Source organism: Microcoleus sp. FACHB-1515 (genome assembly GCF_014696105.1).
Lineage (GTDB): Bacteria > Cyanobacteriota > Cyanobacteriia > Elainellales > Elainellaceae > JAAUTJ01.
Genome location: NZ_JACJPO010000017.1, coordinates 1 through 55,284, shown reverse-complemented (window position 1 = coordinate 55,284; position 55,284 = coordinate 1). Strand labels below are relative to the sequence as shown.

The 55,284-nt window shown below is 52.2% G+C and carries 42 protein-coding genes; 16 read left to right on the top strand and 26 right to left on the bottom strand.

Annotated elements, in window-relative coordinates; translation table 11 throughout:
* Window positions 1-369 precede the first annotated feature (369 nt).
* The 4 genes from H6F67_RS04525 to H6F67_RS04510 all read right to left on the bottom strand — a co-directional run bounded on the left by H6F67_RS04525 (window position 370) and on the right by H6F67_RS04510 (window position 7,458).
* Window positions 370-897 carry a DUF937 domain-containing protein gene (locus H6F67_RS04525; protein ID WP_190763772.1) on the bottom strand — a complete coding sequence of 176 codons (528 nt, stop codon included), beginning with the start codon at window positions 895-897 and terminating at the stop codon, window positions 370-372.
* Between the two features lie 121 nt (window positions 898-1,018).
* Window positions 1,019-3,922 (bottom strand): DUF4912 domain-containing protein, encoded by a 2,904-nt coding sequence (locus H6F67_RS04520; RefSeq protein WP_190763770.1) that lies wholly within the window; start codon window positions 3,920-3,922, stop codon window positions 1,019-1,021.
* Between the two features lie 787 nt (window positions 3,923-4,709).
* Window positions 4,710-5,804, bottom strand: coding sequence for a hypothetical protein (locus tag H6F67_RS04515; RefSeq protein WP_190763769.1), 1,095 nt, complete (start codon window positions 5,802-5,804; stop codon window positions 4,710-4,712).
* 100 nt (window positions 5,805-5,904) lie between these two features.
* Window positions 5,905-7,458, bottom strand: a complete 1,554-nt coding sequence (locus tag H6F67_RS04510) for a calcium-binding protein (protein ID WP_190763767.1) — start codon at window positions 7,456-7,458, stop codon at window positions 5,905-5,907.
* An 898-nt stretch (window positions 7,459-8,356) separates the two neighbouring features.
* Here H6F67_RS04510 and H6F67_RS04505 point away from each other — a divergent pair.
* The 5 genes from H6F67_RS04505 to H6F67_RS04485 all read left to right on the top strand — a co-directional run bounded on the left by H6F67_RS04505 (window position 8,357) and on the right by H6F67_RS04485 (window position 14,658).
* Window positions 8,357-9,115: a peptidylprolyl isomerase gene (locus tag H6F67_RS04505; protein ID WP_190763765.1), complete on the top strand. Its 759-nt coding sequence runs from the start codon at window positions 8,357-8,359 to the stop codon at window positions 9,113-9,115.
* Complete coding sequence (locus H6F67_RS04500; RefSeq protein WP_190763763.1) at window positions 9,112-12,126, top strand: ABC transporter transmembrane domain-containing protein; 3,015 nt, start codon at window positions 9,112-9,114, stop codon at window positions 12,124-12,126. The genes H6F67_RS04505 and H6F67_RS04500 overlap by 4 nt, the downstream gene beginning before the upstream one ends.
* Before the next feature lie 35 nt (window positions 12,127-12,161).
* A complete protein-coding gene (locus H6F67_RS04495; protein WP_190763761.1) occupies window positions 12,162-13,634 on the top strand; it encodes an HlyD family type I secretion periplasmic adaptor subunit in 1,473 nt (490 codons plus the stop codon).
* A 78-nt stretch (window positions 13,635-13,712) separates the two neighbouring features.
* Entirely contained in the window at window positions 13,713-14,153 is a 441-nt protein-coding gene (locus H6F67_RS04490) for a hypothetical protein (protein ID WP_190763758.1), read from the top strand.
* Window positions 14,154-14,241: 88 nt separating this feature from the next.
* Window positions 14,242-14,658, top strand: coding sequence for a hypothetical protein (locus H6F67_RS04485; protein ID WP_206753886.1), 417 nt, complete (start codon window positions 14,242-14,244; stop codon window positions 14,656-14,658).
* Window positions 14,659-14,738: 80 nt separating this feature from the next.
* Here H6F67_RS04485 and H6F67_RS04480 read toward each other — a convergent pair whose 3' ends face one another.
* A complete protein-coding gene (locus H6F67_RS04480) occupies window positions 14,739-15,521 on the bottom strand; it encodes a hypothetical protein (protein ID WP_190763754.1) in 783 nt (260 codons plus the stop codon).
* A 248-nt stretch (window positions 15,522-15,769) separates the two neighbouring features.
* Here H6F67_RS04480 and H6F67_RS04475 point away from each other — a divergent pair, with 248 nt between their 5' ends.
* Window positions 15,770-18,421 (top strand): RNA helicase, encoded by a 2,652-nt coding sequence (locus H6F67_RS04475; protein WP_190763752.1) that lies wholly within the window; start codon window positions 15,770-15,772, stop codon window positions 18,419-18,421.
* Window positions 18,422-18,527: 106 nt separating this feature from the next.
* Window positions 18,528-20,300: an AAA family ATPase gene (locus H6F67_RS04470; RefSeq protein ID WP_190763751.1), complete on the top strand. Its 1,773-nt coding sequence runs from the start codon at window positions 18,528-18,530 to the stop codon at window positions 20,298-20,300.
* Between the two features lies 1 nt (window position 20,301).
* On the opposite strand, the gene H6F67_RS04465 is transcribed toward H6F67_RS04470, so the two are convergent.
* Window positions 20,302-20,697: a Fur family transcriptional regulator gene (locus H6F67_RS04465; protein WP_190763749.1), complete on the bottom strand. Its 396-nt coding sequence runs from the start codon at window positions 20,695-20,697 to the stop codon at window positions 20,302-20,304.
* 61 nt (window positions 20,698-20,758) lie between these two features.
* On the opposite strand from H6F67_RS04465, the gene purS reads away from it, so the two are divergent.
* Entirely contained in the window at window positions 20,759-21,088 is a 330-nt protein-coding gene (gene purS, locus H6F67_RS04460) for a phosphoribosylformylglycinamidine synthase subunit PurS (protein WP_190763746.1), read from the top strand.
* Window positions 21,085-21,783, top strand: coding sequence for a phosphoribosylformylglycinamidine synthase subunit PurQ (gene purQ / locus H6F67_RS04455; protein WP_190763744.1), 699 nt, complete (start codon window positions 21,085-21,087; stop codon window positions 21,781-21,783). The genes purS and purQ overlap by 4 nt, the downstream gene beginning before the upstream one ends.
* A gap of 98 nt (window positions 21,784-21,881) precedes the next feature.
* Here purQ and H6F67_RS04450 read toward each other — a convergent pair whose 3' ends face one another.
* Window positions 21,882-22,181, bottom strand: coding sequence for a DUF2103 domain-containing protein (locus tag H6F67_RS04450; RefSeq protein ID WP_190763742.1), 300 nt, complete (start codon window positions 22,179-22,181; stop codon window positions 21,882-21,884).
* Between the two features lie 291 nt (window positions 22,182-22,472).
* On the opposite strand from H6F67_RS04450, the gene H6F67_RS04445 reads away from it, so the two are divergent.
* Window positions 22,473-22,811, top strand: a complete 339-nt coding sequence (locus tag H6F67_RS04445) for an RNA-binding protein (protein ID WP_190763740.1) — start codon at window positions 22,473-22,475, stop codon at window positions 22,809-22,811.
* Between the two features lie 119 nt (window positions 22,812-22,930).
* Here H6F67_RS04445 and H6F67_RS04440 read toward each other — a convergent pair whose 3' ends face one another.
* From H6F67_RS04440 to H6F67_RS04390, 11 genes are all read right to left on the bottom strand, one after another.
* The gene (locus H6F67_RS04440) at window positions 22,931-24,760 is read right to left on the bottom strand and encodes an ABC transporter ATP-binding protein (protein WP_190763738.1); all 1,830 of its coding nucleotides are present in this window, start codon (window positions 24,758-24,760) and stop codon (window positions 22,931-22,933) included.
* Window positions 24,761-25,151: 391 nt separating this feature from the next.
* A complete protein-coding gene (locus H6F67_RS04435; protein ID WP_190763736.1) occupies window positions 25,152-26,231 on the bottom strand; it encodes an iron-containing redox enzyme family protein in 1,080 nt (359 codons plus the stop codon).
* Between the two features lie 246 nt (window positions 26,232-26,477).
* Window positions 26,478-27,899 carry an oligosaccharide flippase family protein gene (locus H6F67_RS04430; RefSeq protein WP_277874557.1) on the bottom strand — a complete coding sequence of 474 codons (1,422 nt, stop codon included), beginning with the start codon at window positions 27,897-27,899 and terminating at the stop codon, window positions 26,478-26,480.
* A 129-nt stretch (window positions 27,900-28,028) separates the two neighbouring features.
* The gene (locus H6F67_RS04425) at window positions 28,029-29,018 is read right to left on the bottom strand and encodes a glycosyltransferase family A protein (protein ID WP_190763733.1); all 990 of its coding nucleotides are present in this window, start codon (window positions 29,016-29,018) and stop codon (window positions 28,029-28,031) included.
* A 21-nt stretch (window positions 29,019-29,039) separates the two neighbouring features.
* Window positions 29,040-30,020, bottom strand: coding sequence for a glycosyltransferase family A protein (locus H6F67_RS04420; protein ID WP_190763731.1), 981 nt, complete (start codon window positions 30,018-30,020; stop codon window positions 29,040-29,042).
* 30 nt (window positions 30,021-30,050) lie between these two features.
* Window positions 30,051-31,007, bottom strand: coding sequence for a hypothetical protein (locus H6F67_RS04415; protein ID WP_190763729.1), 957 nt, complete (start codon window positions 31,005-31,007; stop codon window positions 30,051-30,053).
* A 259-nt stretch (window positions 31,008-31,266) separates the two neighbouring features.
* Window positions 31,267-32,739, bottom strand: a complete 1,473-nt coding sequence (locus H6F67_RS04410) for an O-antigen ligase (protein ID WP_190763726.1) — start codon at window positions 32,737-32,739, stop codon at window positions 31,267-31,269.
* A gap of 13 nt (window positions 32,740-32,752) precedes the next feature.
* Window positions 32,753-33,793, bottom strand: coding sequence for a polysaccharide biosynthesis/export family protein (locus H6F67_RS04405; protein ID WP_190763724.1), 1,041 nt, complete (start codon window positions 33,791-33,793; stop codon window positions 32,753-32,755).
* 75 nt (window positions 33,794-33,868) lie between these two features.
* On the bottom strand, window positions 33,869-36,061 hold the full coding sequence (locus H6F67_RS04400) for a polysaccharide biosynthesis tyrosine autokinase (RefSeq protein ID WP_190763722.1): 2,193 nt from the start codon (window positions 36,059-36,061) through the stop codon (window positions 33,869-33,871).
* A 382-nt stretch (window positions 36,062-36,443) separates the two neighbouring features.
* On the bottom strand, window positions 36,444-37,691 hold the full coding sequence (locus H6F67_RS04395; RefSeq protein ID WP_190763720.1) for a glycosyltransferase family 4 protein: 1,248 nt from the start codon (window positions 37,689-37,691) through the stop codon (window positions 36,444-36,446).
* A gap of 74 nt (window positions 37,692-37,765) precedes the next feature.
* On the bottom strand, window positions 37,766-38,743 hold the full coding sequence (locus H6F67_RS04390) for a glycosyltransferase family 4 protein (RefSeq protein WP_313926758.1): 978 nt from the start codon (window positions 38,741-38,743) through the stop codon (window positions 37,766-37,768).
* 1,845 nt (window positions 38,744-40,588) lie between these two features.
* Between H6F67_RS04390 and trmD the strand changes: the two genes are divergently transcribed.
* The gene (trmD, locus tag H6F67_RS04385; RefSeq protein WP_190763716.1) at window positions 40,589-41,293 is read left to right on the top strand and encodes a tRNA (guanosine(37)-N1)-methyltransferase TrmD; all 705 of its coding nucleotides are present in this window, start codon (window positions 40,589-40,591) and stop codon (window positions 41,291-41,293) included.
* Between the two features lie 54 nt (window positions 41,294-41,347).
* On the opposite strand, the gene H6F67_RS04380 is transcribed toward trmD, so the two are convergent.
* From H6F67_RS04380 to H6F67_RS04350, 7 genes are all read right to left on the bottom strand, one after another.
* Window positions 41,348-42,523 carry a sugar phosphate nucleotidyltransferase gene (locus tag H6F67_RS04380; protein WP_190763714.1) on the bottom strand — a complete coding sequence of 392 codons (1,176 nt, stop codon included), beginning with the start codon at window positions 42,521-42,523 and terminating at the stop codon, window positions 41,348-41,350.
* Between the two features lie 193 nt (window positions 42,524-42,716).
* Window positions 42,717-43,565 carry a segregation/condensation protein A gene (locus H6F67_RS04375; RefSeq protein WP_190763712.1) on the bottom strand — a complete coding sequence of 283 codons (849 nt, stop codon included), beginning with the start codon at window positions 43,563-43,565 and terminating at the stop codon, window positions 42,717-42,719.
* A 115-nt stretch (window positions 43,566-43,680) separates the two neighbouring features.
* Window positions 43,681-44,031, bottom strand: coding sequence for a lipopolysaccharide assembly protein LapA domain-containing protein (locus H6F67_RS04370; RefSeq protein ID WP_190763710.1), 351 nt, complete (start codon window positions 44,029-44,031; stop codon window positions 43,681-43,683).
* A gap of 193 nt (window positions 44,032-44,224) precedes the next feature.
* On the bottom strand, window positions 44,225-45,382 hold the full coding sequence (locus H6F67_RS04365) for a hypothetical protein (RefSeq protein ID WP_190763708.1): 1,158 nt from the start codon (window positions 45,380-45,382) through the stop codon (window positions 44,225-44,227).
* Window positions 45,379-45,849, bottom strand: coding sequence for a hypothetical protein (locus tag H6F67_RS04360; protein WP_190763706.1), 471 nt, complete (start codon window positions 45,847-45,849; stop codon window positions 45,379-45,381). Before H6F67_RS04360 ends, H6F67_RS04365 begins: the two co-directional genes overlap by 4 nt.
* On the bottom strand, window positions 45,827-46,252 hold the full coding sequence (locus H6F67_RS04355) for a hypothetical protein (RefSeq protein ID WP_190763703.1): 426 nt from the start codon (window positions 46,250-46,252) through the stop codon (window positions 45,827-45,829). Before H6F67_RS04355 ends, H6F67_RS04360 begins: the two co-directional genes overlap by 23 nt.
* On the bottom strand, window positions 46,249-46,578 hold the full coding sequence (locus H6F67_RS04350; RefSeq protein WP_190763701.1) for a hypothetical protein: 330 nt from the start codon (window positions 46,576-46,578) through the stop codon (window positions 46,249-46,251). The genes H6F67_RS04355 and H6F67_RS04350 overlap by 4 nt, the downstream gene beginning before the upstream one ends.
* A 190-nt stretch (window positions 46,579-46,768) precedes the next feature.
* Between H6F67_RS04350 and H6F67_RS28045 the strand changes: the two genes are divergently transcribed.
* The 3 genes from H6F67_RS28045 (at window position 46,769) to H6F67_RS04340 (ending at window position 50,881) form a co-directional block, all read left to right on the top strand.
* Window positions 46,769-46,894, top strand: a complete 126-nt coding sequence (locus H6F67_RS28045; RefSeq protein WP_277874554.1) for a hypothetical protein — start codon at window positions 46,769-46,771, stop codon at window positions 46,892-46,894.
* Between the two features lie 109 nt (window positions 46,895-47,003).
* Window positions 47,004-47,906, top strand: coding sequence for a carbohydrate ABC transporter permease (locus H6F67_RS04345; RefSeq protein WP_242020493.1), 903 nt, complete (start codon window positions 47,004-47,006; stop codon window positions 47,904-47,906).
* Window positions 47,907-47,995: 89 nt separating this feature from the next.
* Window positions 47,996-50,881, top strand: a complete 2,886-nt coding sequence (locus tag H6F67_RS04340; protein WP_190763699.1) for a hypothetical protein — start codon at window positions 47,996-47,998, stop codon at window positions 50,879-50,881.
* Between the two features lie 64 nt (window positions 50,882-50,945).
* Here H6F67_RS04340 and H6F67_RS04335 read toward each other — a convergent pair whose 3' ends face one another.
* Entirely contained in the window at window positions 50,946-52,607 is a 1,662-nt protein-coding gene (locus H6F67_RS04335; protein ID WP_190763697.1) for a caspase family protein, read from the bottom strand.
* Between the two features lie 118 nt (window positions 52,608-52,725).
* Between H6F67_RS04335 and H6F67_RS04330 the strand changes: the two genes are divergently transcribed.
* Entirely contained in the window at window positions 52,726-53,223 is a 498-nt protein-coding gene (locus H6F67_RS04330) for a hypothetical protein (protein ID WP_190763695.1), read from the top strand.
* 588 nt (window positions 53,224-53,811) lie between these two features.
* Window positions 53,812-55,170 carry an FAD-binding oxidoreductase gene (locus H6F67_RS04325; RefSeq protein ID WP_190763694.1) on the top strand — a complete coding sequence of 453 codons (1,359 nt, stop codon included), beginning with the start codon at window positions 53,812-53,814 and terminating at the stop codon, window positions 55,168-55,170.
* The last annotated feature ends 114 nt before the right edge of the window (window positions 55,171-55,284 follow it).

The following is a 55,284-nucleotide window of genomic DNA, read 5'->3' as shown; positions in this document are numbered from 1 at the left end:
GTATGTGGGTTACTTTGAATAAACTGTTCGAGCGTTTCCATTGTCTGAGAGGGTAGAGTTTGAGGCACACCCTCAGCCTACCATTTGTTCACATCCTATTTAGGCTGCCTGTAGGAAAGATAAGCAAATAGACTGAAGATTCGATCGAGCCGACAACTACTACCTAGACAGTTAAGACAATTAGGAGAACTCGATCGACAAAAGCCTGACTCAAATCATGCTTAATACGAGCATGAAATCGAAGCAAAACTATCAAAGAAATTGCTAGGTCGTCGCGCGATCGCCGCTGCTTGAGCCTCAACTTTGCAAGCAAATGTAGGAGCCTAGCATCTCTAAGCTCCTACATTGACTGCAGTCACAATCTAGCACTTAGACTTGAGCCGGACTGAGAAAACGACTGGCAAATTTGAACACGTCACCCAGGTTTGTATTGCCATCGCGATCGCCATTCAAAAATGCAGTCAAAAGTGGATTGCCGCCGGGTGCTCCTGGCTTGCTTGCGCCCATGCCCAGCAAACCCAACACCGCCGGAATCAGCGTCGGCAACATGCTTTGCAGCAGATTCGGGCTGATTCCAGTTTTCTGAGCAACCCCTTGAATCAACTGCTGTTGAATCTGCGGCGGAAATAGCGAAGACATCGCAGCAGTGTTTGTCCCTGCACCAACTCGACCGAGCAAATCTTCAAGCTGATTGCTGCCCATCACGCCCTGTTGCTGTGCCAAGGTTGGACGCAAAACCGATCCCAAAGCAGATAGAACTGATTGCGTTTTAGCCGCATCAAATCCTTGGCTCGATGCCACTTGCTGAATTGAATTCGTAATCGATTCAAGCTGAGAAACAGAAGCTTGCTGATTCGGATTGTTGATCGCGCTCAATACGTCAAAGAAAAGTCCCATGATGTTTAACCAAAGTAGTTGTTCACTGTTCGATCGCAGCAGTCGTTTCGGTTTGTACAGGGGCAGTTTGTCACTCGCCCCTATGCCGAATGAGGAAAGTAATTTCCGTCTCGATCGCCCGCTAAAGACGGCTCAAAGAAAGGACAACTTGTCCCTCGTTATCTTCAAGATGGGTGTCGAAGAAAAAAGCGCAAAGCGTCGTGGTCTCGCGAACATCCAGCTTGAGCGTGTCGCGATAGCCATTCAGCGATGACCAAGTTGCTCCAACTTCCACATCCGTTTTTTGGTTCACAAATTTGCCGCCATAAATCCACAGCAGCACGATCGGCTCACCTGCATAATTGTCCTCAGTGCGATAGCCAAACGCGCCGCTCTTAATGCGAACGTTGTAAGCGCCCGGAGGCAGCGTTTGAGAAACCGAAGTTTCCTGCTCCAGCTTCCGCATCGCCTCTGGATGAATGTAGTAGCAGTTGCGCTGGCTGTGCACCAGCAGCGTATCGATCGCATCTTGGCTTTCAACCGTCAGAGTCACTTCCCCTTCGTTGTCATTAAGATGCGTATCGAAGAAAAAGGCGTTGAGCGTTGTTGTTTCGCGAACTTCGACCACCATCTGATCGCCCAGTCCGTTCAGCGATGACCAGGTTGCGCCCACTTCAATATTTGTGGCGCGATTCACCACTCTGCCGCCATACAGCCACAGCAGCACGATCGGTTCGCCCGGATGTCCCGACGAGGCACGATAGTCAAACTCACCGCTCTTGAGCGTGATCGTGTGAACGCCAGGCTGAAGCACTTTTGCCACCGCCGTTTGCTGTTGCAGCCTCGCCATCGAGTCAGGCTCAATCAAAAAGCAGTTCTTCCGGCTGTCCACCACTAGCTCATGCATTTCATCATGAGTGCGATTTGCTGCGCCTCGATCGGAAACGTTTTTGCCATATCCAAAAGCGGTTGCCGTCGCACCAGTCGCGATCGCCGCACCTCCCAAGCTGGCAACCTTGCTAACCGTTGACGTTCCGGCAGGTGCAGCCGCTGGAATCGGAGTGGCCGCTGACGCTTGCAGCCGTGCCGAGGGCACATGAACAGAAGTCGATCGCGCCAGTCGCAACCAGTTTCCGTCCTGCGTTTCGTAGCCTAGCTCAGCCACATAGTCGCGATCGCTGACGGGAATTGGAACATGCAAATCCTGCTGCTGTTCGCTGCAAGCAAAAGTCTGAGTGCTGACTGGCGGGTGGATGTCGAGATCGACATTGGTGGCATCGTGAACGCGCAGCATCAGCTTTTGTCCGCCCTGCTGACGCAAATCCGCCTTGTGTTCGTTTGAAACTTCCCAGTAGGCATAGGCTTCCTTATCACTGCGGGGGGTCAGAACAATGCGGCTATTTTTGTCAACCGCAGGCTGATTCACCAGCGATCGCGCAGCCACACCCGCAGCAGCAACGCCAGCAGCTATTCCAGCAGCCACCGGAACAGACGGACGCACCGTTGCTTCATCCGTTGCGATCGCAGCGCGAGGAGCCGCTTTCACAGGTTCACCGCTGGGCTGACAGGCAGGAACGCGAACATGACTCGATCGCGCCACCTTGAGCCACTGGCCTTCTCCGGTCAGATAGCCCAGTTCTGCGACATAATCGCGATTGTCGATCGGCACGGGAACATGCAAATCCTGCGCGTGTGCATCACAATCAAACTGCTTGAAGCTGTGCGCCGATTGACGATTCAAATCAATGTCCGTGACATCGTAAAGCCGCACCATCTGCCGCCGTCCGCCCCGCTGCCGAAAATCTTCATGCACCGCATCGGGAACTTCCCAGTACGCATAAGCTTGTTTGCAGTTGCGCGGCGTCAAAATCATGCGGCTCTCCGCAGGCGCGATCGCTGCTGCCCCCGAAGCGGCGATCGGCGCAGCCACCTCACCCGCTCGATCCTTGAGCAGCCACCAGAGCAATCCGCCCACTAGCGGAATCGCCAGCCAGCCCAACCACCAAGCTCCTCTGCCGACCGGATCAGCATCGGCAGTCGGTGCCGCAGCGATCGTCGTCGGTTCCGGTGAAGCGGCGGCTGTAGGTGCAGCGGCTGCGGCGGGCGAGGCAGTAGGGGAAACAGCTTCAGGAGCCGCAGGTGAAGCAATGACAGCAGCGTTTGCCTGCCGTGCTGCTTCAACGGCTTGGCGATTATTCGGATTGGTGGCGTAGCCGAGAAACGCTTGCGCTGCCGGATTGGGCGTTGGTCCTTTGTAGACGTAGAGCAGCGGTTGTGAGAACGGATAGCGCGGATCGGTCGGCAGCGTGTCGTGCATCCTGACAATCTTCACATCCGATCGACCCGTCACCTGATCGACGATCGCATAGCTGATGCCATCGTTGCCCAACGCTGCAATCACGGCATCCGTACTGTCTTCAGACGCCGTGATTGCAGTTGCTCCCGTTTGAAACGGTGCATTTTGGAAAACCGGATAGTTCCGGAACGCTTGGCGCGTATCGCTGGTTTCTGGGCGATCGACAAAGCGGATCGGCCCCGCCGTGCCGCCGACCTGCGCCCAGTTGGTAATTTCGCCTCGAAACATTCTCGCGAACTGGTCGATCGTCAAGCTGCCCGCAAACGGATTATTTGGTCCAACAATCATCGCAATTTTGTTGCGCGTGACCGGAACAGCCACGAGTCCTTGCGCCTTTTCTGCCTCCGTCAGCGGACGCCCGATCGCCGCAACATCAATGTCGCCCGCCAGCAAACTTTGCAGCGCAGCGCTTGTTCCGCCAGTGTTGATGTTGACGGTTGTACCGGAATATTGCGCTTCAAATTGTTCTTTAAGCGCTTCATTAATTTTCGCCATGCTGCTAGAGCCATCCACTCGCACCGTCGTTCCTTCTGCAACCGTAGAAGGTAGTGAAAAAGTCGTTTGAGCAGACTGAGCGATTGCCGGACGAATCGGGAACGAAGCTGCTGGAGCGATCGTCAGGGCTAGCAAAACGGCAAGAGACGCAAACGGAACGCGCTGAGGTTGAGATAGTTTACGAGCTTTGTTCATAACGATGCTTCCGCTACAAATTTTGGGGTTAATGGGGAGATCGAGCGAATCAAAATCAGCTAAAAAACTTCAAATCTGGATAGAAGACAGCATTGCTCTGAGCTTAGGAAACTCCCGTCCCAAGGCCATCCGAAATGAACCTGGGAACAGGAGCATTAAACCTGGTCTAGAAACGAGACTGGGTTTCGTTGTCACAAACAACAGTAGAAGACCTGCCAAAAGGTCACATCCGCCATTCCATCGATTGTGTCAAATTGCGAAAATAAGTGAAATCTTAGCGAAATCTGATCAAAATTCCGCTGAAATGTCAGATCTTGCTGTTGACAGAGTTTTCTCAAAGTGGTAGAGAAGCGACAGTAAACTTGCTGCCAAGTCGATCGCTTCAGCCGATCGCTTGCTGCTGAGCAAGTCGAATCGACAAGATAAAGAACTGTTGCAACTAGACGCCTCCGCTGCGATCGCAACTCAAGATCTAGACTTCAGCAATGCGGCGGAAGGATCGAGGATTCGACAATCTTCAAGCGACTTTCAATCAGGTGTTTTTCAATTGTTGAATTTCTATCCTGTTAAACTTCGATCTCACAATTTGAGTTCAAAAAGTAGTGTTTATAAGCAACAATATGAAACATCAATTCCGCATTCTGCTTTAGCAAGTCGCGCTTGAAAGCAGAGTCGATCGATGGGAAAAAAGCTTGAATTGAAACAGCGTTTCACGGGCAACGCGAACAAGGTTCTCGCCGTCGCCCATGAAACGCTGATATTGCGCGATCACAACCGCCACCAAGCGTTACTTGGTCAGTTTCGGATCGACCAGAGCATTGTGATTGTCGCTTAAACTGGGGCGCGATCGCTCACTCGTCGCGTTTTTGTCGATCGTGGCAGTCGTCATCGATTCTGGTGGTGCGATTGATCCTGACACAGCGGGTGCGGTTGCACGCATTGGTGTGGCTGCGGGCGGCTGAGGCGTTGCCCTGCGCGACGGGGCGATCGGCATCGGCACAGGTTGCGGCAGCGCAGTCACAGGAGAACTCGGTTGCGCCCAAACCAGTGCCTGATTCACATCGATCGGCAGGTCAGGCAGATTGGGCAGCGCCGCATTGGGCGCAGCTTGTTCCGTCGAAATGGCAGCCTGATCGGTGGGAATGGCAGGAATCACACTGCCGTTGGCAGCAGAAGAATCAGTAAGCTGCCTCAGCGCTGCGTCAGAGCCATAAGCGCGATAAATCGATTGCTGCAACAACTGCTGAACCGGAAGACTGTCATAGATCGGCGTACCTTCGAGCGACTCGATCGCCGCCATCACGCTTTGCCAGTCGCCCTCTTTCCTCGCCGCTTCCGCCCGATTCAGCAAGACCGCCTGCTGACTCCAGCGCTCCAGCAGTTCTTGCGCTCGCTCATATCGATCGCTCGTTGGCGGAATGGCAATCAGCATCGACAGTGCCATACCCATATCGCCTTGCTGATACTGACTGTTTCCCCGCTCTAGCAATTCCTGCGCCCAGCTTTCTCGAAGCTGACTGGCTTTTGCATAGTGCTGACTATTGGTTGGAATGCCCGACACCGTTGACAGCGCGATCGACAGCTTGCTTTCGCTGGCTGCGGCTTGCCCCCGTTCCAGCAGGTCAGCATACACGCTTTCCATCGAATCTGGCAGACGCGCTCCTGCCCCTCCACCCCAATTGGACAGCGACTCGATCGCTCGGTTGATGTCAGGTGGCAAAATGCTGGGTTGCGGCTGGGCGGGTCGCGCCGTCGTCGCCGTGCAAGCCGTTGTGCCCTCATCACATTCAGAAGTTTTTTGAGCATCTGGTGCAGACGGCTGCGACCAGAGCACCATCGCAGAGCAAACGATCGCTCCACCACCGAATACCCGACGATCCATAAGCACAAATACCTCCGGCAAAAAACAGTCGGCAAAAAACCGTGAGAAAAAAGATGCACCCGGATCGAACCCATCGAGAGAAACATTTGAGCAGCTACCGCTACCCCAGCGTGAAATTGCTGGCCGTAAAGCTGGCCGTGTTCGCCAGTCCTCCGGCTGCGGTCGATTGATTATTCAGGTTTGCCAGCACGCTAATATCGCCGCCGCCGCCGAGATCTTCGGAATACACCATCCGCGTGATGCCGAGCGTGCTGTTGAAGTAGACAAACACTCCTTCATCTGCCGTAATGCTAGCATTGTTGGCGATCGCAGATGCCGCCAATCCTGCGTTTGCAAACGCATCCGTCAGCACCAGCACATTGCCGTTGGCAAGCTGCCCGGAAGCACCTTTTTGGAACGTAATTGCATTGATGCCCAAATCAGCGCTATCCAAAACAAACTGGTCTTCCGCGATCGAAAAATCAGCAATGCCATCTGCCGCGCCCAGCACGTTAATGCCCGAAGGCGTTGCGGTAGGCGTTCCGTTCGCAAACGGATTGCCTTCATACACAAAGCGATCGCGACCTGCACCGCCCGTCAGCGTATCCACGCCATCGCCACCGACGAGGCGATCGTTCCCGCCATTTCCGGTCAGCACATCCGCACCTGCAAAACCAGTCAGCACATCGTTTCCATCACCGCCCGCAAGCGTATCATTGGCCGCCGTGCCCACCAGATTGAGGCTATCCGGCAAAGCGCCTCCGTTCGCGCCAACCAGCACAAAATCCTCGGCGTCAAAATTGGCAAGATTTGCCAGTCCGGTTGCACCCGCTTGATTTCGCAGATTTGCCAGCACGCTGATGTCGCCACCGTTTGCCAAATCGGTCGAGTAAACCAGCCGAGAAATGCCCAATGTGCTGTTGAAGTAGACGAACACGCCCGCGCCCGTCGTGATGTTTTCATTGCTGGCGATCGCTGCTGCTGCTGCCGCCGCATTTGGCAAGCTATTCGTCAAAACCAGCACATTGCCATCGGCCAACTGTGCCGCCTCACCTTTTTGAAACGTCTTGGTGCCGATGTTCAAGTCTTGCGCGTCGAACACAAACTGGTCTTCACCGACCGCAAAATCTGTAATTTCATCTGCCGCGCCCAGCACATCAATTCCAGTGCCGCCGCCGCGCGTCGTGATGCCGTTCGCGAACAAATCGCCGTTATAGAGAAACCGATCTTTGCCTGCGCCGCCAGTCAAAGTGTCAACGCCTGCACCGCCGACGATCGTATCGCCACCGTTGCCGCCGTTGATTCGGTCAATGCCTGCACCACCATCGATCGTGTCGTTGCCGCCGTCGCCCTTGAGCACATCATCGCCCAGTCCCCCAAACAGCAAGTCGCGACCGTTGCCGCCGTCCAGCCTGTCATCACCAACTCCCCCAAACAGCAGATCGTTTCCCGCGTCACCGCCGAGGCGATCGTTGCCATCCTTGCCCAGGATCACATCGTTGCCCCGGCCTGCTTCCACCCGGTTGCGAACTTGATTTCCGCTGATAATCTCGGCTTTTGCCGTTCCGCGAAATCGGCGGCTGTTGCGGACAGCGGCTCGCGTTAGGTCGGCTTGTTCCAGCAGACCCAGCAGCGAGTCGAGTCCCTTGAGAGAGGTATCTGAAAATTCCGTCATGACAAACTCCTTGTCAGTAAATAAGCAGCAGCGCGGGAGTCAGTCGATTTTGAGCAGCCAGTTGGCTGCAAGCGGTAGAGGGTAGGCTCACCGGACAAGCGCGATGACCTGCGAGGACGTGAACATGGAGAGAACAAGCTCCTGCCGCCCGATCGCGATCGATTACGCAAAATATCGAGATTGACTGAAATTGCCCGCACTGCACAAGAGTGACGCAGCGTCTTATCTACACCCTAACTTGCCTGGTTGCACCTGCATTCTGCGACAGGCACAGCATTTTTTCGTTTTCCTCATACCAAGATAAAGAAGCGATCGCATTTCGCCAACCAGAAGAACCCAGAAATATTTTCAGACCTTGTTCTTTTTTACACGCAAAGTCTCTAAACGATCGATCGACCAGGGTAAAAACCCGCTCAGCCTCGAAAATCTCATGATGCTAGCGACTGATTTATAGAAGGATCTCAGTAGTCGTTCGCTAAATCAGAGTAGTTTTTTTACATATAGGCAAAATTTCTGTAAATTGGAACCGCTGAAAACTTTAAATTCCAATTACAAAAGAGTGGTGACATTTCAAAACTTAATGCTAAACTGTCGAGTGCCTGGAGCAATCCAGCATCTACCAGAATTTAGTTAGAACCGCTGCTCAAAATCTAGTTCCAATTAATCCGGGCTAGATTACGACAGCTTACTTGAGCGAAGGCGACATTCTGCACCGTTTCGGCTCGCTTGAATCCAACTGCTTAGACCCAGGACATTGACTGCTAGGCAAGTTAAACGCTGACCCCGATCGATTCACAAGTCCTCATATTGCGTCAAAGCAGCTTCAACGGCATCGCCCGCTCATCGTTCTGCGTCCATTTCATGCAGCTTGTTCGCGCCATCTTCCTCTCCTGCGGCCATGAATTCCTACTTGAAAATTGGTGATCGCCTGCTTGATGGCGATCGAATCATTGCAGCCCTGGTTCAGTATGAACTGCTTGAACCGCTGGTCGGACAAATACTGGTCGATGCGGCGATCGCAGAAGTTCCCCTGTCGCAGCAAGAAGTGTTTCAAACGCTAATCGGCTCGACAGACCTGCCCATGCCCGAAGACTTCGATCGCTTTTTGCTTCAGTGGTGCGAACTCAAAAACGTGACGCCCACCTATCTAACAAACGTGATGATTCGACAAATGCGAATCGAAAAGTTCAAGCAAATTCGATTTGCGCCAAACGTCGAATCCACCTTTTTGCAAAACAAATCCAGCTTTGATCAAGTCGAATTTTCGCTGCTGCAAACCAACGATTTTCTCTTAGCACAAGAGCTTTATCTTCAGCTTCGCGACGACGAAATGGACTTCGCACCACTCGCCCAGCAATATGCGATCGACCGCAGCAACAGCGGACGCATTGGCCCGGTGCCGCTTTCCACCTTGCCCGAACCGATCGCCAATCAGCTTCGCGCCCAAACGCTCGGTCAGGTGTGCGAACCGATCGCGATCGACGACACCTACTGGATCGTGCGGCTCGACGGACGCAGCGAAGCCAACCTCAACGATCGCACCCGCGCTTCGCTAATTGACCAACTGTACAGCCAGTGGCTTCAAGCACAGGTGAAAGCCTTGCTCAATACGCCCGATGCGATCGCCTATGGAGTGCCGGAGGAAGCCACAGCATGACTTCAGTTGACCTTGCAATTCAAGCGCATTTGCCTGAATTTTTCGCCAGCCCGCCGTTCAATCAGCTTTCCGAGAAGCTGCAAAAGCGCCTCAGCGAAAAGCTGCAACTCTGCGCCTTTCGATTTGGGCAGGTGATCTATGCGCCCGGAGAATTGCCGATCGCCGTTCATTTCATCCTCCAGGGACGAGTGCGAATTCTTGCCACCACGCCAGAGCAGCCGACGATCGCCGTTGCAGGCAAAGGCACGCTGATCGGTTGGGACAGCTTGTTGCGGCGCGTTGCGACCGGAACCATCCGCGCTGCCGCCACGCCCGATGTGGAAGAAGTGTTGACGATCGCGTTGCCTGCCGACGAATTTGAAGCGATCGCCCTCGATCTGCTTTCGCATTTCGCCCAGCCCAGCCCGCTAGAGCTATTCGACACGCTCTCAGGCTTTTTGGCAAAAATGCCGACTCATTTTTCCGACAAGCAGCTTAAAGCAATCGTCGCGCAAATCGATCGCGAACACAGTGCGATCGTTCAAAACTGGCGTCCTGCTGACGGCGAGTTTCACCTCCAAACCCCCAGCGAAAATCGCACCTGGCTCTACAGCGGCGGCGCACCGCTTGATCTGCCGATTGGCAGCACGATCGCCGCACCCGACCAGCTTTCCCCCATTCGATCGTCTCCCTTCCCTGTGCGACTACTGGGCATCGATCGAGCCTTCCTTGCCGCCATCTTGCAGGGAGTCGTTCCCCCCAACTCGCCACCCCTAGCCCCCAATCCTCAATCTCCACCCGCCCCCCCTCAACCCCCAACGCTTCCTCCCACTGCCAGCAAACACTTCCCCATCCGCAAATCGCCCGTCCCCAACCCGATCGAAGACCTGGTGGCCTGCTTCGGGATGGTGTGCGATCGCTTGCAGGTGCCGTACCGTCATGATTCCCTGCGTCGCTGGCTCACCGAGCGATTCGGCAGTCCCGACTCTGTGCAAACCCTCGACGACTTCGATCCATATGACTTGTGCGTCCGCATCGGACAAGCGATCGGCCTGGAAGCCGACATGGTGCGGTTTACGCCGTCTCCCGGTGGACTCGATCGCCTCGAAACGCCCGCCCTGATTTACTATCGCGACGTATTTGTCGTGCTGCACGAAGCCAATCGATCGACCGTGACGATCGGTTCCCCCCGCACTGGCCTACTGCGGCTTTCTCCCAAAGACTTTGCCACCCGTCTTGCTCCGGTTTCCGATGGCGGCTTGCCGATTTGTCGAGCGATCGTGCTGTCGAGGCAGGCCCAAACGCCGATCGATCGATTTGGCTTCAAGTGGTTTATTCCCGCTCTCGCCAAACATCGCAGCGTTCTGGTGCAAGTGCTGATCGCCTCAATGTTCGTTCAGCTTTTGGGCTTAGCCAATCCGCTGCTGGTTCAGCAGGTGATCGACAACGTGATCGTCAGCGCCAATCTCGACGCAATGACCACGTTTGGAATTTTGATGGTGCTGTTTGCCTCGCTGGAAGGCGTTCTGACGATCGTGCGGATGTACCTGTTCGCCAGCACCACACATCGTGTCGATTTGCTGCTGGGCAGCGAAATTGTTCGCCATCTGCTGAGATTGCCGCTGACCTTTTTTGAGAAGCGTCCCGTCGGTGAACTGGCCGCCCGCCTCTCGGAACTGGAAAACATCCGTCAGTTTCTCACCGGAACCTCGCTCACCGTTGTCTTGGACGTGATTTTTTCCGTCCTCTACATCGGCGTCATGTTCCTCTACAGTGTCCGCCTGACGATCTGCGTGTTGCTCACGGTTCCGGTTGTCATCGCCTCCACGCTGCTGGTTGCCGCTATTCAGCAAAAGCTGATTCGCGCCAAAGCCGATCGCAACTCAAAAGTGCAGTCCTACCTGATCGAAATTCTCGGCGGCATTTTCACCGTCAAAGCGCAGCACATGGAATCGCTGGTGGAAACGACCTGGCGCGATCGCTACGTCCGCTACCTCAGTACCGGATTCACCACCGCCACCGTCAGCACGCTTTTCTCCTCGTTCAGTCAGTTCCTCAGCACCATCAGCAACCTGCTGGTGCTTTGGGTCGGTGCAGGCGCAGTTTTGCAGGGCGAACTCACCTTGGGCGGCCTGATTGCCTTTCGCATCCTCAACGGCTACGTCACTGGCCCATTGCTCAGACTAGCCGGACTGTGGCAGCGCGTCCAGGAAACCTCCTTGTCGATCGAACTGCTGGCCGACATCATGAACACGCCCGCCGAAGCGCTCCCTGAAGATGACGTTCACCTCCAGCTTCCACCGCTGCAAGGCGACGTGCAGTATCACGGCGTCAGCTTTGGCTTCAAGCCAGGACAGCAGCAGATTCAAAACGTAGACCTAGACATTCCCGCCGGATCATTTGTGGCGATCGTCGGTCAAAGCGGTTCCGGCAAAAGCACGCTGCTCAAACTCTTGCCGCGCCTGTACGTTCCCCAATCCGGCATGATTACGATCGACGGCTACGACGTGAACAAAGTCAACCTTGACTCTCTGCGCTCCCAAGTCGGCATCGTCCCCCAAGATGCCGTTCTGTTTGAAGGCACGATCCGCGACAACATTGCTTTGTTCCAAGATTTGCCTGATGAAACCGTAATCGCCGCTGCCGAAGTTGCCGACGCCCACAACTTCATCATGCAATTGCCGGAAGGCTACAGCACTCAGGTGGGCGAACGGGGTGCAGCCCTTTCTGGCGGACAACGGCAGCGAATCGCGATCGCCCGCGTCATTGCCCGCAATCCCCGCCTTTTAATTTTCGATGAAGCCACATCCGCCCTCGACTACGAAACCGAACGGCGCGTCTGCGACAACTTGATCAAACGATTGAGCGATCGCACCTGCTTTTTCATCACCCATCGCCTCAGTTCCGTCACGAGTGCCGATCGCATTCTCTACATGGAATCTGGCGTTCTCGCTGAACAAGGCACTCATGAAGAACTGATGGCACGCCGTCAGCGCTACTACTGCCTGTATGCTCAGCAGTCTCGCGTTTGACTTGTCACGTCCTCTTGAACATTCTGAGGTAACTCATGTCCTTACACCAATGGTTCACCAGTCCGGTCGGTTGGATGCGATCGCGCTATCAGCAAACGATCGATCGCGTCGAAGCAGACTTGGATGACAGCGCGCTGAACCTGCCCCAGCCTGCACCTTGGACACTGCGCTTAACACAAGTCATCTTGCTGGGTCTAACCGCAGGTGCAGTTTGGTCGATCGTGGCGCGAGTCGATGTCGTCGTCGATGCCAAAGGGCGGCTAGAGCCAATTTCGCAGTCACAGGCGATCCAGTCGCGAGTCGGCGGCGTTGTCACGGCTGTCCTCGTGCGCGAAGGCGAACAGGTCGATCAAGGACAACTGCTGATGCAGCTTGACAAAACCGCGCAGTTGAATCAGCTCAAAGCCCTGCTGCCGCAGCAAGAACAGCTTGTTGCCGAAATTGCTGTCCTGCGAACAGCCAGACGCGGTGGCTCGATCGATTCCGTTGCCAATCAGGTCAAAGTATCGCCCGAACTGATTCACCGCGCTCAAGACCGAATGCTGCTCGTTGCCCAGCTCAACGGCAACCCCAGCGGACTGAGTGCCCAACAGCGACAGCGCTATGAACTGTTTCAGCGGCAAATTCGCGATCGCCTTGCCCTCAACCAGCTTGCCGGATCAAGCTTGAACACGCAGATTGCCGGAATCGACACGCAAATTAACGAGCGCGAATATCAATCACAAGTCGAGCGCGAACTGCTAACGCAGCTTCAGCCGCTTTTGAGCCAGGGCGCAATTTCCCGCACGGATTTCCTGCGGCGCACCGTTGATGTCAACACGCTGCAAAGCCAACTGAATCAAGACCGTCTTCAGCGGCGCAACCTACAGCTTAGTCAGCTTCAAGCGCAAGTCGAAGGTCGTCAGGTCGTCGCCGCCGTCTACCAAGACTTGCAGCGGCAGCTTAGCGAACTCGACGCCGAATTTGACAACACCATTCAATCCAGCCAGCGCCAACTCATCCAGGTGAATTCGCAGCTAGAGCAGGTCAAAGCTGACCTTGACCAGCAAGACCTCCGCGCTCCTGCCGATGGTGTCGTCTTCGACTTGCAGGCCAAACTTCCGGGGGTCGTTGCCCAGCCCGGACAAGAACTGCTGCAAGTGGTTCCCAACGAATCGCTGATTGCCCGCGTTCAAGTTGCCAACGCTGACATTGCCAACATTCGGGTTGGAATGCCTGTTGATGTGCGCGTCGATGCCTTTCCGTTCACCGAATTTGGATCGATCGATGGCGTGGTTACGAAAGTGGGAAGCGAAGCGGTCGCCACCGAAACGCAAACGCCTGGTCAAACCGTTTTCCCAGTTGAAGTTCGCCTCGATCAGCAGTTTTTGCAGCAGCAATCCGAACAGTTTGTTCTCGTCCCCGGTATGACTTTGGTGGCAAACATTCGAGTGCGCGAACGCGCTCCAATCAGCTACGTTACCGAAGAACTTACCAAAGCGATCGATCGGATGCGAGCCGTGCGCTAATTCGATCGCTTGCTAATCTTTTGTTGACCCCCCCGACCATCAGCGCATCCGTACATCTATATCCCAACAGAAATTGCAATGCACGATCGAATCATTCCCACGCTATTTCTGAGCCTCAGCACATTGGCAATTGCCCCGTTTATTGTGCCTGCAATTGCCTACCAGCAGTTTGCCAATCGCGATCGAGTAGACGCAACCATTCACTTTTCCTCGCACAATTCTCCGGCTGCCGGAAGACCCAGTGCAACGCAATTTTTATTAACTGAAAAGAACGACCAACCTGTTTCACTTGCAAACTGCAACTGTCAAATCAGCGTGCGCGACTTTCGCGATCGCGTCATCCTCCACAATCTGCCGCTGAGCAGCAGCACACGTGAAGGCAAAGCAGCGATCGCCACAGAACTAACCTTTCCAACTTCCGGTTCTTATACCGTTGTTCTCTCTGGTCAAACCCAAAGCAGCGAACCATTTGAACTTCGCTTTCCCGTCACAGCGATTGACGCCAAACCAACTTATTAAGCACAACTGCTTCGCGCCGATCGCACAATTCGATCGCAACTTCAATCAGGGACATCACCACTTTTAGCTCTTTCAAATGGTGATGCCAGTGAAGATAACGACTGCCGTACAAACTGAAATTAGCGATTTGCAAAATGCGCGATCGCAGTTCAAGCAAACGCTGCGACGCAAAATTCAAATCGCCCTCTGGACAGCTCAAACCTTGCCCGCTGAGGCTTGTCTTTGCGAAATCAGAAACCAACTGATTGCCATTCAGAATTACTGCGATCGCCATCAGAAGAAATTTATTTTTGTTGAGGAACTAATTTCCTGCAATCAGTTTGATTTGGGTGGAAGCGATCGCCAGCTTGCCACACTGTTTCGCGGTCCTAGCGAAGATGCATCCGTCGCCATCTGCGTCACGGAAAAAGGCTCACTGCTGCATCGAAATAGCTGCCCTTGGATTGTCTACCGAAACACAGGAGACATCGCCCGATTTCCGACAGCAACGTTCTGCTTACTCTAGACTGCTCCTATCAATGCTAATTCTTTCCACAGGCGATCGAGATAACGATCGTCTGTGGAAGATGGAAGTGGAGTTCTTAATCAAAAATCAAACCGTTCAGCATAAACTAACCGAGTGGCCGATCGCAATTCAAACAGCAAAAATTCTTCCATCACGCTCCACAAAAACGCCCGCAGCGTCTTACGGCGCGACTCGATCGGAATTTCATACTCAAACGCAGAATCGCAAGGCTTGAGCTTCGCCAAATGATTTTCGCAGCCGCAGCCATGCTCAATAAAAAATCCATGTCGGCTCGAAATACTGTCAATCAAACGCCGCAGCATTGACACATAGCCGCCGTGCAAAATCGCATCAAACTGACGAGCGATCGCCAAATCCTGCTCGCTAAACCGAAACGATCGCACTTCAAACAAATTTGCTCGCTCCAGCGGATGCAAAAATGTCCAGTAGAATGTCGCAGGCACATCGTAACCCAACCGATCAAAAAGCTCGCTGACAATCGCAACCAGGGCGAGGCGATCGTCCGTTTGGTCAAGCTGTTGAGCGCGATCGCGGATTACCTGAAAATCCGGGTAATTTTCGGGCAAAAACATTTCGCCAAAATGACTCACTGCTTCCCAAGCCAGTTTGCCGTTGCCTTCTCGATATGCTTCCTGCAAATGTTCGCTGTCCGATCGCTCCAAAAATAGCGTACATCCGCCGCGATTTTTTGCCAGAAATACCTGCGCCATTGCCGTGTAAACTTGCGGCTCGGTCAGCCAGTTTGCCGTTGCGATTCGCTGCCAGCTTGACGGCATTTGATCGAGCGGAACCGCAGGCTCACCGTGAATCGTCGTCAGCGTTGAAAAGAGCGTAGTTGACATCAAAAACTCCGGTAGATTAGGGCGATCGTCAGTCGATCAAAATCAACTGAGCTTCGTAATTTTATGCAGATTTATCTTCTAGGAGCAAATCATCATTAAAGCCGCTTTCGAGTCAATAACGCTTGTCAGCAGTTTTCCCGAACGCGATCGCCCCCCGCCTACAGCGCGTAAACAACCGGGAAAATGGCACAATCATAAGCAGCATCGTAAAATATAATTTTTTCTCCGTTTTGTGCAGCGATTAGACTGTGACTTTTTCCCCTCCGATCGAACTCGACTTCAATACGCTGTTTCCGTTTGCGCTCGATGAGTTTCAGCGGCAGGCGATCGCCGCCCTCGATGCCGGAAAATCCGTTGTCGTTTGTGCCCCGACCGGATCGGGCAAAACCTTGATCGGCGAATATGCGATCTATCAGGCATTGCGGCGCGGTCGGCGCGTCTTCTACACCACGCCGCTCAAAGCGTTGTCCAACCAGAAATTGCGCGACTTTCGCGATCGCTTCGGAGCCGAACAGGTCGGACTCCTGACCGGAGATGTCTCGATTAACCGCGATGCGCCAATTCTGGTGATGACGACCGAAATTTTCCGCAACATGCTTTACGGCACACCGATCGGTGAAGTCGGCACGTCGCTGATTGGCGTCGAAGCTGTTGTGCTGGACGAGTGCCACTACATGAACGATCGACAGCGCGGCACGGTTTGGGAAGAGTCGATCATCTACTGTCCGCCGGATGTGCAGCTTGTCGCCCTTTCCGCCACCGTCGCCAACAGCGATCAACTGACTGACTGGCTGAATGAAGTTCACGGCGCGACTGAGTTGATTTATTCGGAGCATCGATCGGTTCCGCTCCAGTTTCACTTCGGCACGGGAAAAGGCTTGCTGCCCCTGCTCAACCCGAACGGCAAAGGCATCCATCCCAGTCTGAAGCAGAAAAAAGGCATGAAAGGCGGCGCACCCAAGCAGGAAACCGCCACCTTGCCGTTCATCATCAGCCAGCTTCAGCAGCGGAACATGCTGCCCGCGATCTATTTCATCTTCAGCCGCAAAGGATGCGACAACGCCGTCCAGGAACTCGATAAGTTCTCGCTGGTGAACGATCGCGAAGCCGCCCAACTGAAAAAACAAATTGACGACTTTCTCGATCGCAATCCCGAAGCCGGACGCAGCGGCCACGTCGCCTCGCTCTATCGTGGCATCGCCGCCCACCACGCCGGAGTTTTGCCCGCCTGGAAAGTGCTGATCGAAGAATTGTTTCAGCAGGGCTTGATCAAAGTCGTGTTCGCAACCGAAACGCTGGCAGCGGGAATCAACATGCCTGCCCGGACGACCGTAATTTCGAGTTTGTCCAAACGCACCGATCGCGGCCATCGCCTGCTCACTCCTTCGGAATTTCTGCAAATGGCCGGACGAGCCGGACGGCGCGGCATGGACGACTTGGGGCATGTCGTCACGCTGCAATCGCGCTTTGAAGGATCGCGCGAAGCCGGATATCTCGCCACCTCCAAGCCCGATCCGCTGGTGAGCCAGTTTACGCCCAGCTACGGCATGGTGCTGAATTTGCTGCAAACCCATTCGATCGAAGAAGCGCAAGAGCTTGTCGAACGCAGCTTTGGGCAATACCTTTCCAGCCTGAAATGGCGACCGCAGCGCGAAGAAATCGATCGCCTGAAAATGGAAATTCGCCATCACCAAGCGCAGATCAACACGATCGATCCCGAACTGCTCGCCAGCTTCGAGAAACTGCAAGGCCGCACCAAAGAAGCTCGCCGCTTGCTGAAAATTCTGCAAGAGCAAGCCCTCGAACTGGCCGCACACGATTTGGCATCCTCACTGCAATTTGCTGTAGCGGGAACTGTCCTGAGTTTGAAGGGCAAATATGTTCCGACTGCAACGCCGCTGCTCGCCGTCCTCGTCGCAAAAGCTCCGGGCGCAGGTCAGTTTCCCTACCTCACCTGCCTCAGTCAAGACAACCGTTGGCGCGTCGTCAGCGTCAGCGATGTGGTCGGTCTTCATTCCGAAGTGCCGCGCCTCGCTGCGGTCGATGATCTCGCACCACCGATCGATCTGATTGTCAAACCCGGACAACTTCGCAGCGGTGACGATCGCACCGCCGAAATCGCCGCGCAAATTCCGCTAGTCGCCTTCAACAGCGCTCCAGAAGTGCGAGAGCAGCAAGCCTTGGTCGATCAGCTTGAGTCCGAACTTGCCAGCCATCCCGCTCAGTCTTGGGGCAACCCCAACAATCTGCTCAAGCGTCGCGCCAGAGTGCAACAGCTTCAGGTGGAACTGCACGATCGCCAGTACAAACTAGAGCAGCGATCGCACCAATACTGGCAAGAATTCCTGAATTTAATGCGAATTTTGCAGCACTTCGGCTGTCTCAACGACGTGGAACCCACTCCGCTCGGCGAAGTTGCAGCCGCCGTCCGAGGCGATAACGAACTGTGGCTTGGCCTCTGCTTGGCATCCGGTGAACTCGATCACCTCGACCCGCATGAACTGGTATCCGCGATCGCTGCCCTCGTCACCGAAGTCTCGCGCCCCGATAGCTGGACGAGATACGATCGCTCTCCTGCCGTTGAAGACGCGCTCTCTGGGCTGCGCGGCATTCGTCGCCAGCTTTTCCAACTGCAACGCCGCTATCAGGTCGCTCTTCCCGTTTGGCTGGAAGTAGACTGGATTGCCCTTGTCGAGCAGTGGGCGCTTGGTGTTGAGTGGCCGGAACTTTGTGCCAACACCAGCCTGGACGAAGGCGACATCGTGCGAATTTTACGGCGAACGCTTGATTTCCTCTCGCAAGTGCCGCACGTCCCACACCTCAACGAAGACCTTCGGCGCAACGCCAAACGAGCAATGCAGCTTATCGATCGCTTCCCGATCAACGAAACCGTCGATTAATTTTTGCAACGTGGTTCGGGAAGTGCGATCGCCCACTTCGGCTTCCACCCCTCTGCCCCTGAAGCAACCTCGTAAATTGAGGATGTAGGGTTGGGGCGAACGCAACATGGACAATTTTCTCAGAGATTTTGAAGAATTTTTTGATCAAGCTTCCGATGAATTTTTAGCCTTTGTGCGAGAAATCGAAGGTCGATCGGAGCCAAATCAGTTTAGAACTGAAGTTCGCCGCCTTGCCCCGCCGACTCGCCCCGCTCCGGTTCCACCACCGCAGCCCGTCGAAAGCCAGCCCGATCGATCGCCCGCCGTCAGCCTCGATGAAATCGGCGGACTGTCCGAAGTGCTGCGCGAACTGCGCGAACTGGTCGAACTGCCGCTGAAGCGTCCTGATCTCCTGAAAATGCTGGGCTTGGAACCGACATCCGGCGTTCTTCTTGTGGGGCCACCGGGAACCGGAAAAACTCTGACCGCACGCGCCCTGGCGCAAGCATTAGACGTGAACTACATTGCGATCGTCGGTCCCGAAATTATCGGTAAATTCTATGGGGAAGCCGAATCCCGCCTGCGGCAACTCTTCCAAAAAGCCGCTCGCTCCGCACCCTGCATCGTGTTCATCGATGAGATTGACAGTCTCGCCCCCGATCGCGCCAAAGTCGATGGCGAAGTTGAAAAGCGCGTCGTCGCCCAACTGCTGAGCTTGATGGACGGTTTCGCCCGCACCAAAGGCGTAGTCGTCCTCGCGGCCACGAATAGCCCCGACCACCTTGATCCCGCCCTGCGGCGTCCCGGCAGATTCGATCGCGAAATTCAGTTCCGCGTCCCCGATCGACCTGGACGACTCGACATCCTCCGCATCCTGACGCAGGCGATGCCGCTCGATCGCACAGTGGATTTGGACGCGATCGCAGATCGATCGGTCGGCATGGTCGGCGCAGATCTCAAAGCGCTCTGCCAAAAAGCCGCCTACACCGCCCTGCGGCGACTGATGCCAACGCTGGATGCCCCGATTCCCCAAACGGCAACCGTCACACAAGCCGATTTCTTAGAAGCGCTCAAGATCATTCGCCCTTCGGTGTTGCGATCGGTCGAAATTGAATCGCCAAATGTCACTTGGGAATCGATCGGCGGCCTCGAATCGATCAAGCAAACCTTGCAGGAATCCGTCGAAGGCGCCCTGCTCTACCCAGAACTCTATCAGCACACCAAAGCCAAAGCGCCACGCGGCATTCTGCTCTGGGGGCCACCGGGAACCGGAAAAACCCTGCTCGCCAAAGCCGTCGCCGCCCAAGCTCGCGCCAACTTCATCGCCGTCAACGGGCCAGAACTGCTCAGCAAATGGGTCGGTGCATCCGAACAAGCCGTGCGCGAACTGTTCACGAAAGCAAGACAGGCCGCGCCCTGCGTGATTTTCATGGACGAAATTGATTCGCTCGCTCCCGCTCGTGGCAGCTACCAGAGCGATTCGGGCGTGGGCGATCGCGTCGTCGGCCAACTCCTGACGGAACTTGACGGCCTGCAAGAGTGCCCCAACGTTTTGCTGATTGGCGCAACCAATCGCCCCGACGCGCTCGATCCGGCTCTGCTGCGATCGGGTCGGCTGGACATCCAACTGAAAATCGATTTGCCCGATCGATCGAGCCGCCTCTCAATCCTGCAAGTTCACAACCACGATCGCCCCCTGTCCGATGTTGACCTCGCAGCTTGGGCAGACCAGACGGAAGGCTGGAACGGTGCAGACTTGGCGCTGTTGAGCAATCAGGCGGCGATCGAAGCGATCCGCCTCTATCGACGTGAAGGCGGCAGCGACCCGACTGCCCTCCGCATCACAACTGCCGATTTCACGACTGCCTATCAGCAGCTTGTCGAACAGCGGAGCGGTTAAGTCAGGCACTCGTTTGGGCAAGCTGGCAGGCGGCACAGAGGCCAAAAAACTCCAGCGTGTGATAGTAAATTTTGAACTGATGGGATTGGTGAAGCTGATGTTCCAATTCGTGAACCGGACATTCATCGATCGGCATTGACAGCCCGCACTGCACACAGGTGAGGTGATGACGGTCTTCCTTGACGGAACTGTAAAGCGACTCGCCCGATGCCAGCGTCCGCACCTGCACTGCCCCTTCCAGCTTCAGCGCTTCCAAAGCACGATAAACCGTCGCCAGCCCCATGCCCTGCTCACGATTTCGCAACTCAATGTAGAGATCCTGCGCGGAAATGGCGCGATCGAGGTCTTTGAGCAGGCTAAGAACCCGCTCTTGGCTGCGGGTACGTTCGGCTTTCATGGCGAGTTCTTTAGGATTCCTTCAATTTTACTGCGGAACTCGATCGACCGGAATTGTCGCGATGTCCGGTCGGACAGTCAGCTACAATAGGGGGCGATGTCTCGATCGCGTCCTTGTGAACACCTACCAGGCTCAAATCTACGTGACGCTGCGGCCTTCCGTGCTTGATCCGGCAGGAACCGCCGTCCAGTCCGGCCTCGCCCACATGGGTTATGACAACGTAGAGCAAGTTCGCATCGGCAAATATATCGAACTGAAGCTGACGGCAGCAGACGAAGCCGCCGCCCGATCGCAGCTTGATCAAGTGTGCGATCGCCTGCTTGCCAATCCCGTCATCGAAAACTATCGCTTTGACCTCACAGAAATTCCGGCTACGGTAGGAGCAGCATGAAATTTGGTGTCGTTGTTTTCCCTGGCTCCAACTGCGATCGCGATGCCGCAATGGTCGTGCGCGATCTGCTCAATCAGCCGACGCGCATGGTCTGGCACGAAGATTCTGATCTTGACGACCTTGACGTAATCATTTTGCCGGGCGGCTTCAGCTACGGCGACTATCTGCGCTGCGGCGCGATCGCCCGCTTCTCCCCAGCATTGCAGGCCACGATCGCTCACGCTCAGCAGGGCAAACTCGTGTTGGGTGTCTGCAATGGCTTTCAGGTTTTAACCGAATCCGGCTTGCTGCCTGGAGCCTTGATGCGAAACCGCGACCTGCATTTTGTGTGCGATCGCGTGTCGCTCCGAGTCGATCGCACCGATCTTCCCTGGACGCAAAACTATCAAACAGGTCAAGTCATTACGCTGCCGATCGCGCACGGCGAAGGCTGCTATTACGCCGATCCGGACACGCTCAAGCGGCTTGAAGACAATCGCCAAATCGTGTTTCGCTACTGCACCCAGTCGGGCGAAACTACGGAAAGCGCCAACCCAAACGGCTCGCTGCAAAACATCGCTGGAATTTGCAACGCGCAGGGCAACGTGTTGGGCATGATGCCGCACCCCGAACGCGCAGCCGATTCAACTTTGGGCTGTACGGATGGCCTGCAACTGTTTGAAAGCGTACTGACGCAAATGCTGACGATCGTTTAGGGCAAATGCATCATGAATTACCGCAATTTTTCAGCTCATCGGTTTAGTTTTGATGCGATCGATCGCAACTCGCCACAATCTTCACGCCAGATAAAAGTTTAAGCTTTGCGATTCATTGCTCGATCGATCGCCGCTTCCAATTCAACTTGATCAAGGCTGGTGAGAATAAACACTTCCTGTACGGTTTTTCCATGCCGAGCAATTGCCTTGAATCCGCCTCGAATCGGTACAGAAACTTTTAGTTTCAAGCTGGGGCAATGGGCGCGAACTTTGCCGATCACCGCAGGCGTAATCGTTGAAATTCCCGGCTGTTCACATAGCCGTTCGAGAATGCGAATTAAGCCAGGGATATGCGTGGAATGCGTGAGAACCACACGACCGCGATCGGAAGAAGCCATAGTGAAGTTTCTTGACGCCTCGATCGCGCCTACATAGAATTTAACAACTTGGAAAAAGCGGAACGGGCGATCGATTAATCACCTGCTAGCTCTAGTTTAGAGCCTGTGATCGATCGGTGTTGAAAATTCAATTCTGTCCACGAATCTTGACGCTTCAAGCTTGCATATTTTCAGTTTCGATCGTTTGTGTGTTAGGGTTAAAGCTGAGTATTAAGTTCGGCTGACAGGTTTGTTTTTTCGACAGGCATTGCTCCGGCTCAATCTCGCAACAATTTGATTTGGAGTTTTTCCGTGTCGATTTACGTAGGTAATTTGTCCTTCAAGGTTACGCAAGAAGACGTGAGCAACGTGTTTGCCGAATACGGAACGGTCAAGCGCGTGCAGCTTCCGACCGATCGGGAAACAGGTCGGATGCGCGGCTTCGGGTTTGTGGAAATGTCCACTGACGATGAGGAAAACGCAGCGATCGAAGCGCTCGATGGTGCTGAGTGGATGGGACGCAGCCTCAAAGTCAACAAAGCTAAACCCCGCGAAGATCGTGGCGGTGGCGGTGGTGGCGATCGTCGCTCGTTCAGCAACGGCGGCGGTGGCGGTGGCTGGGGTGGTGCCCGCAGCGATCGTCGCTACTAAGCTTGAGCAGCGAGTTGATAAATGTGGCAGTGGGTGATTCGTAGCCCCGCTGCTTTGTTGTGAGAATGGGAGAGCAGAATTTTAGATCTGCTCTCCTTTTGTGTGACCATTCCCGCTTTCTAGCGCACGGGCAGTTCACCGTAGGTTGAAGCTTGCAGGCTAAACATTCGTTCGTACAGTCCGCCCTGCGCCATCAGTTCGTCATGGCTACCCATCTCGACAATCCGACCTTTTTCAAGCACAACGATTCGATCGGCCATTCGCACTGTCGAAAAGCGGTGACTGACCAAAAACGTCATTTTGCCCCGTGTCAATCGGCGAAAGCGCTGAAACAAGTCGTATTCGGCGATCGCATCCAACGCCGCTGTCGGCTCATCCAAAATCAAAATTTGGGCAGGCGTCATGAATGCTCGCGCCAAACCGATCTTTTGCCACTGCCCGCCCGACAGTTCTGCTCCACGCGGAAACAGCTTGCCCAACATCGTTTCATATCCTGCATCCAGCTTGGCGATAATCTCATGTGCACCTGCTTCGATCGCCGCCTTTTCAATTCGAGCTTGATTGCGATATTCGCGCAGATCGCCAAAGCCAATATTGTCCTGCACGCTGAGGTGATAGCGGGCAAAATCTTGAAAAATGACGCCAACATTCCGCCGCAATTCCATCAGGTCAAATTGCTCGATGGGAATGCCGTCGATCGTAATCTCACCCGAATCAATGTCATAAAAGCGCGTCAATAGCTTCAACAGCGTGGTTTTTCCAGCTCCATTTACCCCAACCAGCGCAATGCTTTCATCTGGCCGCACAGTGAGATTGAGATTTCGCAGCGTCGGTTTGCTCGCACCCGGATAGGTAAAGGTCACGTCGCGCAAAACGAGTCCGCGCTCGATCGGCATGGGAAACGCGATCGCCTCCGGCGGACTGACGATCTGCGGCTTGAGGTTCAAAAATTCAAAAAACTGCGAAATGTAAAGATTGAACTCATACGCCAATGCCACGTTGAGCAAAATGCCTTGAATTACGTTTTGCGACTGCTGAAACGCACCCGAATACATCGTCAGTTGACCCAAACTGATGTGTCCCTGCACGGTCTGCACGATCGCCCAAGCATAAGCGGCATAGAAACCCAAATTTGCCGCTAAGCTAGCACCAAAGCGAATCGAAGTTTGCTGTGCAGCCAGCCTGCTCGACTCATCGTTAAAGCTCGATCGAATCGATCGCCACTGGCTCAGCAAATGATCGCTCAGGTTGAACAAGCGCACTTCTTTGACAAAGTTTTCGTTCGTCAAAACTCTTTGCAAATAATCGGCAAATCGTCCGCTCTGCGTTTGCTTACGCAGCATCCAAAATCGCCGCCCTGAAAAGCGCACGCTCACCCAAAACGCCGGAATTGAGGTGAGCATCAGCAGCATAAAAATCGCGGGATTAAAGCTCACCAGCAGAATCATCAGGCCGCTGAATGTAATGGTTTGACCCGCCAACGTACTGAGCGTTGATAGCACTTTCACAGGATAAGTGCTGCCGCTTTGCTGAGCGCGAGTGAGAATATCGTAAAACTCTGGCAGTTCATAGTGCGCCAAATCTAGCCGCACGGCTTGCTGAAGCATGACATCGTTGGCGTGCAGCGTAAAGCGATCGTTCAACACCTGCGACACAAACGTATTCGCCTGATTCAGTCCGCCCTGCGTCAGCGTCAGCCCCAGTCCCAGTCCCAACCAGACTAAAAGCGGTTGCCAGTCAAGATTTGGCTGATTGATGCTGTGAACGACGCGATCGACAATCTGCTTGCTTACATAAAGCTGCACAACCGGAATCACTGAACCCAGCAGCGTCACCGCCAGCGACAGCAATAGCCAGCGTGGGGAAGCCGACCAAACCAGCCGAATCAGGCGCGGCGTGTTCGTCAACATTTCCCAGATGCGAGTTTGTCTCAAAGCTTGAATTGTCATAAGTAAAGTGCTACGACGCGATCGCCTTGAATTCCGGCGACAAGCGATCGACTCCAAGGAAATGATGTGTTGCTCAATACAGATGCTAAATCGGTTCCATAGCATCGAGGCGATCGATCGCTAGCAGTTTATCGATTCCTCTTGCTCAGAACTCTGTTGACTTAAGTTTTCCCAATTTCACTTAAAAATGGCGCTAGTTGAGGTAATGCCGCTTGAATGAGCACACGGGTCGGATGTGTATAAGATGCACGCCTTAACTGAACTATAAAAAAATCCCCTAGCATCATGCAGACAAACGCTAGAGGATTTCACAAGATTTTACGGATGAGTTCACTGAAGCGATCGATCGCAGCTATTTTGAGCAACTGCACTTCAGCGACTCAATGACCTGTTAAAGCGACTGACCGCTAGTAGCAGCCCGAATCGAACGCACAACCGCAGCACTGGCGCGATCGCCGAGTTGTTTCTCCTGGTCGTATCCCAGCACAATTTCCCAAGCATCTTGCGGATAGCGATCGACCAGCGGCAGCGTCACATCATCCATCATCCAGCGTCCGTGCCGCTCATCTTCGCGAATGTGCAAATCCCAATAGCCCGATGCCGTCTTCGACAAGTTAAGCCGCTCTGCTGCCGCTAGATAGTTCCGGTAGGCAGCAGGGCCAGCCACTTCAAAATAGGCCAGTCCGCCGTTGTAGCGCAGGAAATGCCGCTTGCACTCGGTCAACAAAAAGTTGTGGTTGATTCCGGCTAGAACCTGCCAGGGAACGATGTCAAAATATGCTTCCGGCTCAGTGTGCAGATTCAACTCTTCCATCATCTGCGCGAAAAAGGTTGAGTGCTTGCGAGCCAACCGTCCGCCGCCATACTCTTCCATCAGCACTCGGACAAGCGTGCATTGAATTTCATTCGCCGCACCGCCCAAAATGCGCGAAAGGCGGCTGGCTTCAACCAGTCCATCAAAAGACGCGATCGCCAGCAAATGCCGATAGCCCTCCAGCGGCATTTCCTCGCGCATATAGCGGCTGTCTTCGGTCAAGGCCGGATCGAGATCGGCAGCCGCCCGATCGCGCAACGCTTGTTTTACCTTTTCGGGCGAAGCGATCGCCTTCAAAGCGGCAACATCCATCTGAGCCAGTTCCCACTGCTGCCAAGGCGTTTCGATGCGTTCGCGCACCTGCATCAGGTAAGGCGATCGTTCGTTCGTGTAGTGACGCAAATCGTCATACCAAAACAGCTTCAGGCGATTAATTCGATATAGAACGCGCTGAAGAAATCGGTGCGCCGCTTCGTCGCCTTGACCTTCAGTTAAATAAGTTGCGGTTAGAGCCTGCTCGATCGCAGCTTCAAACTCATCGGCAAGATGCGGTTGCGCTCGTAGCTGCTGATCAAGATTCTCAAGTTCTAGAAGCGTAACGAACTGCTCTTCGGCTGATGCGTAGGCGTTGGCAGTTGGGGCGATCGTCGTTTGCATGAGAAAAACGGTAATTCGGTAAACAGATTAAAGTGGTTGGCATTACCTGGTAACACCAACTACTTTCCAGTCTTAGCCAAATTTAAGAAGAATGCGCCTTTCGCTTGATAGAGACTGGCGTGAGATTCTTCTAGCTGCCTGGATCTGAAAACCGCATGTTCTAGCAGGCGATCGCACCCTCCTTGCACTTCAAATTACCCTATAGTGTTAGGTTCGACGACCCTGACCGATGACTACTGGTTAAAGTTAAGCTTCTGCTTTTGCACCGCGCGATCGAATCACCGACCAAATTTCAAGAATTACTTTTCTGGTGCTAGGAATGAATAGCAAAGTGCTGTAGCTGCCAACCAACACTCCAAAGCTCAGAGCGATCGGCAGATAATTGCCTGCGACCAAAGCGGGAACGGCGGCAGCAGTAAACCAAAGCGCCTGACTGTAATCTATAGATCCATATAAAGTGGTTAAAGCGCGGTGAACCAGCCAATAGCTAGGCAAGGCAAGAATCTCTGCAATCCCATATCCCCAAAGCCCAAAGGATGGAATCAGCAGGATGCAGCCCAGCCAAAGCAACACAATATACACAAAGTTTCGCCAAGCAACTTCCAGGTTTTTTCCAATTGCATTTAGTGCTGAATTATGCAAATCAAAGGTTGATTTAACCATCATTGCAAAGGCAATCAAAGGAAAAATCTTAGAGCTAAGCAGCCATTCTGATCCAAAGACTAATGGAACAATCCAGCCAGCGGCGCAAGCAAAAATTGCACAGGTGAAACCAACAATGATTGCTTGATAAGCCATACCGTAGCTAATTGCTTTCTTGATAGAGTAGGCATCGTCAACTAGCTTAGACATGATGCTAATTGACATTCTGCGTAGAACGAGTCGTAGGGTCGATACCTGCTCTACCAGGCGAATTGCAATACTAATAATTCCTGCCGCTTCGAGTCCAGCAAATCGAGTCACGATTAAAGGTACAGTGAGAACTCTAAGAGAAGCGATCCAGTCGGCACTGGCGAAAGCTAAGCCGTATCGCAGTGCTGGCCGAACGGCTGACCAGTTCCATCTCCATTGGAAGGGGATGGGGTGAAGCCGACGGGCAGCGATCGCCAGCACCGCAGCTTGAGTGACTAGCCCTGCGATCGGTGCCCAATAGCTCCACTGCATAAACACTAGTGGAACGGTCACAATGTAGTTGGAGATTTGCGATATTGTCTCAATCACGCCAATTTGTGCAAATCCCAGATCGCGTTCTTGGCGGCTGATTGACACACTTGCTACTGCTTCTAGCCAAAGCGGTATGGGCAACCAGCGAATAATGGCAGTCACCTCGGAATGTCCAGTCCACCAGCCGAAAGCAGGAGCAGCCAGCCAGCAGAGAAGGCAGGTCGCTAGCCCAGTCGTGTTGAAAAATGCCAAGATTTGCTGAAAGGTATTTTCCTGCAAATCCGGCTGGCGAATCAGATAGGTCGGTAGTCCAAATTTACCAAGCCAACTGAAGAAATAGTAAAGTCCTAAAACAACCGAAACGATTCCGTAATCTTTTGGACCTAAGATGCGGGCAACAACTAGTACGCTAACAAGAGACAAAGCAGTGATAAGAATCTGCTTGATTGCGAGATAAACCCCTCCTTGAAGAAGGTTTTGTTTGTGCTGTTTGTTAATCTTCATTCAACTTGGGGTGCTTTTCGTTTTGTCGCATCATTCTGTAGCAGGTCAAAATCCCACGCATCATCCTCAAACTCTTAACTTGTTGCCACAAGCTAGCAGTAAAAGATAATAGATTTGCAAAATCGACATTTACTGCTTTACCGTTTGTGCCTTGAACTGGATACGCCGACGAACTGCGTATAGCAGCTCCAACGCTTTGTCGTACCGTTCGGAGCCAAACCACTGCACAAAAGTAATTGCAGCACTCAAGCGTAGGTGTTCTTTTGAGAATCGGAGGCGGGGGCAATGGTAGAAGGCTTGGGCGAGAAGCGCTTTTGCGGTCTCATAGTCTCGGTTTTGAATTTGCAGTGGCTTCCAAGCCAACCGCAAGTAGACACGACCATAGCTTTGACTTCTCAATTTCTCTAGCTCTGCGGCAGTCAGATTTGGAGCCGAGTTAAAAGCCTTTTCTAAAACAATTAGAGAACTGCGCTCCATTGCTTGCCAGTTTTTAGAGGCACTATTCGCGTGTTGACGATAGTAGACTAATGCCTCTTTTACAACATCAAAGCGATAGCGAGAGGCGATTCTCAGCCACATATCTTTATCTTCAACGAAAGATCCTAGATTGCGATCGAAAACGCCTTCTGTGACAAAGCATTTGAGTCGCACCATTGGCGTACTACCGCACTCAACAATGTTGTGGTCAAGCAAGGTTTTCCACACATATCCTTGGGCGTTGTTCTTGAGAATTCTCCCTCTGCTTTGGCCTGCTTGATCAATTGAAGCAACCCAGGTATAAACTAGCCCAACATCTGGGTCTTGCTCAAGAAGCTGCACCTGTTTTTCGAGCTTTGTGGGTGCCCAAAGATCATCTGCATCCAGAAATGCAACATACTCGCCCTGAGCATGAGCAATTCCAGTGTTGCGTGCTCCGCTCAGTCCTTGATTCTCTTGCGAAATCAGTTTGACGCGTGGATCGCTCAGTTGAGCCGCCCACTGTTGAATATTGTCTTTGCTGCCATCATCAACGATGATCACTTCATAGTCTACAAACGTTTGATTGAGAGCGCTTGCTAGGGTTTCGGGCAGATAACCCATTGCGTTGTATGCAGGAATGACAACAGAAACTTTTGGCACTAACAAAATCCTCCTACAGCTTTATTTAGATGCGGTACTCAAAAATCTTTGACGTAGCAGGTAGAGCAAGGACAGCAATCGATCGTACTGAGAAGCACCAAGACGTTGAATGATCGCGATCGTAATGATCAAACGAGCGTAGCTTTTAGAGAAACGCAGCTTTGGATTATGTTGAAGCGCCTGTTTGCAATAGCGGATGGCCGCTTGATAATCTCTGCTGCGGCTTTTGATCGCATACCAGGAAAGAAGAAGATACCTAGAACCATACGCTTGACGCTTGAGTGTTTCTAGTTCATGCCGATCGATATCGGAGGGCGGTGAAGCAAAAGCTCTCTCCAAGGGAACAAAAGCAGAACGTTCCATGACCAGCAGATTTTTGGAGAGGCTGTTGTCCAATATGCGATATTGAGTTAGCGGCTCTCGCACGACTGCAAATGAATAATGTGGAGCCATGCGAAGCCACATATCGTGGTCTTCAGCACTTCGCAGCGCTACATCAAATAATCCAACTGTCTCAAAGCAATGACGACGCACCATCGGTGTACTGCCATTGGCAACAAAATTCTGCTTAATCAGTTCTGTCCAAACGTTTCCTTCCGCGTTGCTCCTCAGCACTCTACCTAGCGGTTTACTGTGCTGATCGATTAAGTCTGACCAAGTGTAAACTAGCCCAACATCTGGGTCTTGCTCAAGAAGCTGCACCTGTTTTTCGAGCTTTGTGGGTGCCCAAAGATCATCTGCATCCAGAAATGCAACATACTCGCCCTGAGCATGAGCAATTCCAGTGTTGCGTGCTCCGCTCAGTCCTTGATTCTCTTGCGAAATCAGTTTGACGCGTGGATCGCTCAGTTGAGCCGCCCACTGTTGAATATTGTCTTTGCTGCCATCATCAACGATGATCACTTCATAGTCTACAAACGTTTGATTGAGAGCGCTTGCTAGGGTTTCGGGCAGATAACCCATTGCGTTGTATGCAGGAATGACAACAGAAACTTTTGGCACTAACAAAATCCTCCGAATGTGTGGAACGATCTAGCTTTTAACAAAGCCTTTACCATTGATTTCATAGCCCACCACATTCGTGAAGTAAGCAAGAGTTTCCGAGTGGCGATCGTACATGTGAATGACTGGGATCAGGTTTTTGTTTTCTTTGTAAAACACCCCGTCCAAATCAGTCTTGAAGTGATCTACAACGTGTGGTTCTGAGATCGTTAAAATCGGCCCTTCTTTGTTGTCGTGTACTTGAATTGTTACACCATTAAACCTGCCCTCATAGAACAGCTTGTTGAACACCGTTTGATCGACGCGACCAAATGGGCACTTTAAGGTATCCTCACACAATGAATCAACCAGCGTTTTTACGCCCTGAAAATCTCCCATGATAGTGCCGAGGCAAAGGGCGGGCTTACCATTGACTTTAGCAAGCTCTTGTGAACCGTACAGTTCTTGATACCAGCGAGTATCAACTTCAGCAACACCATAGATTTGATCTTGTTCAAACAGATGCAAGCTTGCTTCACCCAAATGCTCAAAAAACGGTGCCTGAAATGAAACATCTCTAACATCTGAGATTAAAATTCGCTTGTAGTTTTGGCGCACTTTTAGAAAATCTTGGTAGCTCATCCAGCGCACAAACAATGGATGGTGCCAAAGCCGCAGCAGCAGTGGGTAGAGTTCATAGAAAATAGCTCGCAATGAAGGAATCCGTTGCGTAGTTTCTGCAAGCCACTTCGACAGATAAACCAGCGCTTGATACAGCAATTTTGCAAATTTGTTGATTTTGAAGCTGAAGCTGTTTGGTGTGTGAACAAACTCGATCGCGTATTGTTGTGCCAACTGATTCAGCTTGTCATCGACTCGATTAGTGATGATGACCAAATCGCACTGCTGAGGCGAATAAACACTCCGCAGCGTCTTGGCGAACACTTCAAGGCGAACGGGATCAAGATTAGTAGCAAACCCCATCACTAAATAGTCAGCAGTACTCATAGCTACGCTTAGGCTCCTTTTTTACAACTTCCTAATCTCTTCGCTAGTTCTAACATGACTTTCAATGCTGTTCTACTCAAGATCAGCAGCTTCATCATCTCATCATAATTTCTACAGAAATGTGTAGTGACTAGAAACTTGTGAGGCATTCTTTAAGTAGATTCAGAACTTTACTAGTTCAATCTAAATGCTGCCCACCGATGATTTGTTAACTCCTACTTAGAGAGTTTCAGCTATTAGTTGAAAAAGCTAGATCTGCTCAGTTTTCAGGTTGAAGCGATTTGTGACTGATTCGATCGGAATGATTTGAAGGTTGTGTCCAATTCCAACCAACAATTGATAGCAAAGTACACCAGTAGAACCACAAAGGAGTTTGTCCTACAACGTTTCCTGCTAGCATTCCAACACACATTGACGCCAGAAATGCCAGCATCATTGAACAAAGATCTCGTCGAGCAGCGCTCTGCGGTATGGCATATCGCAGTTGCAGAAGACGAATCGCTTGAGCCAGCAGAAAAACTAGGAAACAAGATAGTCCAACGATTCCGCCCTCAACCAAAGCGCGGATGTAGTCATTGTGAGCAGCGTTATGAAAAATACTGACCGCTTTAGTTGTGCCTAGGCCATAACCTAGGATGGGAAAATCTTCCCAGGATTGTAGTAGAAATGTCCATTGAGTGACGCGCCAGTTGAAGCTGTTGGCTTGAGAGCTAGAAGATGAAAGCTGCATGGCAACTGAACGAGACCAGTCAATATCTGGATTCAATAGCGGGGTTGAGTAAAGTTCATTCAAACGCACCTGTCCGGCTTCTGAACTGAGAAATAGACCACCAACAATTAAAATCAGAAGCGTCCCAGCAACCAAATTCACCAAACTCATTCTGGGTAAGAAGAACGCGATCGCAAAAGCCAGCAACATCACTAATCCAGTCAAAGATTGCGTTGCAACTAAGAAGAATGCAACGGCAGCCAGCAGCAATGCCCAGGGTAGTCGCTGACGGCAATAGCTAAATTTCCAAAGCGTTAAGCCGAGAAACAACAGCGCAAAAGTCGCAAAGCTATTGGGATGTCCAAGTGTACCATTGATGCGTGAGGCTGTACCGATCTCGCCAGTACTTGCTGAAGCTAACAAGATCTTTGGAACCAATGAAGCAGGTAGAAACGTCTGCATGCAGGCCGCTGTGAGTGGCGCAATCAAACTAAGAAACAAAGCATTGATTGCTTTCTCTGGCGAGATCTTTTCCTTAAGCTGCAAAACTAATAGGTAGATCATTAAAAATGAAAATAGCCGAATCCATTCTCGAATCGCATCATCTAGAGCTGATGCCCCTAATCCTAATCCGCCCAAAGGCAATAGAATAACCCATAATCCTTGAATGGCAACCCATCCAGCGAAAAAGTAAAAGAATCCGTCTGTTTGTACTTTTTGACGCGAAATTAGTTTAAATGCAACGTAAAGCAGCGCGAGAATGTCAATTCCAATTGCGAATGCAGCAGGCAATTGCTGCGCCGAAAAGATATCTAGAGAACTGCGTAGAATCAGCAGTCCTAATACGGTTTTTTCAAAATCTTTGAAAAAGAAGAAGAGCGTGGTAAATGCAACAAAAAACACTACAAGAAGTATCGGTTGAACTCCTACTATGAATCCAGCAGCCAGGCCGATCGAAACTCCTGCTGCTGTGATCAGCAAGGCCAAATAAGGAGCCAAGTTAAATCGCGGATAGAGTGACATGACTGCTTCCTGCTTAGAAGAGATCAAAAAGAAACCCAAGCGGATTCAAGAGGAGGTTAAGAACATTAAGCGCTTCCCTTTCCGACCGCTTGTCAACGACGATCACATCGCCATCCCTCAGGGGCAACGAGTTTTCGCCGAACTCATAGATTTGCTGTTGCAAACGACCATCAGGAGCAACTCGAAGCAAAGCGATTCTATTCGCATCTGCATCATCGGTGGGGCCACCAGCCGCAGCAACTGCTGCACTCAAATCAGCGCTCGGAGCTAACTCAATCGAGCCAGGACTAACGACTTCTCCAGCAACTTGTACCGTAATTTGAGTAGGAGCGACCGTTGAACTTAACAAGGCACGCTGGTCAATTCCATTAGAACCAGCAGTGGGAATGATAATTTCATCACCGTCTTGAATTCGCGGATCTGCTGCTAGATCGCCGCCTCGGATCGACTGCCAAAGATCAACACGGATTTCAGTTTTTGCTGGTTCCTCCGAAGTCCCCACGCCTGAACGGGTCGAATCAATGCGGCGAATAATCACATTTTGAATGTCTGCATTGGGTGTAATTCCTCCTGCCTGAAGCAAAGCACTACTGAGCGTCACAGGTCTGATCGGAGCCGTCTCCTCAACCGAGTCTGAGGCATACGGACTCAGTAAGCGAGGACCTGGCTGGACAACTTCACCTGTCACCGTCACTCGCAGAGAACTGAGGCTGAGAACCACCAAACTCACTTGTGGACGCCGAACATATGGGAGCAGTGCTTCACTGATGCGAGCTACCGCTTGGGTGGGAATTAATCTGCCGACATCGATCGCGCCAGCAAGGGGAAGCTGAATCGTGCCGTCGGCTGCCACCAGTTGCTCACCGGAAAGTTCTGGAAAGCCAATAACCGTAATGCGGATGCGATCGCCAGGTTTTAGCAGCGTAGCAGATTGAGCGGCTGTCGGCTCAGCGAGTGTCGGCTCAGCAATTTGAGCCTGAGCGGGACTGGAGTAACTTACGATGTGCATCGAAACGCCCAAGCTCAAAGCACAAGCTACCGCAATGAATCTCATGAATGATTGTCCTTGAAGTACAGGGGGATGCATGAATCTGTGCTAGCAGCACCAGATCGCAATCTTGCGATTGGCTCAACGCAGGGCAGCAGATCGCAGCCTTGGCGTGGAAGCTTTTTCTGTAGCGCTAATCGTGCTGTTCAGTACTGTTCCTAGAACTGGCGCATTCCGCTTTTGAAGATCGGAGATAGCTTGCTCAGCAACCTGTCTAGGGGTAAAGTTTGGCCGCACAACTAAGACTAAACCATCGGCAAGCTGACTTAGTGTGGCGGCATCAGCGCAAGTGCTAACAGGAGGAGCATCCAAGATGATCAAATCGTAGTCAGCACGAGCATCATTTAAGAGCTTCTTCATCAGTTTTGATTCGGTCAAGGTTGAAGGGCGATCGATCGTGTGTCCATACGCGAGCAACGACAGCCCTTCCACTTCTGTGCTTTGAACAGCCTGTGCAAGCGGCGTGTGCTCGCCAATCACTTCGGTCAATCCAGGATATTTCGGTAGATCGAGGAGATGATGCTGCACCGGAGAACGAGAGTCTACGTCAATCAGCAGGGTTCGTCGAGATAGCATTGCGCCGACAGCAGCGAGAAACAAACCGACCTGAGATTTTCCTTCCTCATCGATCGTGCTGCTGATCACAATGACTCGCGCTTGCTTGCTCAATTGACCTGAAGCTTTTCCTTGCGCCGAAAAATGATTGTTTGTATTGACTGTTGCTGTGCTGTATTCTGGCTCCAAAACTGAAAGTTGAGGAGCAGATTGAGACTCTAGGTTTTTTAGCAACGCTCTGTAGGGTTCAACGAAATCAGGATTGTCTAAAAACTGCTTGACTTCAAGCTTGGCTGGCATTTTTGGTAAAACGCCAAGAACTGGAAGCTTCAATCGCTCTTCGACTTCTTCTGAAGTTTGTAATGCCACATTCGCAACTTCCAAAAGCAGAACCACACCGATGCCAAGAACTGTTCCAACCGCGATCGCCATCACTAAAATAACAGGCGCTTTTGGCGAAACAGGCGATGTTGGCACTTCGGCGGCTCCCACAATTTGAATGCTGCCAGTGAGCTGTGCTTCCGCAATTTGTGCCTCTTGAAATTTGGCTTGGGCTTGTGCGAGTGTGCTTGCTGCTTCTTCTCGCGAACGAACCAGGGCTGTCAAGGGCTGCTGTAAAACCGGAACTTGAGCAACTCGACTTTGCAGCCTAGCAACTTCCGCCTGTACGACCCGCAATCGATCGACTAAAGCTCTACGGTTAATGTCACTCTCGATATAGTCAGACAGCAACTTTTGACTCAGCTCATTAGAAGCTGAATTCCCAGAGGCAGCAGAATTGCCTTGCGAAGACAAGCTTGCCAGCCGCTGATCGTAAAGCGCTTGAAGTTCCTCACGTTTGTCTAAAGCTGCGAGCAAATCGGGATGTTGGTCGCCCAAACGCGATCGTCGATCGGCAATTTCAGCGTCTAATGCTGTTAGCTGGCCTTGCAAATTCTGTAACTGCTCATCTTGCCCCACTCGAACGGCTGAGTAGGCAGTTTCAGGAGCATTGACCGATGTAACTTGCTGCAACAAGCTATTACGAGTGCCAAGTTCCTGAAGCTGCGCGACTAGCTTGCCTTTTTCCTGCTCTAGCGCAGTCAAGCTGGTCACCAAGCTTTCAACTTGAACATCCGGCAAAACCAGAGAATTGTCGCGTCTGTAGTTTCTTTCGTTAATTTCAGCCTGTCTCAAGTTTGCTTGAAGCACGGGAATTTGCTTTTCTAAAAACTCCCGTACTGAAGATGCTTCTGAGCGAATTGCTTGCGTATTCTCGATGACCATTGACTCTGCAATCGCATTCAAAACGCTTGCAGCAATTTCTGGATCTGAATGCTGATAAGTTAAGTCTAAAATGCTCGTAGCGGGAACAATCTTGACACTGACATCTCCACGAATTTCAGATGCACTGGGAAGTGCTTCGCTGCTGATTTCGCCTTTTTGCTGCAAAGATTCGATCGCTCGCTGAATGACTCGCTGGGAGGTAACAAGTTCTGCTTGGGTTGCGATCGGATTAACATCGCGCGGAGGCTCAGCAGTCGTCAAGCGCTGCCCCAAATCTGAAATGCTTGCTCTATTATCTTGTACGATGAGTCGAGCCGAGGTTTCATAGCGAGAAGAAGCAGTAGAGAGAATGGCTGTAGCTGTTCCTAGAACAGCCGCAAAAACTGCTAGTCCAGCCCAATAATGCCGTCTTGAAGCTGAAAGGGTCGCCAAGGCAGGATGAACTTTACCCATACAAAACTTCGCTGAAAGAACTTTGGTGCGGCACTCTAAAGCAACTCGGAGAGCTAGCCATTAGAAGACAAAAAAGAGGCAGAGAGTTAGGAGCGCTCATCATTGCGGCACGCATCTAGACTAACGCAGGGATCTGATTAAGCCTACCCGCTAATTGACTCCTTAATAAAAAAATATATTCAACGACGTTGTCTTAATCTTGTCTTCTTCTATTGCTTTTTTCGGAACAGTGAAATATCAGTGAAATATCAATGCAGCGCTTCTCAAACCCTTTGTAAAGACAAAAAGTTTGAGAAGCGTTCTTTGCTCAACAATGCGTTTAGCGCTCTAGCCTACTGTCGTCAATTCAGCAATTGAACACAAGCTCTGCGTTTCAAAAAACCTAAGCTTTTTCAAGCAGCTTGATTTTCTCCTTTTCTTGAACAGATTTTGCCAGGCGAATTGCAGGTTGATTTTGCGGGTTGCGAAAAACCCATGAGCGTTTTGTGGTCGGCGATGAAGTTCTGCCAAATCGAACTTCATCATATACATACAGGCATTCCTCAGTAATCTTGTCCCAGTTGTGGTGCTTTTGCACATAGGTTTTTGCACGCTGAGCGATCGCTTTGAGTTCTTGAGGATTCGTCATAGCTCGATTCAAACCTGCAATACAAGAGTCAAGGTTGCCAGCTTGGAAAAGAATGCCTCGATCCTTACCAAGTAGCCGCTGATTCACAGGAATGTCGCTGGCAAGCACGGGAATGCCTTCTTGCATTGCCTCCAACATTGCTAGCGGCAGTCCTTCCACATCTGAAGGCAGAACAAACAAGCCTGCTCCTCTCACCATTTCCGCCAATTCTTTGCCTCGCAATTCTCCCGCAAAAAGAATGTTTGGATCTTCGCCTGCCAGCCCAAATAGCTCCGAGGTGTAGCTGGGTGTGTTGCTATTGTTCCCCACCAAAACAAGCTTCCACCCCGGTGGCTGAAGTGCTTGAAACGCTTTGATCAGCAGTTCAGGGCGCTTTTCAGGAACAAGTCGCCCCAGGAAAAGAATGTATTGATCTTGCTGTAAGCCCAAAGACTGAACGTAGGAAAAGTCAGAATCGGTCTCCACATAGCTAGCAGGAGCGTTTGTGATGTAAGTCGTTTCTTTGTCGTAGCTTTCCATGAAGTAAGTTTGAAGATCTTCAGACACGGTGACGATCGCATCTGCAAAACGAACCGCGCTTTGTTCTCCCATGCGAATCAAACGGCTGGAAATATTGCCCCATTTTGCGCGTTGCCAATCTAAACCGTGACAGGTAACGACGACTTTGGCAGGAGAAGCAATTTTGGGTAGCGCACTAAACAGAGCCGGGCCGAGTGCATGAAAGTGGATGATGTCGTATTGCTCTTTGCTGGCAGCGATCGCGGCGATCGCAGAGCTAACAAAAGCATCAATTCCCCTCACGCTGATCGATGGCAGGCTGATCACGTTGATCCCCTTGTAGTTTTGTCGCTGACCCCAAGCTTGATCGGTGTAGGAAGGTCGAGCGTACAAATCAACAGAATGACCTTGTGCAACCATGCGAGTGTAAATTTCTGCACAGTGATGTTCAATTCCACCCTGCTTAGGAGGCAAACCTTTCGATCCGATGACTGCAATTTTCATGGAGAAGTTTTGGGAATGAAAGTAGAAGTTATCTTGTTGAAAGCTTGGAAGAGAAAGCAAAGTATCGATCGCTTTTACGCCGATACTTCAATTTTCAAGGTTTCATGAGTTTCATGCTTCCAGCGTTCAAGCAGTTCAGAGTAGATACCGCTAACAACGCTTTGAGCGTCAAAGGGTTGAGCAATATGCACACAAGCTTCAGAAGGATAGTTTTCCGGATGAACCAATACTTCCTTCAAAGCATTCGCAATCACAGTTGAGGTTCGTTCTTCGCAGACAATTCCACCCTGAGTATGGCTGAGAAACTTAGGCGTTTCACCAGCGCGGGTCGTAACAACAGGAGTTCCACAAGCGAGTGCTTCAATACTGCCTCTTGCTAAACCTTCATAGACGCTGGTTAACACGAAAATGCTGCAAATTCGGTACAGATCAGCTAGCTCAGCTTGCTTGAGTGGACCAAGCAGCGTCACTTGATTTGTCAGATTCAATCGATCGATTTCAGCGCGAATATCATTTTCCAATTCTCCTTCACCCACAATGAGAAGATGAACATTTGGCTCTTGCACAGCAGCAAAGGACTGTAGCAACAGAAGCGGGTCTTTCTGGGGGTGGAGACGACCTGCAAACAAAATAAAGCGAGTTGCTTCGGGCAGATTCAGCTTTTGAGCGAAGCGCTTTCTGCCTGCTTCACGCTCTTGGGGACTTAAGGCGTAGAACAAGTCTCCATCGACTGTATTAGACAGGTAAGAAACGCGATCGGCAACTTCAGGATAGCGTTCTCGGTAGAGTTGAGCAGAGTCAGAATTGCAAGAAAAAATTTGGTAGAACTGGGGCACAAGAAAGCGCTCGATCGCAAAGTAAGCCCAGGGAAAACGCCGCCACAAAATGCCGCCCTGTCTCTTCTCTCCCTTGACTTCCTGGTAGATATCATTGTGAATATAGAGAATTTTTCGACCCTGCCACCGAGAAGTAACCAGGGTCGGCTCAATCCGATGAAATTGTAGAAAATCTGAATCGATCTTTTGCTTGAGAAGTGCTAATGTGTACCGCACTGTTGTCGGTATGAATCGTCGAACATTGTCGTTCTTCAAGTGAAACAGAGGCATGAACAAAAACTCTCTGCCAAACAGTTCCACTGTGTGCCATTCGCCAGTAGAAACTGTAGAATCACGTGCAATTCCGACAAGACGAAGCTGAAATTCTCGTGGTGCAAATTTGATGATGTACCTGATGCAAGTTTGGATTCCTCCGATCGAAGGATTGAGCGGATCAAACTGAAAGAAGATGGTTAGAACAGGTCGAAGCATACAATAAGCCTACGAAGATACAATTGATGAATACTTCAAAGAGAAGATCTTCTTCTCAAAACTGCTGTCGTCGCTGCAACCCAGCTCCGTCAAATCGATCGAACAAGTAGATGCTATGTAGATGCCAGTGCGAAAATTCATCTTCTGAGCTTGCTCCAATTCTTTGCATATCTGCAAACAAGCTATTGGGGTTTAGCAAGCCTAGGTGTAATCACTTGTAGTGTAATTACTGAACTGCTCAGTATTGTAGTCCATCGTGAAATCGCAGTCTATTGAAGAGGCAGTGAAATTCCGGAAAAAAACATAATCTTCATGTGTGTTAATCTCTTCTTTATCGTTACTCATTGAGTGATTTATCCAGTCAAAAAACAGATTTAGAACCCAGTAACACTTGCGTGGATGATGCTGGGTTTCATTGTTTTATAGTGATTTCGGCTAGCCGCTGAACTGCCAGGTGAGTGAGCAGCAATCAGCATAGAAGTCAACTAATTTGGCACTGTTTGAATTGATGTTGAAATTGCGATGAAAAACTAGGCATTCGTCAAGTTATCCAAAATTTGTGCAAAGCCAGCTTTAAGTTTAAGCAGTAAACTTCATCGACGCTGATGTCAACAGGAGCATCAATCAGGTGTGAGAAGCGGACTGTGAAGCTTGCAAATTTGGTAGACTCTTACATCTATTTCGCATGAACTCCGTTTGAGCTTCGATTGTTCAGCAACTAAGGTAGGTGCGGTGTGCGATCGATAGTGTTCGGCCTAATCAATGAGAACTTGGAGCTTTTGCTCAGTAATGGGGATGTAGATCGCCTAAAATCAACGGAACCTGGTGACTGCAATAACTAATACGCTTTGATGCGCTGCGCTCCGGTTAAAAGCAACTTGCATTGAGCAAAAAATAACGCTCATCTAAGTAACTCATCGCTGTAGTGCACCATGAAGCGAGATTTGAGTTTGCGCTTATACGCTATGCGCGTTGCTGGGAAGATATCACAAGCGATTCCAAAAGTCTTAATCAAACGTCGGCTCTGGAAGATGTGAGATGGAAAATCCAAGCACCTTGAAATTTACCGTAATTTCACAGAGGTGAAGTTTAAGAACGATACTGTAATTCCACTGGTGCGATTCCTCCCATTCAAGCTTTTGGAAGCTTAGCAATTCCGGTAGGTTTGCGGAAGCCTTTACTTTTGGGCTTCACAATTTAAAGTTGAAAGTTTGATTTTTTATAAAGAAATTCAAATCAGGCGGGCGGAGCAGCGCAATACGGCGCTTGACTACAGCTTGATAAGCAGTTCACCCCAATTAAACCCAGCGAAGCCCAGAACTGCCTGCTAAGCCTGCGGTTGTGGTATCCCTTTTCTGTCACTACCCACGCTCAGAGGTAAACTAGGCTGAAGGAGTTGAATGCAGACTCAGAGCATGATCTCGTCTTAACGGTCAGCCGATCGAAAGTCGCCGCTTGATCGATCGCCGCTTCAATCCAGAAAACGACAACCCAAGCTAATTGAGCGAGATGCGAAGCTTGTTTTTGCGATCGTCTAAGCACAGAGAGAACTATAGTGAAGTCTGACAACGGCTTTTCTTTTTGAATCTTGTGCGAATTGACATTGTGACGCTGTTTCCAGATTTTTTTGCGTCTCCCTTGAGTTCTGGCTTGTTGGGGAAAGCGATCGCCAACCAAATCGCCAGTGTCGTCCTCACGAATCCGCGTGATTTCACGCTTGATAAGCATCGCCGCGTTGATGACGAACCGTATGGCGGCGGTGTAGGAATGCTGATCAAGCCGGAGCCGATTTTTGCGGCTGTTGAATCGCTTCCGGTTTTGCCGCGTCGTGAAGTGATTTTGCTGACGCCGCAGGGTGAAACAATGCGACAGTCGATGTTTCAAGAACTCGCAAGTTTCGATCAGCTTGTGCTAATTTGCGGTCACTATGAAGGCGTCGATGAGCGCGTAACGAACTTGGTGACGCGAGAAGTGTCGCTGGGTGATTTTGTGTTGACCTGTGGCGAAATTCCGGCTTTGACCTTGGTGAACGGCGTCATTCGTCTGCTGCCGGGGACGGTAGGAAAGGCGGATTCGCTCAAGTTTGAAAGCTTTGAGGCGGGACTGTTGGACTATCCGCAGTACACTCGACCTCCGGTGTTTCGCGGTTGGAGTGTGCCGGATGTGCTGCGATCGGGCAATCATGAAGCGATCGCCCGCTGGCGTAAACAGCAGCAGATTCAACGGACGCGCGATCGCCGCCCGGATCTCTATGAGATTTGGCGGCAGGAGCATCCTGAGGACAAGGAAAGATAAAGAGGGACACACAAGCTTGTGTGTCCCTCCCGTAAAACTATTCAGATTGTGAAGCTATCCAGAGCGACCTTCGCTGCCTAGCAGTTCAACGATCGCTTGGTGTTCCGCAGGCGGTTGATTGGGCAGCACTTGACGAGCATCGGTGATCAGCCAGTCGAGGGCGGCAGCTTGAACATCGATCGCATCTCCATCCTTGTTGACGCAGTAGCGACCAAAGACCAGCTTATCGACCAGTCGCACACCGGGACCGAGCCGCGAGTATTCAAAAATCACGCTGTTATCGACGGTTGCGCCGCTACAGATCCAGCAGTTGGGGCCAATCATCGTCGGGCCGATGATCGTCGCGCCGTCCTCAATGCGGGTCATGCCGCCGATGTAGACCGGGCCTTTGATGTTCACTTTGTCCCAGTTGACGGCAACGTTTAAACCCGTGTAGATGCCCGGAGCAACTTCATGACCGGGAATATCGACGTTTTTAACATCGCCATTTAGGACGCTGCGAATGGCCTGCCAGTAGTCGGGCACTTTGCCAATATCAACCCACTCGAAATCCATCGGAATGCCGTAGAAGGGTGCGCCCATTTCGACAAGCTTGGGAAAAAGCTGACCGCCAATATCAAACTCGACGCCAGAGGGAATGTAGTCTAGCACTTCTGGCTCAAAAATATAGATGCCAGTGTTGATGCAGTTGCTTAAGGCTTCTTCGACTTTTGGCTTTTCCTGAAACGCTTTGATCCGCCCTTCTTCGTCGGTGACGACAACGCCATAGCTGGAGACTTCTTCTTTAGGTACAGTCTTCATCACAACGGTGGCGATCGACCCCTTCTCCCGATGCCACTGCACTGCTTTGGTCAGGTCAAGATCAATGAGCGCATCGCCGCAAAGCACGACAAACGTATCGTCAAAGAACGGCGAAAAATCTTGAATGCGGCGCATTCCTCCCGCCGAGCCGATCGCTTCTCCAACCAGTTGACCATCTGGCTCAATGCGGCCTTCAAATGAATAGGCAATCTGTACGCCAAACCGCTGACCGTCGCGAAAATAGCTTTCGATTTCGTTCGCAAGGTGACTCACGTTCACCATAATTTCGGTAAAACCGTGCTGCCGCAGGAGTTCTAGCAAGAATTCCATGACGGGCTTTTGCAGAATCGGGATCATCGGTTTGGGAATGGTGTACGTGATGGGACGCACACGGGTTCCTTTACCGGCTGCCAGAATCATGGCTTTCATAAATGTCTTCTGTGTCCTGCGTGATTCAGCTTCGATCGACTTGACGGAACGCGCTCAACGATGAGCTTGTTCCAGTCTTTCACACTCTTCTAGTCTCTGGGAGGAGTAGCCGTAAAATTTTTGTCGAATTTTTACCGTTAGAACAAGTTAAACCGATTTATGCAGAATTTGCATCTGATTTGGTGGAAGCAGGTTAATCGAGCAGAGCCAGTGAAAGATCGGCCAGATCAGCAGATGCAACCGTTCCCTCTGCGCTGCACGATACCGTTCCGGGAGCGCAGAGCGATCGCACCTGCAAATCTTGATAAAACTCAGTTTGCGCCAGTTCCACTTTCGACTGAGCCGAGAGAAACAACAGTCCCCAAAAGACAGCGACGCGATCGCCCTGCGGCGAATGACTGGGAATCGGATTCACTCCTGGCTGTGCCCAAGCTGCGAGCAACGCTTCAAAATCCATCCAGTCTTGTCCTTGATTAATTTCGCTCCAGTGGTCGCGCAAAAATCGTTCGATCGCAGCGGCAACTTCTGATAAATTTTCCGCGTGGGCAAGATCGGCGATCGAAGCAACGGCTTCAGCACGAGAATGTGGCTTGGGACGGCGGGCACGAACGCGGGGCGTTTGTTCGGCCAGCGTGGTTGCCATCACTTCAAGCTGAGCGATCAGTTCGGCCAAGGTGACGCGCCGACTTTGAGGCGGACGAGCAACAGCACGGCGACGCAGCGATCGCTCCAGTCGCAAAGGTAGCGGGCTATCGTTCGTCAGCTCCAAGAATTCCTCTTCTTCTGGCGGAGCTTCAGCAGCTTCGGCAGCGCGAGCCAAACTGTCAGCCTTGAGCAAAACCAGCATGGAGGCGTAGAGAAACGCTTGACCCGACTGCGACAGATCGGCTTCGTAAGCAGCGCGTCCACCCGTTGCAGAAGGTTGAAGCTGGCTCAAGAAGCGATCGATCACTTCGATCACCTGCACATTCCAGGGATCAAGTTCACCCCGTTCGGCCATGTCGAGCAGCAGTGCGATCGCGTTGTCGGCCAGCGAAGTCATAAAGTCACCGAATGCTGAGGCGAACAAAGTAAACGGCTGCTAGAACAATCAGCCCTAGCAGCCCCAAGGGAATCAACAAACTCCAAGCATTGAGCGGATCAAGAATCGGCATGAGCTACTGGGCATACGCTTCGGCTGGCGAATTCGACTGGGAAGCAGGCAGCAAGCGCTGTTCTTCCAGTTCGACCTTGTAGCGCTGCACGGTTTGCTCAAGCTCTTGAATGCGAACTTCGCGCTGCCGCAAATCTGTTCGCGACTCGATCGATCGCTGAATCTGCGTCCAAACGCTGAACACCCAAGCCAGCACTGCACCAATTCCGCTTGCCAGCAAAAGCTCGATCGACAAGGGCGCTTGCACATCCACACCTTGAACAACGTGAATGACCGCAGGTTCAGTGTTTTCAATGCCAAACAGCACGAGCGCTAGGCAAACCACAAAGATGACGAGAAAGTTGATCTGACGCATGGGCAACTCCCCAAGATGCGATTGACCCATCCAAGCTAGCAGAGGATTTCGATCTAAGCAGCATCGAAATCTGCATAAAAGTTTAACAGTTTATTGCAGAAAATAATACGTTTGATCTAGCAAATCAGGACGATCGCGAATGTCCTTCCAATTTCAGCCCATCAACCACTGCAAAGTATTAAAGCTCATTTGCTTAACTGGGCGGCAGATCGAGCGAGATGATCAAGTTGGCGATCGCTTCTTGCGGCGCTTCTTGCGGTTGCGCTCCAGCATCTTCGCGGCGAGCCGCTGGCGAATTGGCGATTTGTGGTTCAGCAGGAGCCGTTGCGGGAACGGCGGCAATCTGCGGCTGGACTTCGATCGCTCGTGCAATCGCACGGCGGCGGCGGTCTTGGTCGGCAGTGATGCTGTGGACGTTGTTGCCCAATCCAGGAGCATTCCAGCGATCGGTTCTGGGATCAAGAAAAGCGCGAGTGCGTGCCCACAAAACCGCATCCGAGCCTTGCAACCCCATGTCGCGAGCTTGACGGAGGCGATCGATGTAGCCGCCGGAACTCAAAGCAGCACGAGGCGATTGATTGGCAAGATCGATGCCGTTGAGTTCTTCTTCAAGCGTCAGGGTAATGCCTTGATTGGCAGCATGTTGGCGCAGCGTTTGGGCTTGGCGGTTGAGGCGTTCAAGCTGCTTGCGATCGGCTTCTTCCGGTGAATCTGCACCGTGCTGATAGGAAAACGTGCCCAGGTTCCACGCGCTATTTCCCGGATCGGTGTGGCCGCGATAAGCCCAGGTACGTCCGCCATCCGGAGTGCGTGTGCCTTCTGCACTGCCGACCGATCGCGCCACCAGTGAATTTTCATCTCCTGCAAACAGCGCGTCGAGGTTGGCCTGAGTCGAGGCGGACGGGGCGGGTGTGGCGATCGGAGTGGGTGCAGCAGATTGAGTGTCGGGTGGCGAAGATTGAGCGTCGGGTGGTGCGATCGCGGTTTGTTCGATCGCAACTGGCGCGATCGCTTCGGTTTGAGCAGGTTCAGGCTCAGGAGCGATCGAAGCAGTCACCGTTGGTCGTGGCGGAGCGGGCGGTGGCGGTGGCAGTTCGGCTAGAGTGTTTGGCTTGCGGGGACGGGCGTTGCCTTGAGGAATTTGGGCAGCGCGATCGGGCAGATCGAGCGGCTTGACTTCGGGCGCGGCAGCCGTTGCGACGGATTCTTGCACCTCGGAGACGACGGGCTTTGGCTCAGCACTGGGAGCAAGGTCAAAATTTAAGCCGATGTCGGCAGGTTTTGCCGCTGCGGGCGTGATTCCCAACGCGACAGCGACAAAGCTCAATAGCAGCACGAACGAATTCTTCACGGCTTCCTCAGCGTTTGCTCAATCAGTTGGTTAGACGGTTCGACCATTGCCCACTTGCCATCGGGGAGGCGGCGCAGCGTCGCGAATCCCAAATTTTGGGCAGAACCGATCGCCTCTCCTTGCCGCACTTCGCCAAGTTGTGGACGCGACAGGCCACACAGTCGCACCAGGTAAGCGGGAATTTGCGGACTGGAGAACATAACGCACTCGTCTTCAGCTTGAGCAGGCTGCACTCGTCCATCAAATGGGGCATACACCCAGTCGCCGTTCAGTTCGATCGATACATCTCCCAGTCCGGCAATGACGCGGTGTCCGCCGATGGTGTCTCCGGGCTGTAGCTGCCACGCCTGCTGAATTTGAATAGCGCGTGGTTCCACTTTGGCGGTTGCGGTGCAGCTTGCCAGCAGCAAGCCGATACCGTACCGGGAGCACTTCGTGATCGCGCTAGCGACGAATCGCAAAGTCATACCCTGCATATTCATCTCCTTCATACAGCACAACCAGCCAGGTATTCGGGTCAAAGGCCAGCGGGTAAGCTTCGCGATCGGCTCTGACTCCAGCCCGAATTTCGATCGGCGCAAGCTTGCAATAAGGTTCGCTCACGATCGCTTGAACTGCGCTTTTGCTGCTGCGTTCGCGCACGTTGAGCAGCTTTGCTAATTCATCTCGCGACAACACCGATCGCGCCTGAATTACTTGCTGACACACGCTTTTCGGTGCATTCGGCTTGACGCCATGCAGATCGACAAACAGCAAGCCTGCGGCCAACATCGAACTGCCCGCCAGGAAAATTGCGCCTTTGCGTCGCGGCTTGCGTCGCTTGCGAATCGGACGCTGGAGCGACTGCGGCGGTGGATAAATTGGGTTCATAGCTTGCCTCCCAACATCAAACCCAGAAGAATCAACAGCGATCGATAGCCCAGCACCAAGCTCAAGCGGGGAAATCGACTTGCCAAATACGCTGCACTCAACGCTGGAGCCATCACAATCAGCGCGGCGATCGGCCACAAAGCAGGCAGCGCAACGATCAGCCAGCGAACGCCCAGGCGCAAAACAACCGCAGCGGCAATCCAAACGATCGCATCTTTGAGCGCATTGGAAAAGCGGGCAGGTGGCACAATCCACTGCTGCCATTTCGATCGACGGGGGCGCAGTGTGAGAGACTGAGGATGAGCGGACACAGGTTGAGTTTGCACAGGCGGATTCCTCCGAATGGGGCGATGAGGAAAAACAAAATCGCAATTTGTCGTAACAGCAATAAAAAATTATGGGTTGGTACAAGTGTACTATATTAAACCTGCTTGCGCCAAACAATTTCTGAAATTTTTGGAAATTAGTTCCAGAAGTTAGTTGCGAGATTTCGCGGTTCGATCGATTGTTTGCCTCATGTCCCCACCGTTCCTCATTCGCACCGCAACGCCAGCCGACGATCGCCTGATCGCCCAGCACTTTGTTCAGTGGCGCGATAACCGCAATAACAATGTTTCTGAAGCGAATATCGCGTCGAACTGAGCAGAGTACGATCGCTTGAGCTTCGTCGCCTCGAATGAAATGCGGCTGGATTTACAATAAGGGCAACAATCAAAGCCGAGCAATCAGGGCGATCGACAGGAGCGAAGCAATGCAGCTTTTGGACATGAAGAAAGAGCAGCGATCGGCAATTCTGCGGAAAGCAACGCCCTATTTGTTTTTGCTGCCCGCTTTGCTGATGCTGAGCTTGACCGTGTTTTATCCTGCCGTTCAAGCATTTTTCCTCAGCTTCACGCAGTACGAGTACGACATTACGCAGCCGCCCGTGTGGATTGGGCTAGACAACTTTCAGCGACTTCTCAAAGATCCGGTCTTTCGCAAAACCCTGTGGAACACCGTTTTGTACTTGATTTGCGTCGTGCCAATTTTGGCGATCGCCCCGCTGGGTCTAGCGATCCTCGTCAATCAAGCGCTTGCAGGCATCCGCTGGTTTCGCGCTGCCTACTACACGCCCGTTGTCATTTCGATGGTGGTGGCGGGAATTGCGTGGCGCTGGCTGCTCGATGAAACCGGACTGATCAATCAACTGCTTCAAGGCTTTGGTCTGTCAAGAATCGGCTGGCTGACCAGTCCACGTCTTGCTCTGTTTAGCGTCATGGCCGTGACAATTTGGAAAGGCTTGGGCTACTACATGGTGATTTATCTAGCCGGACTTCAGGCCATTCCTGCCGAGCTGTACGAAGCAGGGGCGATCGACGGCTCAGACGGCTGGCAAAAACACTGGGACATCACGATTCCGCTGATGAAGCCGTACATCTTTCTAGTTGCTGTAATTTCTGCGATCTCAGCGACCAAGGTGTTTGAAGAAGTTTATGTGATGACGCAGGGTGGCCCACGCAACAGTTCCAAAACGATCGTCTACTACGTCTACGAAAATTTCACAAAGCTGGAAATTAGCTATGCCTGCACGATCGGGCTGGCTTTGTTTCTGCTAATTTTGACTTTCTCGATTTTGCGGCTCAGTTTCGATCGCCAATCGGCTCCGCTGAGCTAAAGCCAAGCTCCAAAAATTTTGTAACAGTGATTGCTTTTGAGCAGCAAGCGGGAATGCTATCTGCTGTTGCAATAGCGCGGAGAGGATTCATGGTCGCAGACGAAAGGCTAAGACAAGCAAGAAATATCCTAGTCACACCGTCTTTTCGGAGAAATGATTCTGTCCAGACAAACGATCGCGTTGACCTGCGGAGCTTTCGCCTGACAAGCCGCAGCAGCGTGCAGATTAATCTCTCCCGCATCAAGCGCGGTGCCAACGTTGATGTTCAACTGTTTTCGCTCAAAAATCCCAATCGTGCCCTGCGGCGCATCGGCAACACCAACTTTGCCAGCCTCACCCGGCAGCAGCGCAATCAATTTATTACAAATCTGGGAACGGCCAGACGCCCTGGCAATGCCGCCGAATCGCTGACGAGAACGCTCGATTCCGGTCAGTATTACCTCAGCGTGCAATATCGCAGCGGTCGCGGTCGCGTCAACTACAGACTAGCGGCTGCGGCTTCCCCCATTACAGACAATGGAGGTGAGGACGGCGGCGAGAACGGCGGCAGCACTGATCGCGGCGGCAATTCGCCCGGTTCAGCAACACCGATCGAAATTGATTTTACCGATCGCGTCATTCTCGACACGGTGGGCGGCAGCGACCCCAATGACTACTACCGATTCACCATTTCTCCGGAGAACGCAGTCTTCAGCAGAGGCGCAATCTTCAATCTCAGCCTGACCGACTTGACTGCCGATCTAAATGTGGAAGTTCGAGATGTGGAAGTTCGAGATGCCAGCAACGCGCTGGTCGGATCTTCGACAAACTCTGGCAATGCCAATGAAGCAATTGCGATCGGCACGCCAGCCGAACCGCTTGCAGCAGGCGACTATCTGATCCGCGTTTTTCCCGCAGCCAGTGGGCAAAGTGGCAGCTATCGGCTAACCTATTCTGCCAGCCCGGTCGATCGCGCCCTCAATACGCCAGAAGAGGCGCTAGACATTACGGGCGATCTGGTAGCCACCTCGATCGATGCTCCCTTCAATTTCAGTCAAGAATTCGTCGGAGGCGTTGACAACTTCGACTACTACAAGTTCACCGTACCCGAAGGCGGCAACTTCACCAGCGTCACGGTTGAACCGAGTCAGGGTCGGGTCAATGTTGCGCTATTCCGTTCAGCCACCGACCCGAACGACCCAAATCGGCTGATTCTGGGCGAGCAGGTTGCTCAAGAAATTGCCCAGCCGCCCAGAATTGAAGGTGAGGGCGAGAGCGCAAACCGAATTAGCGACGGCTTTGGCGGCACCCTTGATGACCTGCCACCGGGTACTTATTTTCTGCGGATTGATTCTAACCCTGCGAGCCAAGGTGTGCTGTATGACCTGATCATGTACACGCAGCCTCGCAACGACAATCCGACGATCGCCCGCGACATTAATCCAGGTCGCCGCCCGTCCAGTCCCGCGCAATTTACGGTTGTGGGCAACAGCTTGTTCTTTGTCGCAAGCGATCCAACTGGGCGATCGCTTTGGCGAGCAGATGGCCGCAACGCAGCACAACTCGGCACACTGGGCAGCGTCAAGAAAGTTGATCTCGGCAGAAACTTGGTATTCGATACGAATGCAAACTTGGTGGCAGGCCGATTTAACAACGAAGATGTCCTCTACTTCATTGCCAGCACAGGTAATGGTCAGACGGCACTTTGGCGCACGAATGGTCTAGGCGCAACCGAGCAAATCTTCACGCTCGCCAGCACTGAAGGCCAGCTAGGGCTTTCCATCTCCGGCCAGCCTGTCAACGTCAACGATACGCTGTATTTTGTTGCAACAGGTCGAGAACTGGTTCTCGATCAAAACGGCAACCCAGTCCTCGACGAAAACGGCAACCCAACCTCTCGATCGCGCACGGTGCTGTATCAATCGAACGGTACGGCTAGCGGCACAATACCCGTTTCCGGGCTGAGCAACCTTGACCGGATTGGCGAGCTGACGGCGATTGGCAACACGCTTTATTTTGCGGGTGCAGATGGTTTGCTGGAGGTCGGCGCGATTGGCGAAGAAGTGTGGCGCATCACCAGCCCCGGAGCAGCTCCTGAATCGATCGATGTGGTTCAAGGTGGCGGCAGTTCCACGCCGACGAACTTCTTTGGTGTCACCAATCCATCCGGGCAAACGGATATCTACTTTGTGGCACAGGGAAGCGATGGAGTCGATCGACTTTGGAGCCTTGCGGCAGGTGCTTCGCAAGCTGTTCAAGTAAATAATGCACCAGCGAACACGGCTCGCATCAGCGAAGATCCGACCGCCAATATCTTTGGTGGGTCGCCAAACTTCACGGTTTTCAATGGTCAGCTTTACTTTACGGCGATTGGCACTTCGCCCACCAGCACGCAAGCAGGCAACTCGATCGGACGAGAACTCTGGCGGGTGAACAACGGCGCGATCGAGCTAGTTGCCGATCTCAAGCCCAATGACACCAGCGATGCGAGTTCTGATCCAAGGCAACTCACGGTGGTGAACAGTACAAACGGTGCAACGCTATACTTCACGGCTGACAATGGAACCAGCGGTGTAGAACTGTGGAGCTACAGCGGCTCAGGAGAGCCAACCTTAGTTGACCTGAACGCGACGCCGATTCTAGACAACGACGTTCCAACAGGGCGCACGGCTAGCTCTAATCCGCAAAATCTCACAGCAGATGACACCGGAAACTTGTACTTCACGGCAACGGCACCGAGCTTGGGCGGCATCGAGATCCCATCTGGCACACCAATTCCAGACGGTACGCAGATTGGCACTGAACTTTGGCGCATTAGTGCAGATGGAACACGCACCGCGTTCGACATTCTGCCAGGAGCGCAAAGCTCTTTGTCCACCACGCAGTTGACCAGTCTGCTCGGTCGGCTGTTCTTCTCAGCCAACAATGGCGCTGCTGCTCCTGGCTCAGCAACCGGAGCGGCAGGCAACGGTGAAGAACTGTGGGTGATCGGCTAAGCCTTGACGGATGAAGTAGAAACGAGAGAGGAACCTGTGTCTTCTCTCGTTTCTTAGTTTGCTCTTACTGAATGCGACGATTCCAAGCAGCGATCAATTGCTGAGCACGAGCATACAGCGTAGGGCGATCGCGCGGAACAAGTTTGGCTGCATCGATTGCCGATCGATAATTTTGCACAGCTCGCTGTCTTGAGCCGCCGTTACTCTGATTGGCTCGCTGTTCTGCCACGCGCAAGATCAAAGCGCTCCAGCGATCGATATCCTGCTGGGCTTGGGCATAGGCCGGATCGGTGTTAGGAATGCGGCGAGCCTGCTGAATCGCTTGATTGAACGCAGAAATTTGGGTGGTGGGTGAGGCCGCAAGCGATCGATCGAGCGCCGCCCGGATCGCATTCAGGTCAGAAGAGGACGTAGCAGCAGGCGCAACGGTAACAGCAGGTGTGGTGACAGTTGGGGTAGGCGATGCAACAGGTCGGGTCGGCTGTGGCTGCGGCGTAGCGGCTCTGGTCGGAGCAGGTGGCGACGTGGACGTGGGTGATGTGGGCGTGTCAGTGGGAGAAACTGCCGTTGTGGTGGGCGCAGCGGTTGGATTGACGTTGGTGGTCGGAGTGGGCGCTTCCGTAAATTCGGTGCGATTTTGAAACAGCACGCCCAAGCAGAGCAGCGCAAACAGCAAGCCACCCAGCATCAGCAGCGATCGCTGAAAGTGCGAATCATCTTGATTGGCTCCATTAGTTGCAGCAGGCGGCAACACTGGCACAACTGCCGTTGACACAATACCGGGTGGTAAGGTGCTGGTCGGCACGGTGGGGCGATCGGGTAAACCTGTGGCGATCGCAATGGGTACAGTCGGCTCCGGAGTTCCGGCTGAATCAGCATGGCCGTTTTCGAGCGTGGCAGAAAGGGGAACGGACTGCTTGCCGTTGGTGGATGTGGCATCGAGCATAGGCTGCGATCGCGGCCACAAAAGCTGATAGCGCTGCGGGGCAGGCACGATCGCCATAGCGTCTTGGCGGGGTCGCCAGTGGTGTTCGCTCAGTTCCACCAGACGAGAATCAAGAAACTGCACGAGATGATCGATCGTGGTGCAGTTGCCGTAGCGCAATCCTTCAAGCACTGCTGACGTAAACAGGCCGTGTCGGAGCGCTAGGGTTTCGTGCGAAAACTGGTCAGGCTGACAGGACAAAATTGTGGCAATTCCGGTTTGAGCCGCGATCGCTGCCGTCTGTTCGCCGATTCTGGCGTTGGTGGTTGCGCTTTGACTGCGGTTGATGTCCAGCAGCACCAATATATTGCGAGTGGCGGCAGCTTGCAGCTTGAAGAAAAGTTGCGCGATCGCAATGCCCGTTTCCTCGACGCGAACCGAATCACCTTCGATCGGCATCAGATAATCTTGCCCATTGACTTCGACACCATAGCCACTAAAGAAAATCCACAGATAATCAGAGGCTTGGGCTTGACGGATAATGTAGTCGATCGCAGCTTCAACATTGGCACGATTTGGATAGGTGTTGCCCTGCTGCACCATTGGCGAACTGTCAGCCAGCAGCACAACGCGAGTTCGTTCAGACTGTCCAGCGCGATCGATCGGCAACTGCGACTCTTTCAAGAAAGTCTGCACGGCCTGTGCATCTCGCACCGCATAGTGAAGCGGCTGAAAATGCTCGTACTGATTAATTCCGATCGCAACAGCATACCCGGATGCCGCCTGAATGCCGCCTGTCATGGTTGTGCTACCTCGTCCGTCTGCCTAAGAAACCAAACGGTAGAATTCCCAATTTGTTGACAACAATAGCGCAACTTGGCAGCATGAAAACGACATTAAGCCAGTTAGGTCGATCGCAATGGAAGCGAAACAGAGGTGCGGATTTACCGTTTGGGGTGCAGTCGTGGCGATCGCGTTTACCAGCGTACTCAGCGTGGCTGTTGCACCAGGATCTGCACAAGGAATCGCGGCAGCAAGCGCCAATCGATTGACCCTAACGCTAGAGCGCGAAGCCGAAGAAAGCTATGCCGTCTTGGAGCGTCGCGCTGAAGCCGCCGCACGAGCCGCTACACAGCGCTTGTTTGACAGCGATCTGCTGGTGCGATCGGTCGTCGTAACGATCGTAGCGGAGAATCGCGGCTTGGCAGCTCCAGTTTTGACGCTGCAAGTGACGCGAGAACAGTGGCGACAACTGCCCGACCCGCAGCGCTGGTCTACCTACTACCCTTCGGCTTCTGCCCTGCTGCAACTGAGTCCAACTGCTCCGGCAACCTCTGCCCCTGATGCCGCCTCTGTCCAAAACGACTCGCTGCCAACGGTTCAAGTTGAACAGGCTCCAGCAATCACTGGGTTTTAGTGGCATTGTGCTGAAAAGCGATCTGTTATGTCAGTAAAAATTTGATTGTGCGTCACAGGAGTATAGGGTTGATAGAGTAGAAGCAGTCTCTATCTCCTTCACCCTCCGCTGGAATGTCGGCTTTAGCAAGTTCGACAGGTGCATTCCCTCGCCTTTTCTTATTGAGAACTCACATTAAGTATCGATCGGTTCATCGAGAAGCAAAAGAAAATAGACTGGCATAGCTTTCATTGAAAAGGTCTTTTGCAAACTTGCGAATGCTTATCGATCGCTACTCCTTCAAGCAATAACCCCTCATCAGATATTAATGACGCTCACCTCGATCAACAACCCAGTCTGACGCTTTGAGAAAGCGCTGTTCAAGAAAATCTAACGCTGGTTTTTGCTCATGAATACTGCCCAGCTAAAAATCCGTTTGTTGAGATTCTAAAGCTTGTTTCTTACCCGTTCATCTCAGTGCTTGCGATCAGCCACTCTTGAGGCGCTTACGAAGCAGAACAAGCGCGTAAAAGTAATATCGACACCAGAATACGCAATCAAAAGATGGTTACATTAGACAACAGCACCATCAATAAAAGGTAGGTTTTAATGGCTGTATCAACCGCAAAGCCAATTAATTGGGATGCATTCGCAGGAGCGATCGAAGGCATCGAGATTATTCGCGATCCGGCGCAGGTAGCAAAGCTATCGAAAGACTACTACTCCTACAGTCCCGTCTTACAAGCTCAACTCAGCGATAAAGTTGGCGATCTGGTTGTGCGTCCAGCAAGTGAAGCCGAGGTTCTTACAGTTGCAAAAGCCTGTGTCCAGCAGCGCATTCCCCTTACGGTGCGCGGCGCAGGAACCGGAAACTATGGGCAGTGCATTCCACTTGAGGGCGGCGTTATCCTTGATCTAACCAAAATGCAGGACATCAAGTGGATCAAACCAGGCTTAGCTTGTGTTGAACCAGGCGCAAAACTTAGTCAGATTGACAAGCAAACCCGCGAATCCGGTTGGGAAATTCGGATGGCTCCCTCAACCTATCGAACCGCTACCATCGGCGGCTTCATTGGCGGTGGATCAGGCGGCATCGGCTCAATCAATTTCGGGCAATTACGCGATCGCGGCAATCTTCATGCGGTTCGTGTCGTAACGATGGAAGACGAACCTCGCGTCATTGAGCTACGCGGCGACGAAGTACAAAAGGTTAACCATGCCTACGGCACCAACGGCATCATCACCGAACTGGAAATTCCGCTCAGCGCTGCCTACCCCTGGATGGAAGCGATCGTCGCCTTTCCTGACTTCATGACTGCTGCTCGCTTTGGTCAGGCATTGGGCAACTCAGACGGCATTATCAAGAAACTCATTACGATTTGTGCCGACCCAATCCCTCAATATTTTGCAGCACTACGCGACTCGATTCGTGGGGGTAAAGCGATCGCGATGCTGATGGTAGCCGAAGCTTGCCGCGAACCATTGAGTGAACTAGCACGCAAATTCGGCGGCGAGATCTGCTATCAAAAAGCCGCCAAAGAAGTTGGAAAAGGCACAATGTTGCTGGAGTACACTTGGAACCATACAACACTACACGCTCGCAGCGTTGACCCCAGCCTTACCTACTTACAAACCCTATTTCCGTATGACCCAGAACTAAAGCTCGTACAACATATGTATGAATGCTTTGGTGACGAGGTCATGATGCATCTAGAATTTATTCGCTTCGACGGTGTAGTTGTACCTGCCGCTTTACAGATTGTACGGTTTAGCACGGTCGATCGTCTCAACGAAATTATTCACTATCATGAAGCTCAAGGCGCGTTCATTGCCAATCCTCACACATACATTCTTGAAGATGGCGGGCGTAAGGAGATCGATCCCGTTCAGCTAACCTTCAAAAAAATGGTTGATCCCTACGGCTTACTAAACCCTGGCAAAATGCGGGCTTGGCAACAGCGAAAATAGGCACAGGGGGGAAGATTGGTTGAGCAATCTTCCCCCCTGTATGCAGCTAATAACATCCTGGCACTGAGCTATCTTCACAGGCAGTCACCTACCCACTATTTTCGCCGCAGCAGC

Coding starts and splice junctions, on each gene's coding strand:
- H6F67_RS04525 (WP_190763772.1), bottom strand. CDS start 897: ATGGGACTTTTCTTTGACGTATTGAGCGCGATCAACAATCCGAATCAG.
- H6F67_RS04520 (WP_190763770.1), bottom strand. CDS start 3,922: ATGAACAAAGCTCGTAAACTATCTCAACCTCAGCGCGTTCCGTTTGCG.
- H6F67_RS04515 (WP_190763769.1), bottom strand. CDS start 5,804: ATGGATCGTCGGGTATTCGGTGGTGGAGCGATCGTTTGCTCTGCGATG.
- H6F67_RS04510 (WP_190763767.1), bottom strand. CDS start 7,458: ATGACGGAATTTTCAGATACCTCTCTCAAGGGACTCGACTCGCTGCTG.
- H6F67_RS04505 (WP_190763765.1), top strand. CDS start 8,357: ATGAATTCCTACTTGAAAATTGGTGATCGCCTGCTTGATGGCGATCGA.
- H6F67_RS04500 (WP_190763763.1), top strand. CDS start 9,112: ATGACTTCAGTTGACCTTGCAATTCAAGCGCATTTGCCTGAATTTTTC.
- H6F67_RS04495 (WP_190763761.1), top strand. CDS start 12,162: ATGTCCTTACACCAATGGTTCACCAGTCCGGTCGGTTGGATGCGATCG.
- H6F67_RS04490 (WP_190763758.1), top strand. CDS start 13,713: ATGCACGATCGAATCATTCCCACGCTATTTCTGAGCCTCAGCACATTG.
- H6F67_RS04480 (WP_190763754.1), bottom strand. CDS start 15,521: ATGTCAACTACGCTCTTTTCAACGCTGACGACGATTCACGGTGAGCCT.
- H6F67_RS04470 (WP_190763751.1), top strand. CDS start 18,528: ATGGACAATTTTCTCAGAGATTTTGAAGAATTTTTTGATCAAGCTTCC.
- H6F67_RS04465 (WP_190763749.1), bottom strand. CDS start 20,697: ATGAAAGCCGAACGTACCCGCAGCCAAGAGCGGGTTCTTAGCCTGCTC.
- purS (WP_190763746.1), top strand. CDS start 20,759: ATGTCCGGTCGGACAGTCAGCTACAATAGGGGGCGATGTCTCGATCGC.
- purQ (WP_190763744.1), top strand. CDS start 21,085: ATGAAATTTGGTGTCGTTGTTTTCCCTGGCTCCAACTGCGATCGCGAT.
- H6F67_RS04450 (WP_190763742.1), bottom strand. CDS start 22,181: ATGGCTTCTTCCGATCGCGGTCGTGTGGTTCTCACGCATTCCACGCAT.
- H6F67_RS04440 (WP_190763738.1), bottom strand. CDS start 24,760: ATGACAATTCAAGCTTTGAGACAAACTCGCATCTGGGAAATGTTGACG.
- H6F67_RS04435 (WP_190763736.1), bottom strand. CDS start 26,231: ATGCAAACGACGATCGCCCCAACTGCCAACGCCTACGCATCAGCCGAA.
- H6F67_RS04430 (WP_277874557.1), bottom strand. CDS start 27,899: ATGAAGATTAACAAACAGCACAAACAAAACCTTCTTCAAGGAGGGGTT.
- H6F67_RS04415 (WP_190763729.1), bottom strand. CDS start 31,007: ATGAGTACTGCTGACTATTTAGTGATGGGGTTTGCTACTAATCTTGAT.
- H6F67_RS04410 (WP_190763726.1), bottom strand. CDS start 32,739: ATGTCACTCTATCCGCGATTTAACTTGGCTCCTTATTTGGCCTTGCTG.
- H6F67_RS04405 (WP_190763724.1), bottom strand. CDS start 33,793: ATGAGATTCATTGCGGTAGCTTGTGCTTTGAGCTTGGGCGTTTCGATG.
- H6F67_RS04400 (WP_190763722.1), bottom strand. CDS start 36,061: ATGGGTAAAGTTCATCCTGCCTTGGCGACCCTTTCAGCTTCAAGACGG.
- H6F67_RS04395 (WP_190763720.1), bottom strand. CDS start 37,691: ATGAAAATTGCAGTCATCGGATCGAAAGGTTTGCCTCCTAAGCAGGGT.
- H6F67_RS04380 (WP_190763714.1), bottom strand. CDS start 42,523: ATGAAAGCCATGATTCTGGCAGCCGGTAAAGGAACCCGTGTGCGTCCC.
- H6F67_RS04375 (WP_190763712.1), bottom strand. CDS start 43,565: ATGACTTCGCTGGCCGACAACGCGATCGCACTGCTGCTCGACATGGCC.
- H6F67_RS04370 (WP_190763710.1), bottom strand. CDS start 44,031: ATGCGTCAGATCAACTTTCTCGTCATCTTTGTGGTTTGCCTAGCGCTC.
- H6F67_RS04360 (WP_190763706.1), bottom strand. CDS start 45,849: ATGACTTTGCGATTCGTCGCTAGCGCGATCACGAAGTGCTCCCGGTAC.
- H6F67_RS04355 (WP_190763703.1), bottom strand. CDS start 46,252: ATGAACCCAATTTATCCACCGCCGCAGTCGCTCCAGCGTCCGATTCGC.
- H6F67_RS28045 (WP_277874554.1), top strand. CDS start 46,769: ATGTCCCCACCGTTCCTCATTCGCACCGCAACGCCAGCCGACGATCGC.
- H6F67_RS04345 (WP_242020493.1), top strand. CDS start 47,004: ATGCAGCTTTTGGACATGAAGAAAGAGCAGCGATCGGCAATTCTGCGG.
- H6F67_RS04340 (WP_190763699.1), top strand. CDS start 47,996: ATGGTCGCAGACGAAAGGCTAAGACAAGCAAGAAATATCCTAGTCACA.
- H6F67_RS04335 (WP_190763697.1), bottom strand. CDS start 52,607: ATGACAGGCGGCATTCAGGCGGCATCCGGGTATGCTGTTGCGATCGGA.
- H6F67_RS04330 (WP_190763695.1), top strand. CDS start 52,726: ATGGAAGCGAAACAGAGGTGCGGATTTACCGTTTGGGGTGCAGTCGTG.
- H6F67_RS04325 (WP_190763694.1), top strand. CDS start 53,812: ATGGCTGTATCAACCGCAAAGCCAATTAATTGGGATGCATTCGCAGGA.